A 52,308-nucleotide genomic window follows, 5' to 3' on the forward strand; every position below is an offset into this window, starting at 1 on the left:
CAAGCAGGGCAGATATTTGGTATCGTTGCTCTCTGGTGAGCTGTGTGTAGTGTCTCATGTTTGCTTCTCATTCTTGGTCGATTGAAAAGCATAAGATGCTACAGCAGCTTGCCATCCAATCCTAGTTTAATGAGTTGCACTTGAGAGTTGAATCCAGGATATAAAACAAAAAGCGGCACTGGTCAGCAAACCGACCATCATCAAATCCTTTCAAACCGATTCTATTAAACAAATCTTGCAAGTCAAGATTGTATTTGACTGCATAACTAGATGTTTTTAAAGCAGAGCTGTCACTAATCAGCATATCTTTATGATGAATAAAAGCATCAATAATATTTTTCTCAACAGCCATGTTTTTTGGATTTTTTCTTCTGACAGCTTTTCTTTTAGAAAAAATAGCTAGCTGCGACTTAATTAAATTTCTTAATTTATTTAAGATTTTTGGTGATTCGTTACCTGCCTCTATATCTAACTTGTCATATTCTTTTAAGTAGAGACTAATTAACTCAATAACAACTAGGTTACCTAGCCAAGTCTTTTTTCTAAGTAAATGCTCCAGCATCTCATTTTTAAAGAAACGTTTGCGAAATGCTGTATCGCTCACCCACAGCCACGTCAGAGCACGAAGTGCTAACCTATCATCTAGAAACTCATTAAAATCCCTGTCATAACCATTTCCATTCCAACCTTTAATCTCAGCGACTTTCTCTTCAAAACCCTTGGTGTGCTTACCTGCGACTTGTTGGCCTAAGCTATAGATAAGGTCTTGCCACTGTTTAAAAGCTTCAGGCTGCCAATCATTAAGTTTGAAATTTTTAATATCAGGTAATCTCATCTTATTTCTCGATGATATTTAATTGGGCACGCTCAATTTCTTGGCTTTTTGGTCTACGAATAGTGATGCGTATATCAATCCGTCGGTTAGCACTTAACTCTTCTAGGGTAATCTGTTGCTTAGTAACTGGCCGTGTTTCTGCATAGCCACTAACAGAAAAAAGACGCTGGTCATCTTTGTTAAGCATTTCTTGCAAGCTAAGTCTCGCTGGTAAAGAGTTAGTCCAAAACTGCCATAAAGTTATCGCCCTAAAAGTTGAGAGCCCCCAGTTACCTTTACCTAAAACGCCGTTAAATGAACGGTTATCTGTATGACCCTCTATAAATATTGTGTCTAGATAATCAATTCTATCTTCACGACTAATTACTTTATGCAATACCTTGCCTATTGCATAAGCAGTTTCATGAAATTGTGGCTGTATCTCATATGCAGCAGTACTAAATCCAAGAAGATCATTAGGAATACGCAACACACTATCATTTTCACTTACAACTACTTGAATACCAAGCTTAGTAAGTTCTTCAGCAGCCTCTTCTAAAATAGTTTTTCTAACTTTCTCTGCTATTTTTAACTGCTGAATTTCTTGGTCTAACTTATCTACTTTTTCTTTTAATTCAGCTTCTGTTTCAAGTAGCTGAACCATTAAGGCTACTGCAGCCAATATAAATATAACCAACAAGGCAGACATAACATCAGAAAAAGACATCCAATAGGAGTTCTCTTCATCTACAGGTGGTGCTTTATGGTACTTACGCACTTTTTTCCACCTTCTGCTCAATCTCATCTACCAAAGTACTAATCGCGCTAACTGCACTAGTCATATTTTTAGTAAATTCAAATGTCTGATTATTCCACTCTTTTAAACGCTCATTGGTTTGGTTTGTAACTTCTTGGCTATAACTACTAAGCCAGTGTTCAGCTTGCTTTTCCATTTTGTTAATTTGATCTGCAAACATACCCACACTGCCAAGTAATTCTTTAGAAAGACTTTGTAAGAAGCTTTTTTGATGCTCTTCTAATTGATTGAAACCACTGTTAGCTGTTTCGGCGGTTTTCTTAAGCTCAGTTGTTGCTACTAGTAAATTGGTTTGCAGTAAGGTCATACTTTGGCTTTGCTTGGTTAATATTTCAGCTAAATGGCTATTTTCTGAGTTAGTAGTTATTAAACCGGCATTCAACAATTTCAACGCATCAGCCATTTCTGTAGTTGCCGATCTTGTATTAGCAGACACCAACTGCAAGCTTTTACTTGTAGCTTGAATACTATTGCTGCTATTTTCCATTCCATTAACAGCAGCATTTAGGTGTTCTGTTAACTGCTTATGATTTTCAATAAGTAAACGATTTTGTTCTGCAGCGTTACGGCTATATTCAGTAATTTCGCTAAGTAAATCAGCTTGCTCTTTACCTAGTTGTTCAATAGTTGATTTAACTTCTTCTTGTCTAGCTTGATCACGCAAATCAGCCTGTTCTTGAATAGCTTTCTGATGAATAGCTAAGTCTTCAAGTAAACCACTTTGTTTAGAAGATAAGTTGCCTAGCAACTGATCGTATTGCTCTTGCGCATTAGCATTTTGCTTTTGGTTTTTTTCAAAAATTTCTAGCAAATCTTCTTGCAACTCTTGTTGTTGCTGTTTGTAGTTACCTTGCTGCTCAGCGCTGTTCTCTAAAAACTTACTTTGTTGGCTATTAAAGCCTTCAAAAGACTGACTGAGCTGCTCACTAATTTCTTGCATCGACTCTTGAACAGCTTGGGCAGCATTATTCATTTCCTGTGCTTGCTCTTGTCCAGCTAGCTTCATACCACCCATAAATTCAGTTACGAGGTCCTCTAAAGCTTGTGAAGACTGCTGCTGCGTATTACTCACCAGACTATTAATTGCTGGTTCCATAATTTTTGTTAAAGCATGCTCCATAGACTTCTGAAAATCCTCAGACATACTAGAGACAGATTTTTGTAGCTCACTACCGATTTTTTCATGTAAGGTTTGTAGTGCTTCTTTGCTTTGCTCGCTACTATCTTTAATGTGTAATAGGGCTTGCTCACTAGGAGCCATCGGAAAAACACTAATTAAAAGATGGTTAATTTTTTCAACTGATTTATGTGCAGCTTTTTCTAATGCCCTTTCAGTAGTACTAGCGATCAAACTAAAAAAAACACCTAGAACAGAAGTATTAAAGGCAATAGATGCGCCGCTAATTAACTCTCCAATTCCTTGTTTTAAAACTACTGTATCATCAGTATTTATCTCTAGGTTATTTAAACCTAGCACCAATCCAGTAAAAGTACCAAGAACACCTATTGCTACCAACATACTCGGTATAGAAACTATTAAACGACTACCACTTAAGTGTGGAAAAACATTAGTTGTATTAAAAAAATACTTGCTATCTATTGTACTATAATCTTTCGTCTTAGTAGTATTTGTTACTAGACTTTGGTCAAAATCTAACCACAAGTTTTTAATTACTTTATCTGTACATTTATTTTTAAAGTATTCCTTTAAGTTATACCGAAGAAAAGCATTTTTTTCAGAATTTTGTTTTTCAATCGCGTCAATCAATTGATCTGTACGCTTTGGTTTTTCTACAAAATAGGTGCGAAATAAAAAAACCATGTAAACTAAAAATATAGCCACCATAATTAAGCCAAAAACCACACCAACTGCCTGAGTGGGTATAAGGGCCCACCAAATATCCGACCAAGAAAAACCACTGCTCATTATTTACTTCCTTTCTAGACCTTGACTTAACTCTCAAGCACAACTCATTAAATTAGGATTTTAAGGCGAGCTACTCTAGCACTTTATGCTTTTCTATCGACCAAGAATAAAAAGCAAACATGTGACGCTACACACAATCCACCAGAAAACAACGATACCAAATATATGCACTGCTTGATAACAATTTAACCCAAACTGAAATCGCTAAAACGCTGGTTTTTCACAAATCCACCATTAAACGAGAGCTTAAACGCAATACAAGCAAACGTGGCTATCGTCCTAAGTAAGCTCAAGAATTTACCTAAGAAAGAATTAAGTAGTCCATAAAACACTGTTTTAACGAACCTACTTGGACTCTAGTAAAAAGCTTGCCAAGCTGAATATTTTAAAGGCCAGTCATGAGCAAGTTTGTCAACATATATTCATAGATTAGTCAAAAGGTGCCTTCCTTTATAACCACCTTCGCTACCAAAAAAACAAATGACGTTTTGGAGGTATAGACCCTAGAGCTCAGATACTCAACCGTGTATCCATTAATTTATGGCTGGAGATTGCTAACAACAAAGAGTTGGTAGACGTTGGCACACCGCTAAAGGCCAAACGTATGCTAGAAGCAGTTAGCCAGCACATTCCTATGAGTAAACTGGCCGCCCACTTTCACGACACCTATGGCCAAGCTCTAGCCAACCTCTACGCAGTATTAGAAGAAGGCATAGCAGTTATTGACAGCTCGGTTGCAGGCTTAGGCGGCTGCCCCTACGCTAAAGGCGCAGCAGGCAATGTAGCCAGTGAAGACGTGATTTATCTGCTAAATGGACTAGGTATAAAAAGCGGTATAAACCTAGAAAAACTAGCCGCAACGGGGGATTGGATAACTCGAAGCATCAATCGCCCCAACCGCTCAAAAGTAGGTATAGCCATGATGGCTGGGTAGGTTTTGTAAAGGTAGTTTTGCAGTAACCCTAAGCCCTAACAGTTAAAATTAACTTTAGGGCTAACCTTGCCTTTTTATAGATTTCTTTCATTTTCTTTGTTGTGCCAAACCCTCAAAATATAAATAACACTATCAGCAATTAAATACCGTGCAGTGTAGTTACCAATATATAGGTCTCGAATTCTTTCTGGATCTGGAGCTTTGCTTACGGGCAAACCAATTTTTGGAAATTGTTTTAACTTGGAAATTCCCTCTTGGAGATCAATTGCTATTCTACGGGCTGTGTAAGGGTTCTTTACTTCCACAAACTCAACAACTCGCTGAAGGTCTTTGAGCGAACCTGGTGAATACCTAACCTCTATCATTTTGGTAGCTCTTTGCGCTCACCAGTGCCCCAGCTATTTAACCAAGCATTCACATCTGCTTCAGGGATTGATTTACCTAACTTAATAGACTCTAGTGCCTCTAGTGTGTCTGTCCACCTAGAATCTTCTAATGACTGCCTAGCTAAAAACTCTTTAATTGCTTGATTTATAAGATAATTTTTACTTCTATCTAGCTTGCTAGCTAAAGATTCAAGTGGTTTGTTGATATCGTCTGCTAGCCGGATACTTGTAATACTCATAGAAAACACCTCTGTATTCACTTGTATTATATGCTAGTACGCATTAGAACCCAACGCTAGAGTATTTTATTGTTGCTGATTACAAACTCACTGTAGTAAAGCGGCAATACAAGATTAACTTGCTCTAAAGCCGATGAACCTTAAGTGCCCGTTAATTTAATGGTTTTATGAGGTGAGCACTTTTTGATGTAAGACTCTAACGACCTTGCTCTAGTGCGCCTAAAAAAGCTGAGCAAGAGTTATGCTTTAGGTGTTTGTATCGCTCTACTTACTACTTATTTTATAAACTATTTATTCCCCATTCTTAAGCCAGACTACTCGAGAGAAGCAACAAGGGTAGTTAATCAAGAGTAGCGAACACAGTTTAGCTTTAAGGTTTACTGAGACGGTAGAATACGGTAAAAGACATACATTCATACCTACTCTATACTGAGCTAAATCTGGTCGCTGAGAAGCACGTAAGAAAAAATAAGGAATACCCTTGTGTTAAGACGTCTCTACTCTGGTTCTAATCTTGATCGCGCTCAAAGCCTCTATGATTTGCGTGCTCGTGCAGTTAAAAAGCTACCTAATTTCTGTAGGGAATACTTAGAAGGTGGCGGTGATGATGAGTTAACTTTAAGCCGTAACCGCCAATCTTTTAATGATATTTTATTTAGGCCACGAATGCTGGTTGATATAAGCCAACGTGATTTATCTACCCAAATTTTTGATCAGCGTATAGCCATGCCATTAGCCATAGCACCAACAGGCTTTAATGGTTTACTTAGCCACGAGGGCGATTTAAAACTAGCCCTTGCCGCTAAAAAAGCCGGCATACCCTTTATTCAAAGCTTAGTGTCTACCGTTTCTTTAGAACGTATTGCAGCGACGGGTGTGCGTCACTGGATGCAACTCTATCTTTTTCAGAATAGAGAAAACTTTAAAGGTGTTATTGAGCGAGCTAAAAAAGCCGGCTGCGAGGCTCTAGTGCTAACCGTTGATACCTCTGTTTTAGGTAATCGTACTTGGGATAGACGCAATTATCGTGCGCCTATGCAGCTAAACCTGCGCAATTTAATTCACCTAGCCACTCGGCCTGCTTGGGTTTGGGATATTTTAGTACCCAAGGGCATGCCTAAATTTACTAACTTAGGTGACTCTTTACCGCCAAACCAAGCTAGTGCTAAAAATGCTGCTAGTTTTTTAACTAAAGAAATGGACGCATCTTTAAACTGGCAAGATGTCCGCTGGCTAAGAGAAAACTGGCAAGGTAAGTTAATTCTAAAAGGTCTACTCACCAGTGAAGATGCATTACAAGCCAAAGCCTTAGGTGTAGATGGCATTGTTATTTCTAACCACGGTGGTCGCCAGTTAGACTCAGCACCAAGCGCTATCGATGTATTACCTGAAATACGTCAAGCAGTAGGGCAAGATTTTTTACTCATTGTGGATGGTGGCTTACGCCGTGGTAGTGATTTAATCAAAGCCCTCTGCTTAGGCGCGAATTTAGTCTTAAGCGGTAGAGCAACTCTTTATGGTTTAGCCGCAGGTGGGCAAGCCGGTGCCGATAAAGCCTTAGAAATTATTCAAACTGAAGCCGATAGAACCCTAGGCTTGCTAGGCTGCACAGAAATAAACCAGTTAGGAAAAGAGTATTTGCTCTAGCCGTTATTTATAAAGGTAGTCTTATGCGTTTAAGGATTTTTTCTGACTTACATTTTGAGACTTATATAGATGGGCGCGATTTTCCTGATGCGGATGCCGATGTCATTATTTTGGCAGGTGATATTCACCTAGGTACTGCTGGGCTAGACTGGGCTGCTAAACGCTTTTCAGGTACACCCATTATTTATGTGCCTGGCAACCATGAGTATTATGGCTCTTCTATGCCGGCTATGCGTAAAGAACTACGAAATAAAGCCGAAAGGCTAGGAATTCACTTACTTGATAATACTAGCCTTGAGTTAGATGGGGTAAAGTTTTTAGGCACAACCCTTTGGACAGACTTTAATCTTTATGCAGGAGATTTAGAAAAAGATTATGTCAGCACTTATAAGAAAGCACTAAGCTTTATGCTCGACTACCATATTATTGAGCAGCCTGAAGGTGAGAGGTTTTTACCTGAAGAAAGTCAGCGCTTACATAAGGTTGCGGTTGACTGGCTAACTACTGAGTTAGCAAAACCTTTTGCTGGCACTCAGGTCGTTATTAGTCATCATGCCCCTAATGCCGCTTGTATTCCGCCACGTTTTCAAGGGGATATTTTATCACCAGCCTTTGCTTCTAACCTAGACCAACTCATGGGTAAAGCAAAGCTTTGGATTCATGGTCATGTGCACGAAAGAGTCGATTTTGAGTATCAAGGCACACGTATAATAGCTAACCCAGGTGGATACCCTAACGAGTTTGAAGAGCCTAGTTTCATACCTGATTTAGTTATAAAGGTACCCTAAAACTCTTGTCTTTAACCAATAAAATAACGCCAAGCTGCTGTAACTATTAAACCGGCAGCTATAGCCGCCAGTGGTTTTTTTAACCAAAGAACCATGACTAAAGTGGTTAATAAAGCTAGGCTAGCGGCTGTGTCACCTTCTACTGCCATAGGTACAATTAAGGCAATAAGTACCGAGCCAGACATGCCGTTGATAAAGCCTTCTACCCGGCGGTTTAAGGGTACAAAGCTCATTATAAACACACCACCGTAACGAGTAATGAGCGTGACTAAAGTCATGGCTGCTATAACAATAAAAGTGGCAGAGGCTGTATTACTTAAATCCATTATTTTGGCTCCGCTGCTTGAGTTTTTGGCAACCAAAAAGCACCAACCAAACCACCGGCTAACGCGCCAGCCACTACGTGACTATTGGGTGGTAAATACTTTAATGCTAACAGTGCTACCGAGGCTGCAGTTGCCCAAATAACTAAAACCCTTAAATCTTTTTTACCACCCACTGCCATAGTCAATAAGAAGCAACCTAACACCATGTCTAGCCCCAAAGCTTCTGGGTTAGGAATCCCCTGAGTAAGCACTAACCCAAGCCAAGTACCCAGCACCCAAGCTAACCAAAGTGCTAAACCACCACCTAAAATAATGCCTAAATTACGTTCGCCTTGTTGGTAATCTTGGGCAGCAATGGCCCAATTAGCATCACTAATAAAAGTAAGAATGCCATAGCGTTTTGCAGTGGGTATTTCTTTTAACCAAGGGTAAAGAGAAGCACCCATTAATAGGTGACGGGCGTTAATGGCAAAAGTAGTAATCATAATAGCTAGCAGTGGTATTTCTTCACGCATTAGCTCTAGCACAGCAAATTGTGAAGCACCAGCAAAAACCAAACCACTCATTAGCAGGGCTTCTAATTTACTCATTTCTGCTTGAGCTGCGGCCAATCCAAAAGCCAGGCCAAAGGCAATAACAAACATAGACAAAGGTAAAAGGCGTTTAAAACCCAGCCAAGTACCTTTAATATCCAGTTTAACCATCTAAATCACCGCTAAAAATAGGTTGGCTAGCTTCCCATTTATCCAGCTGTTTTTTAGCTATTTTTTGACCCAGTTTTATAAGCTGTTCTGCTCGGTGAAAATCAAAACTTTTACAGACACTACGAGGCACATCGATTAAAACATCAGGAGGGTAACCAGCCACTTTATACTGAGCTAAGGCAGCTTGAGTTGTTTCAAAAGATTGCACCATAATATTAAGCTTTCCCCAAGTTCCTTCAGTGCTCTCATTTGCGTCTTCTGAGTTATTTGCGTCACCTTCTAATAAGCTAAAGCGCTCTAGCAATCCGCCCGTTCTACCACGCACTTTATCCATCCACTCACCCACCGCTGTGGGTTCTGAATCTTTTTTATGGCGTTTCTTTTTAATAGGAACTAACTCATCTAGGCTTTCACTAGACCTTTGTGAAGTTACGTTCACTGCAACAATTAAATCAGCATGCCAGGCAACGGCTGGGGTAATCGGCAAAGGGTTTAACAAACCACCATCAACCAGTGTTCGTCCCCTATCTTGCACTGGCGTAATAATGCCAGGCACAGCAACCGAAGCTCGAATAGCTTTTTCTAATGAGCCTTCTTGAAACCAGACTTCTTTTTGACTGACTAGATCGGTAGCAACAGCAGTGAAGGGAATGGGTAAGGATTCAATAGTGCGGCTATTTAACATACTGGTAATCACCTGCATTACTTTTTCACCTTTAATGGCACCCATAGAACTCCAGGTAACATCCACTAGGCGAAATAAATCAAAGTAGTTAAGGCCTGTTACCCATTTTTTATATTCTTTTAACTTTCCTGCTGCATAAAACCCACCGATTAGAGCCCCCATAGAACAGCCGGAAATACCAACAATTTCATAACCTCTGGCTTCTAGTTCTTCTATTACACCTATATGTGCAAAGCCTCTAGCACCACCAGAGCCTAAGACCAGTGCAACACGTTTATTATGGGAAGAGCGAATACTTAACGAATTACGCACCATACTTTTCTTACCCCTTCATACTAGCTTAAGAACTGTATTACTTCGGCTGTAACTGCTTCACAGCTTGTTTCTTCTAGGTGCAAATGGTGGCCACCCGTTAGCGATAATTTTTGCGCATTTTCAATTGCCTGCAAACGAGTCGCAATTTCAGGACGTTTTACCATTAATCCTTGATCAGCTTCTAGGTAGAGGGTAGGCGCTTTTATTGCGGTCATAAAAGACAGGTTCTGAGCTTCGGTTAAACGAAAAGGTGAAGGGTGGCGTAAGCGAGAATCACTACGCCAAAACCAGCCAGTGGCAGCATCTGAAGGATCAACTGCCTGCAAAGCACGTTGACAAAGTTGTAAGGCAGCAGGGTAGTCAACAGCCCCTACGCCTAACATACGAGCTTTGGCTGCTAAATCGATACTAGGGTATATCTTACCCGAAAAGGCTGAAACTGCATCCTTGTCATCTTGATTACGGCTCCTTTTTTGGTGACCTATCCAGCGAGCCATTGCCTGACTTAACTGACTTGCAGCATCTTTATCTGCCGTGGTTAGCGTGCCTATTCCATCGATCAATAACAGCTTTTCAACCACACTTGGGTGAGCACCTGCCAAGAGCGAAGCAACACCTGCTCCCATAGAGTGCCCTATAAGAGTAAAACTTTTCCAACCTAAGGCCATAGCGGCTGCTTGCACATCAAAGCAGTTATCTAATAACAGGTAGGTTTGCCCAGCAGGACGCCAAGCTGAAAAACCATGGCCTGCAAAATCAAGTGCCACAACCCGGTAACCAGCCGCTGCTAAAGCAGGTGCTAGCTTTACAAAGGTCATAGCGTTATCTAACCAGCCATGTAGTGCTAAAAGTGGTTTGCCCTCTGGATCGCCCCAAGCTAGAGCAGCTAACTCTAGGTGAGGTAACTTTAAACGTATTTCTTCTGCACCCTCAGGAACAGCTGACAAACTTTGCTTAGATACCATGTAAAAACCTTAACTTAAACCAAACCAGTGCAGTGCAAACACGCCAATACTAATAGACAGCGTGCCAAATAAAGTTGTTAACGCAACAATGTTGGCGGCTAGCACAGGGTTACCACCCATGGCTCTTGCCATTACATAACTAGCGGCAGCTGTAGGACAGCTAAAGACTAAAAACAATACCCCTAAAGTCATGCCTTGATAACCTAACAACCAAGCACCAAAAACCATAGGCAGGGGTAAAAATAATAACTTATAAGCCGTTGCTTTCAGTGCCAGGCTACTAGTGGCACGGAGGGCTTTTAAATCCAATGCCGCACCTATACACAAAAGCGCCAAAGGAAGCGTCATGCTGGCGAAGTAGTTACCCACTTTTAAAGCTAAATCTGGTAACGGCAATTCAAAAAGTGAGGTGGGTATAGCTAAAACAACAGCAATTATCAAAGGGTTTTTTACGATATCGACTAGAATACGTCGCCAGTTTATGCCCTGCCCTTCTTGGGTATCACGCCAAAGGTTTAGCGCCACTACAGAAAGCAGATTATAGATAATAATCAGTAATGCCAACAGAATTGAGGTTAAAGCTAAGCCAGCATCACCGTATTGGTTGCCTGCTAAAGCCAAACCTAAAATACCTAGATTGCCTCTAAAGCCACCCTGTACAAATACACCTTTATCTTCATCGGCTGGAATTGAACCTGCCCGCCAAACCAATACACCAAAACCTATCAAAGTAACTAAGCCAGCATAGACGAGTAGGTCTAAAGCAAAGACTTGAGTTAAGTCGGTATTTAATAAGGTTAAAAAAACCAGCGTAGGCAGAGTAACACTAAAGACTAGGCGTGAAGCAACACGGTTAAACTCATCATTAACTAAACCGATTCTGGCAAAAAACAGTCCTAAAAAAACCAGTATAAAAACTGGAGCAGTAACATTAAGGGTGAAGCTTAACGTACTTAGGAAAAGATCCATTACAGACTGGCCAAGGCGTAAACAATTCCTGCTAGAACAACCACTAAAAATACTAGATTACGTGCAAGCGTTTTGCGTTTAGGTTTTGGTTGGGTCATTGCCTCTTCTCTTAAGTATTAAAGTTTTAAATAACATGGGTTGCCAGTATTTGACTAGCTAGTCTAGTTTGCACATTGTAACAGGCTTGGCCAGCCTTGCATTTATTTCAAACAAGCGTTCTACTATTGGCTTATTTTGATTATAAGGGTCACGCATGAGTAGTCAGCCTCTTTTGCATTTTGCACACGCTAATGGTTTTCCAGGGCAAAGTTACCGCATTCTATTAGAACCTATGCAAAATCAGTGGCAAATTAAGCTAGTAGACCGTTTGGGTCATCAACCCAACTTTCCTGTTAACCATAACTGGGAGGCCTTGGTTGATGAGCTTTTAGATCACCTAAATGCAACCTGTGGACAACAACCCGTGGTGGGCGTAGGACACTCTTTAGGTGGAGTAGTCACCTACATGGCTGCCTTAAAAAAACCTGAGCGTTTTTCACAAATAGTATTATTAGACCCACCACTCATGACAGGAATAGACAGTTTAGGCTTAAAGCTGGGTAAGCGCTTTGGTTTTATTGATAAGATAACCCCTGCGGGTATTACTAAAGGTCGCCGTAGCCACTTCCCTGACCAAGCAACTGCAGTCAAATACTTTGCTGGTAAAAAGCTCTTTAAAAACTTTCATCCGCAAGCTTTAGAGGATTACGTTGCCTTTGGAACAGAGCCTCGTGAAGCTGGTGGCATACAGCTACGTTTTAAACCTTCTGTAGAGGTAGCAATTTTTAGAAACTTAGCCGATAACCTAACCGCTAGTCATCGTAAACTAAAGGTGCCTGCTAGTATTATTCGCGGCGAGTCGAGTGATTTGATAACCAAGCAACGTGAGCAGCGTTTACGCAAAATGGGCTTTGAAATCTACCAGGTACCAGGTGGCCATATGTTTCCACTTGAATACCCAGAGCAAACACGCTTATGTTTAGAAGAAGTTTTAGCCAGCCGTTAATAGTTTAATAAAACGCGACGCTTGCCGCACACTCGCCGCCGCCTGAGGTAAATAGCGATAAAGCAGCTGCCAAACATGCGGCATCCAAGGTGTTTCAATAATTTCAGCCCGCCCACCCTGCTTTTGTATGGCCTCGACTAAGCGCCTAGCATCATCTCTTAATATCTCTTGTGAACTAACCTGTATGTGCAGGGGCGCTAAACCATACAAGTCACCAAAAAGTGGTGATATTTCTGGGCTAGTTAAAGGTAGCTTATTAGCATAAAGCTCTGCAAAGGCATGCATTTGCACACGGTTTAAAATGGGGTCTGTGGCTGCATTTAAGTCGATAGATGGGCTTGAACAAGAAAGGTCAACCCAAGGTGATAGAAGCACACAGGCTGCTGGCTGACTTAACTTTTTTTGACTTAGCTTTTGTAGTAAAGATACAGCTAGTCCGCCTCCAGCAGAGTCACCACAAATAGCGATACGATCTGATGTGACACCCTGATCAACTAACCACTGGTAAGCAGCATAAGAATCATCTAAACCTGCTGGCCAAGGGTAATCGGGTGCTAAGCGGTAATCTATAGCCAAAACACGGGCATCTGAATGACGAGCAAAGGCAGTTACTAAGTCTCGGTGTGTATCTAAAGAACCTAGAGCGAAGCCACCACCATGCAAGTAAAGTACATAGCGTTGAGTATCGCTACCTTTAGGGCTAATAAGTTCAGCATCACGACCATTAATTAAAAAGGTGGTGACTTCCATATCGTGGGGCAAACGTCCACCCGCTTTAAATTCGTCTAGGTAATCACGCAACAAGCGACACTGGTTAGCCAGCATTTGACGATTGACTAGATCAACGCCCTGCTGCATTGCAGCGAGAGGCCAAAGCATATTATTCCACATGTAAGGTTTTCCAAAGCAGACAAGTACTTGTCTATTAATTTATTCAGCTGAGTTTTCTTTCGTTTCTGTATGGTCGCTAGGTACGTAAGGATTGTCATCAACGGCTACTGCCTTAGGCCAAGCCGAAAAAGGAAAAGGCTTAGTTTCTGAATTAAAAGTTAAGTAGCGGAAAGTTTGATAACTAAAACAAGTGAGCTGTGAAGCAAACTTTAGTAGCTGTTCTTGTGGCTCACCTTTAAATAAACGAAAAACAACTTGTACAAAAATAACACCCAGCAAAATAAGTTCTGCTAAGCGCCAAGCAAAAAAGAACAGCAACATAAAAGGTAAGCGCAACCAGAAGCTTTCATCTTTTAAGCGTTCTTTCATTGTGGGTTCAGTCATTTGATCTATCTCCCTAATTAGTTAGTTATACGGGTGATTTTTTGAGCTGATTTAAGCATTTCATCATGCGGTAGAACAAACTCAACATCCGTGCTTTGTTCACGCCCCATCAAAGAGCTGGCCATTTCTTCAGGGTTATGGCCTTCAAAGAGCACCAAATACAAAGCTTGTACTAAGGGCATATAAATACCCAGTTTATCTGCTTGCGCTCTAACCAACCTAACAGTATTAACACCCTCTGCTACCTGGCCTAGGGAAGCAACTATTTCATCTAAACTTTTCCCTTCGCCAAGGGCATAGCCTACTCGGTAATTGCGAGACAAAGGTGATGAACAGGTCACAATTAAATCACCTACCCCTGACAGCCCTAAAAAAGTCATGGGGTTAGCACCTAGACTTACTGCAAAACGGCTCATTTCTGCAAGGGCACGCGTCATTAACATGCTTTTGGTATTTTCGCCCATACCTAAAGCAACAGCCATACCTACGGCTATAGCATAAATATTTTTTAATGCACCACCTAGCTCAGCGCCGTACATGTCGGTATTAGCATAAACCCTAAAATAGTTATTGCCTAAAACCTCTTGCACGGTAATGCGTGTTAAATCATCTGGGCTGGCTATCACGGTGGCAGTTAGGTGTTTTTTAGCTACTTCACTTGCTAAGTTAGGGCCTGACAAAATACCTAGGTGTTGAAAACCAGTGGTTTCTTGCAGAATTTGGCTCATTAGTTTAAAGCCTTTTTCTTCGAAGCCTTTAGTAGTGCTAACGATGATTTGCTCTGAATGCATAAAAGGCAGGGCTTGTTCTAACACTTGAGCAAAGCCTTTGCTGGGTATTGCCATAAAAACCAAGCCAGCTCCCTTTAAGGCACTTTCTAATGAGCTGGTTGCTTCTAAGCTGGCTGGGAGATCTAGGTCTGATAAGTAACGGGGGTTGCGGTGTTGCTGGTTAATTTGTTCAGCCAAAGCAGCATCACGTACCCACAGGCGGGTAGTAAAACCATTGTTAGCAGCAATCGATGATAAGGCAGTACCAAAACTACCTCCGCCCAACACAGTGACAATAAGACTTTTAGCCATGAAATTCCTTTCTAATACCCATAAAAACCAGTTCAGGCATATTGTAACCTACTCGAGCTGCCTTGGCAGGGTATAGATGCTAGGAATTGTTAAGACGAGCAAGATAAGCTTAAGCCTAGCGCCCAATCAGGTACAGAGCCGGTATCTTGGGGTTGTTTTCCCTTGCGTGTAAAGGGCTGACGGAAAATAGCCAATAAACGATTAACTTCTGAAAAATCGCCCTTTTCAGCTGATTGAATAGCTTGTTCTAACAAGTGAGTTCTGGGCAGTACACAAGGGTTAACTTGGGTTAAGGTTTGCTCTACAACTGCTTGGTTAGAAAAGTTTTTGGCTAAATAAAGTTGCCAGTCACTGAGCCATTCTTGCCAACCTCTAGGAAGCTGATCTTGCTTATTTAGCATTAAGCTATTTGCTTCTGTTAGTTCGCCTTCTGCTAAAGCCCTTAATACCCTTGTCCAATCACAACTAGTCAACTCACAAAAATACAAAAAACGCTCGACTAACTGCCAGTTTTCATCTGGGTTAACACCTAGTCTAGCTGCCATGGCCTGTCGATAATGCTTGGTATAATGCTCTGTAAAACTATCTAGCACCTGTCGAATAGCTGACTCGTTACTCAGAGGCAAAAGGGCCTGACCTAAACAAATTAAGTTCCAGTGCACTATAGAAGGCTGACGGTTAAAAGCATAGCGCCCCTGGTCATCGCTATGGTTACCAACAAAACTGGGCTCATAGGTATCTAAAAATGCATAGGGACCAAAATCAAACGTTTCACCTAGAATCGACATATTGTCAGTATTCAGCACACCATGACAAAAACCATAAGCTTGCCACTTAGCCACTAGCAGGGCGGTACGTTCTAGCACTTGGGCTAATAAGCTGGCAGCAGGGTCTTGGGATTCTTGTATTTCTGGGTAATGCTGCTTAATAACAAAATCTAGCAACTGTTTTAAGCCATCTAAATCATTCGTATAGTAAAGGTGTTCAAAGTGACCAAAACGTATATGGCTTGCCGTTAAGCGCAACAGGGTTGTGGCTGCTTCAATGCGTTCGCGGCGTACTGGTTCGCTACTGGTAACTAGAGCTAAAGCACGGGTGGTAGGAATTCCTAAATGAAAGAGTGCTTCGCTAGCTAAAAACTCACGAATGGATGAACGCAAAACGGCTCGCCCATCGGCAAAACGTGACCAAGCAGTTTGCCCTGCGCCTTTTAGATGTAAGTCCCAGACCTGACCTAATTTATTGCGTACTTCACCTAACAACAAGCCTCTTCCATCACCTAAGTCTGGGTTATAGAAGCCAAATTGATGGCCAGCATACTTCATGGCTAGGGGCTGTGATTTTTTTGGTAGCCAGCGCCCTGCCAAAAACTCTATTAATTCTTGCTGATCTTGTTTGCAAAGGTTTAAGTCAATAAGTTGTGCAGCATCAGCACTAACAGCGACTAAGGCTAACTGACCGGCTAAGGGGGTAGGTTTTTTTAACTGATAAAAGCGCTTAGGTAGGTGGGTAAAACGCTTAACAAATTCAAGTGTGTGTAGCTGCATATAAATCCCCAAGGCTATAACCAAGCATATTACTCAACTATAGCGCTTGGGTGATTATTTATAAAGCTAGAAATCAATTATTCCTGCTCTAAAAAGGGGTGTCCAACTTCTTGCATGGCTTGATCAACAAAAGGCGCATTACTATTCATCATGTTAATTAGTTCATCAACATAGGCCTGACCACGCTCTGAGTAGCTCAGTAAACCGGGCGCCAAATCGACACCCTTCACTTCTTTTCCGGCATTAACTAGTTGCTGCCTTAGCTCGCGTAGCTGGCGGTAAGCTCTATGTGTATTGATATTGCGCATATAGGCTTGGACACTCTCTAAAATAGTGGCAAATTTGCGCACCTCATGGTTTTTACCTGCTTCACGCCCAGAAGGTACCAAACCACAACCCTTGCTAAAGCACCACTGACCAAATAGGTTATTACCTTCGCGTGCAAAGCGGGAAGTTCCCCAAGCCGATTCATTGGCTGCTTGCATTAAAACTAAATCTGCAGGTACTTGTTTTACTCGCCTATCTAAAGCTGCCCATTCTTTTTCAGTTAACGGCCACTCCAAGCCATAGTAGCGAACAATTTTTGTCAGGGTTTGCAGATCATTACCAACTAGTTCCTGCCCTTGATCAAGTAGCTGTTTGGCTGCCATTAGCTGCTCACCTTGCCAACTAATGCGTTCGTTTTCATAAAGCACAAGGGGCAGCAAAGTTTTAAAGAAAATATCTTTACGCCAAGGCACATGCGTAATATCACTATAATCTGGCATAGAAGTCAGTGGATTATCTAACACCAGGGTAAATGGCTTTAACTGTGGCTTAGGCTCTAACCACTCATTGATAATGGCAAAGAGCCCAATCAATAAAGAAAGCGCAATAATTAAATGAAAAACTATAGGTGGTTTATTGGGTGCAACTGACATTCAAACATTCCTTTTACTTATTTCATTTCAGGCTTAAGACAAAAAAAACCGGCCCCTTCGGCCGGAATTTTATTACAGAAAATTCTAGTTAGCTGACTTGAATATGCCAAGGCTCATAACGCACGCCAAAGCTGTTATCTGTGGTGTAGCGTATTTCAACAAAACCTAAATCTTGTAAGCGCTTATAAACATCAGTTTCGGCAAAATCATCACTGAAGTTACGGTAACCAAAGCCAACCTTACCTACATCAAAGTCACCTATCGCATGGTAGGAATAACCTGGAGGTGCCAAGGAACGAGAGGCTTTAGACATATTGCCAGCCGATTGCTCTGCTTTTGCTAAGAAGAGGTGCATCTGTTTAACCATGCTACGCACACCTGAGGTAAGCACTAGGTCATCACCCACTTCTTCTAATAACCGATTATAAAACTCTCTTGACTGGCCTTTAAATAAGTAGTGACCTGTTCGCCCTACACTTTCAACGTCTTGTTTAGCTACCTTGCTGGTAATTGTGTCTAAAACACGCTCACCATAAAAGCCATATAAGCGAGCATCTATATGGTAAAGCTCATCTAAAAAATCCATTTCAGCTTGGGTAAACTTGCCTATATCGGGATAATTACGAGCAAACCTTAGTGCTTCATCAAAGGATAAAAGGTTAAAGTTGCCGTGACCCACAAAAGACTGCAAACGATCTAAGCGCTCATAGGCCAAAAGCATGGTGGCGCGTTTTTCTTCAGGCAAGAAGTAGTCATCATCAAATACGCTTTCAAAATAGCGTGTGCGCGTTTCTGCATTACTTGACCCAGACGCAGCCGCCTGAGCAGCCGCTTGCTGGTGTACTTGAGATAAGGCTTCACTGAGCTGAGTAGGTAGAATATCTTCCATACCATGCTGCAGATTAGTGGCTGCCCACTGACCCTGTAAAGCACCCATACCGAAGCTTTTTTGTAATTTATCGGTCAAGTTAACTTGACGCAATACCGAACCACTACCTAGGGCAACAAAACCTGATAGTGACAAGGCTTTTAAAAGTGTTCTGCGATCCACTACTCGCTCCATCCTAACTAATCATTATGATGTGTAATAAGTGAACTTTACCGACAGATAGCAAGTGTGTCCAGAATAACTACAAAAAAGCCCGGTTATTAGCCGGGCTTAGGTAGTTTAAGGCATTTACTTGCTTGCTAACTCTAACAACAAGCGGTTCAGCCTTTGTACAAACTGACCTGGATCTTCAAGGCTTTCACCTGCTGCTAGTGCAGCCTGATCACACAGCAAGGTAGCTAAGTCTGTAAAGTTAGCCTCTTGCGCTTCAGCTTCTAAACGCTCAACTAGAGGGTGGCTAGGGTTAATTTCTAGAATGGGTTTGCTATCAGGTAACTGTTGACCTGAAGCTTCTAGAATTTTACGCATTTGTAAACCTAGATCATCTGCACCTATCACCAATACAGCAGGCGAGTCGGTTAAGCGAGTTGAAACACGCACTTCGCTTACTCTATCTTCCAAAGATTTTTTAATGCGCTCTAGTAAATCTTTCTTGGTTTCTGTTGCTTCTTCTTGGGCTTTTTTATCTTCTTCACTATCCAGTGAGCCTAGGTCTAAATCGCCGCGTGCAACATCCACTAATGATTTGCCATCAAACTCATTTAGGTGACTCATTAACCATTCGTCAATACGGTCCGTTAAGAGTAAAACCTCTATGCCTTTTTTGCGGAAAACTTCTAGGTGAGGGCTAGATTTAACCTGTGCCAAGCTTTCACCAATAAGGTAGTAAACTTTATCTTGGCCTTCTTTCATGCGACTTACATAATCTGCAAGACTAACACGCTGTTCATTTTGCTCGGTAGAGCTAAAGCGTAACAAGCCAGCGATGCGCTCACGGTTAGCAAAATCTTCACCTGGGCCTTCTTTAAGCACCTGACCAAACTCTTTCCAAAACTCATAGTACTTGTCTTGGTCATCAGCCATTTTATCTAGCAAGCTTAGTACACGCTTAGTCAGTGCAGACTTCATGCTATCGATTTGCGGGTTTTGCTGCAGAATTTCACGCGAAATATTCAGCGGCAGGTCTGATGAGTCAACTACACCTTTAATAAAGCGTAGGTAAAGCGGTAAAAACTGTTCTGCGTTATCTAAGATAAATACACGTTGAACATAGAGCTTTAAGCCACGCGGTGCTTCACGCTGGTATAAGTCAAAAGGTGCACGCTTAGGAATGTAGAGAAGCGAAGTATATTCTTGCTTACCTTCAACTTTGTTATGACTCCAATCTAGTGGGTCTTCAAAGTCGTGAGCAACGTGCTTATAAAACTCTTGGTACTCTTCATCTTTAATTTCATTTTTACTGCGTGTCCAAAGTGCATTGGCTTTATTGATGGTTTCCCATTCAACGGCAGTCGCTTGGTCTGCTGCCTCTGCATCGTCACCCTCCACTTCTACGTCTTTTTGTAGCTGAATGGGTAGGCCAATATGATCTGAATATTTTTGAATAATGTTACGTAGACGATGACCACTAGCATATTCTGTGGCATCTTCTTTAAGACTAAGGGTAATCTGAGTTCCACGACTAGGCTTATTAATGGCTTCAACGGTAAATTCGCCATCACCTTTTGAAGTCCAACGTACACCTTCTTCAGCCGCCACACCTGCTTTACGTGTTTCTACGGTTACTTCATCTGCAACAATAAAAGCTGAGTAAAAACCGACACCAAATTGACCAATTAAACCAGAATCTTTTTTCTGATCACCTGTTAGCTGCTGTAAAAACTCTGCTGTACCCGAGCGAGCAATGGTACCTAAGTTAGCTATGACATCATCACGGTTCATACCTATCCCGTTATCTTCTAGGGTTAGGCTGTTGTTTTTTTCATCAAAACTAATCTTTACTTTTAGGTCTGGGTCTTCCTCTAAAAGCTCAGGCTTGGCAATCGCTTCAAAACGTAGTTTGTCACAAGCATCTGAGGCATTAGAGATTAGCTCACGCAAAAAGATTTCACGATTAGAATAGAGTGCGTGCACCATTAGGTGCAGTAGCTGCTTAACTTCTGTTTGGAAACCGAGTGTTTGTTTTTCTGCCTGACTCATTATCAGCGAACTCCTGAGCATCAAGGTTAATGTATTTAAGTGATGCTAGTTTAATGGGGTCTAGGCAAAAAAATTCAAGGCTAATTGTTAGAACTAGATTTCAGGCCAAATTAAGTGAGCACGCGCTAAAGCAATAGGTTCAGCTTCTCTATCACCCTGCCAGGCTGTGATGGACACATTAACCACTCGCTTACCTAAACGGCCTAACTCGCAACGCGCATAGGTTTTCTCAGTGCGTGCTGAGCGTAGGTAATCAATTGAGAAGTCAATTATTTTAGGAATTCGTTTTCCTTGGGTATAGGCCATAACATTTAAAATAGCAGCGGTTTCCAAATAGGCTGCTACCACGCCACCATGCAAAGCAGGTAATAATGGATTACCAACATTTTCTGACTTGGGCTGTAAAGTAAATATTAAGGCATCTTCCTTATCTTCTGCTTCCACGCCGATTAAACGTGCATAAGGAATCATTGCTAACCAAGTATTAACCTCCTTGGCAGATAAGTGGTCTCCTAGTTTTCCAGGCTGCAAATCACTTTCATTCATGCTTTTGTCTCCTGAGTAAGCCCAAAAATCTGCTCAGCAAAACCCTTAGGTGTTCGCTCTGCACCTAGGCGCATAAAAGTACCTGTACCTTTACAAATAGGCTTAGCTTCATCTTGCCAAATTAAACCTTCAGTAAAAACAATTTGCCTTGCTAGGTGGGTTACCTCTGCACGGCAATAGATTTTTTTACCTACCTTGGCTGCACGGTAATGATCCATTCTTAAGTCTACCGTTGGGCATACTTCTGGTTCTGGTGAAGCAATAACCGCAGCTGAGCCACAAGCGCTATCCATTAGCACACTTAAAACTCCACCATGAATTAAACCTTCTTCTTTATTACCCAAAAAACGCTCATCACCTTCTATGGAAAGCACTAGGTGAGTTTCGCAAACAGATTCAACCTGCATGTTTAGCTGTTTGCAGTGAGGGATTAAACTCATAAAGCGGCTTATCCCATGTTTGAGTTGCTCGTTAGTCATTTTTTATACCAGCTAAGGTGGTTACAAGAGTGGCTATTGATTGCATAGTAGAAATGCATTGTACAAGCATAAATTTTATTAGGTAAAATAAGCAAAAGCTAAACTAAACTTGGAGTTCAGTATGATTTTTCCTGCTAAGTACGCTAGGTATGTATTTTCTACAGTCATGTCACTTTACATGGTTACCATTATGACCTGCGTAATAACTATAGTTAACACTGGCTATGAAGGAAACTTTATTGCGCGTTGGTGGCAAGCCTTCTACATTGCTTGGCCGATTGCCTTTGTGCTTATTTTAATTGGTGCACCGCGCCTTCAGTCTTTTGCAGCACGTTTAATTAAAAAACCTACTTCTGCTGCTAATAAATAATAAGCACTTTTTATTAGCTCAAAAAAAACCGCCTGCTTTTAAGCAGGCGGTTGGTAAAGCTAGAAATAATTTAGCCAGAACTTACCAGCCAGTTACTTCTTTTAATGCGCTTCCGATATCAGCTAAAGAACGCACAGTTTTTACACCTGCGTCTTCTAGTGCTGCGAATTTTTCATCTGCAGTACCCTGACCACCAGAAATAATTGCACCAGCATGACCCATACGCTTACCAGGAGGTGCAGTTACACCAGCAATGTAAGAAACAACTGGCTTGGTTACATTAGCTTTAATGTAAGCCGCTGCTTCTTCTTCTGCAGTACCACCAATTTCACCGATCATTACAATCGCTTCAGTTTTGGGGTCTTCTTGGAAAAGCTTAAGAATATCGATAAAGCTTGAACCTGGAATAGGGTCGCCACCAATACCAACACAAGTAGACTGACCAAAGCCTTGGTCGGTAGTCTGCTTAACAGCTTCATAGGTTAGTGTACCTGAACGCGATACAATACCTACTTTACCTGGCTGGTGAATTTGTGCAGGCATAATACCAATCTTACATTCGCCAGGAGTAATAACACCTGGGCAGTTAGGACCGATAAGAACAACACCTAGCTCATCACACTTAACTTTACATTCGAGCATATCCAAGGTTGGAATGCCTTCTGTAATGGCAACAATTAACTTAATGCCAGCGTTAGCAGCTTCTAAGATAGAGTCTTTACAGAAAGGAGCAGGAACGTAGATAACAGAAGCATCAGCACCTGTTGCTTCTACAGCATCTTTAACAGTGTTAAAAACGGGTAGACCTAGGTGAGTTGTACCACCTTTACCAGGTGTTACACCGCCAACCATTTTAGTACCGTAAGCAATTGCTTGCTCTGAGTGAAAAGTACCTTGACCGCCAGTGAAACCCTGACAAATTACCTTGGTATCTTTATTAATTAATACGCTCATTATTTGCCCTCCGCCGCTTTAACAACTTGCTGAGCTGCATCCGTTAGGCTGGTGGCCGCGATGATGTTTAGACCGCTTTCAGCCAATTTTTTGGAACCCAGTTCTGCGTTGTTACCTTCAAGGCGGACAACAACAGGTACTTTAACGCCAACCTGTTCAACAGCACCAATAATACCTTCAGCAATCATATCGCAACGTACGATACCACCAAAAATATTAACTAAAACTGCTTTAACATTTTCATCTGAAAGAATAATTTTGAATGCTTCTGCAACGCGCTCTTTGGTAGCACCGCCACCCACGTCTAGGAAGTTTGCTGGCTGACCACCGTGGATATTAACGATATCCATAGTACCCATAGCTAGACCAGCACCGTTAACCATGCAACCGATGTTACCATCTAGTGCAACGTAGTTAAGTTCCCACTTAGCAGCATCAGCTTCACGCTCGTCTTCCTGGCTAGGATCACGCATTTCTTGTAGGTCTTTATGACGGTACAAGGCGTTACCATCGATAACTAACTTAGCATCTAGGCAATGTAGGTTACCTTCGTCAGTTACAACCAGAGGGTTAATTTCAAGTAGTGCTAAATCTTTATCTGTAAACAGTTTAGCAAGGCCTAAGAAAATCTTAGTGAACTGCTTAATTTGTTCAGGATTAAGGCCTAGTTTGAAAGCTAACTCACGCGCCTGGTAAGGCTGTGCACCTACTAGAGGATCGATAATAGCTTTAAGAATTTTTTCTGGTGTTTCTTCTGCAACAGTTTCAATGTCTACACCGCCTTCTGTAGAGGCCATGAAAACGACACGACGTGTTGCACGGTCAAGAACAGCACCTAGATAAAGTTCATTGGATATATCTGTGCAGTTCTCAACTAGAATTTTGCTAACAGGCTGACCATTGGCATCAGTCTGAAAGGTTACTAGGTTTTTACCTAACCACTGCTTGGCAAACTCACCTGCTTCGTCAGCAGATTTAATAAGCTTTACACCACCAGCTTTACCGCGTCCACCAGCGTGAACTTGAGCCTTAACGACCCACATATTGCCGCCAATTTTTTTACAAGCTTCAACTGCTTCTTCCGGTGTATCTACAGCATAACCGGTGGAAACTGGAAGACCGTATTCGGCGAACAGTTTTTTACCCTGATATTCGTGCAGGTTCATATTTTCAATGCCGTTTTATATTTGTTACTTGTGATCTTGATACACCCAACTAAACGCCAGTGGTAACTAGCAACCAAGTTGGGTGTATCCCCCGTAGGCTATCGGTAAGACAGCCTACAAACTTTCGCTGATAAATCAGCGCTTCTTACGATTAGCCATGTGAATGGCATGACCATCCACGGCCAGTGCAGCTTCATGCACAGCTTCAGATAAGGTTGGATGCGCAAAGCACATCAAGGCCAAATCTTCTGCCGAGGATGCAAATTCAAGCGCAATAACACCCGTGTGAATTAGTTCACCCGCATGCTGGCCAAAAATATGCATACCTAATACACGATCTGTTTCAGCGTGAGCTAAAATTTTAACCATACCTTCAGTTGAGCCATTGGTCATAGCACGACCGGCTGCTGCAAAAGGAAACACACCCGTTTTATAAGCAACATTGGATGCTTTCAACTCTTCTTCGGTTTTACCAACAGCGGCCACTTCTGGGAAGGTATAAATAACGCTAGGAATAGCGTCGTAATTTACTTCTGCTTTACGTCCAGCAATAAGATCAGCTACAGCAACACCTTCATCAGATGCTTTGTGCGCTAGCATAGGGCCACGAACCGCATCACCTATAGCATAAACGCCAGGTACTGAAGTACGGCAGTTATCATCAACAAAGATAAAACCACGCTCATCTAAAGTTACGCCTGAGTCATCTGCAAGCACACCTTGAGTGTAAGGCTTGCGGCCTACACAAACGATTAGTTTATCAAATACTTTTTTGTGTTCGCCCTTAGCATCAGCAAAGGTAACTTCTACTTCTTTACCTTTAACTTCAGTGGCAGTAACACGCGCGCCTAATTCAATTTCTAGGCCTTGCTTGGTCAGTGATTTTTTCACTTCTTTAGCAATTTGCTGGTCTACAGAAGCTAGGAAGGTGTCCATTGCTTCGAACACTGTTACTTCTGAACCTAAACGACCCCAAACAGAACCTAGCTCTAGACCGATAACACCACCACCAATAACACCCAAACGCTTAGGTGTTTCAGTGAAGTCTAAAGCGCCAGTTGAATCAACAATAAGGCCTTCAGTTAAAGGTGCAGGTGGAATTTCTACCGGTACAGAACCAGAAGCAACAATGACATTTTCTGCTTCCAATACTTGGCTTTGACCATCGTGACCGACTACTTCAACTTTTTTACCCGCTAATAGCTTACCTGTACCTTCAAAAGAGGTAACGCCGTTAGCTTTAAACAGCATGGCAATACCGCCAGTCAGCTGATTAACAATTTTGTCTTTACGGCCAACCATCTTTTTAACATCCATGCTGATGCCTTTGGCTTGAATACCAAAATCATCAAAATCATGGGAGGCTTCGTGAAACTTATGGGAAGCTTCTAGTAGTGCTTTAGAAGGAATACAACCCACGTTCAGGCAAGTACCACCAAGTACACTTTTACCTTCTTTGTTGACCCACTTTTCTACACAAGCGGTTTTTAGGCCAAGCTGTGCAGCGCGAATGGCAGCAACATAACCACCAGGGCCTGCACCAATTACTACAACATCAAATTTGTTAGACATCTTTACTGTTCCTGTTTCAGAGTAGCAGGATTAATACACTTCCAGACCTTATACATCCAGCAAAATACGTGCTGGGTCTTCCAAGAGTTCTTTGATAGTCACAAGGAATTGTACAGCATCTTTACCATCAATCATGCGGTGATCATAAGAGAGTGCAAGGTACATCATTGGACGAATAACCACTTCACCGTTGATAGCCATAGGACGCTCTTGAATTTTGTGCATACCTAAAATGGCCGTTTGTGGTGGGTTGATGATAGGCGTAGACATTAACGAACCAAAAACACCACCGTTAGTAATGGTAAAAGTACCACCTTGTAAATCTTCGATACCAATTTTTCCATCACGGCCACGCTGACCAAAGTCTGCAATGGTGCCTTCGATATCAGCTAAGTTCATGGAATCGCAATCGCGCAATACTGGAACCATTAAACCGCGAGCTGTTGAAACAGCAACGCCTATATCTTGGTAACCATGATAAACAATGTCTGTTCCATCAATAGAAGCGTTCACATCAGGGAAGCGTTTTAGAGCTTCAGTTGCTGCTTTAACAAAGAAAGACATAAAGCCTAGACGAACACCATCATGACGCTTTTCAAATAAGTCTTTGTACTGTTTGCGCATTTCCATAATGGGTTTCATGTCGACTTCATTGTAAGTCGTTAACATGGCAGCCGTTTGTTGAGCTTGAACTAGACGCTTAGCAATGGTTTGGCGCATGCGACTCATAGGCACACGTTTTTCAATGCGCTCACCTGGCGCGACATTCACTTCTACTGGTGCAGCAGCAGACTTGGCAGCAGGCGCACTTGGGGCATTCATTACGTCTTCTTTAGTAATTAAACCACCTTTACCACTACCTTTAATCTTAGCAAGGTCTAGGCCTTTTTCTGCTGCTAGTTTACGTGCTGCAGGTGCAACGCGCAGGTCACCAACCACTTCTGCTTCTTCTGTAGCAGCGGGAGCTTCTTCTTTAGCTGCAGGAGCTGCTGCGGCAACGGCACCTTCTTTAATTTTTGCTAACAGTTGCTCAGAAACAACCGTTTCACCTTCTTGTGCAAGAATTTCTTCTAGAACGCCATCTACAGGTGCGGGTACTTCTAAAACAACTTTATCAGTTTCGATATCAACCAAGATTTCATCACGGGTTACTGCTTCGCCTGGCTGCTTGTGCCAGGTTGCAACACTGCCCTCAGCCACTGACTCAGGGAAAGTTGGAGCTTTAATCTCAATAGCCATATTATGCCCTATCCTACTTATTCTTGTATTTCGGGTCTAAATTAGACCCGAAAGCTAAAGTGTATTTTCTGCTAGCTAGCGAAGACTAAGCTTCGAAAGCATCAGCAACCAAGCGATTTTGCTGTTCTACGTGCACACTAACATAACCTGATGCTGGTGCTGCAGAAGCAGTACGACCAGCAAAACTAAACTGTTGATTAAGCTCAGGTTTAATTTGATTAAGTACATTGCGCATGTGGTGTTGACTAGAGTACCAAGCACCCTGGTTTTGTGGTTCTTCTTGACACCAAACCACTTTTTCTAGGTGAGCATACTGAGCTAGCTCTACTTCCAAGTCTTTTTCTGGGAAGGGGTAGAGTTGCTCAATGCGTACAATTGCCGTGTCATCACAACCTAGCTCTTCACGCTTAGTCACTAAGTCATAATAAACTTTACCACCACACAAGATAACTTTCTTAACCTTCTTCGCTTCTAGGTTGCCTTTGTCACCTATGATGCACTCAAAACGACCATTGGCTAAGTCTTCTAATGTAGACGTTGCATCTTTATGGCGTAGTAAGCTTTTAGGTGACATAACGACTAGCGGCTTACGAAGAGGACGTAAAGCTTGGCGACGTAGGAGGTGGAAAATTTGTGCAGGTGTAGTTGGCGTACAAATCTGCATATTGTGCTCAGCACAAAGTTGCAAATAGCGCTCTAAACGTGCAGAGGAGTGTTCAGGCCCCTGCCCTTCATAACCATGAGGTAGTAACATGGTTAACCCACACAAACGACCCCATTTAGTTTCGCCAGAAGAGATAAACTGGTCGATAACTACCTGAGCACCATTAGCAAAATCACCAAACTGAGCTTCCCAAATAACTAAAGCATCTGGCTTAGTTGTTGCATAGCCATATTCAAAGGCTAGTACAGCTTCTTCAGATAGGAAGGAATCATGAATAATGAATTTACGCTGATTAGGCTTCATGTTTTGTAGCGGAACAAACACACGACCATCATTAAAGTCATGTAAAACAGCATGACGGTGTGAGAAAGTACCACGCCCAACGTCTTGACCGGTAATGCGAATTGGCAAGTCTGCATCTATAAGTGTTGCGTAGGCTAAAACTTCGGCAAAGCCCCAGTTAATAGCCATAGCGCCGGCTTGCATTTTTCGACGGTCTTCATAGATTTTTGAAACTTGACGCTGCATCTGAAAACCTTCAGGAACTTCGCACATTTTACCAGCAAGTTCTTGAAGCTTTTTCATCTCGACACTGGTGTCGTATTCAGCAGTCCATTCGTGACCTAGGTAGGGCGTCCAATCAACAAATAAAGCTTTATTAGGTTCTTTAACTAAAGAATTAGCAACGTGCTGACCGTTATCTAGCGCGTCACGGTAGTCATCACTTAGTTGCTTATCTTCTTCAGCGGTTATCAAACCAGTTTCAACCAACTGTGAACCGTAAATTTTACGAGTGGTTGGGTGCTTAGCAATTTTTTGATACATCAGCGGCTGAGTACCGGATGGCTCATCTGCTTCGTTATGACCACGACGACGGTAACAAACCAAGTTAATGACCACATCACGCTTAAACTGCATGCGGTAATCAACAGCAACCTGAGTAACGTGCAACACAGCTTCTGGGTCATCGCCATTCACGTGAAAAATAGGTGCAGATACCATTTTTGCAACATCAGTACAGTATTCAGAAGAGCGTGTATCTTCAGGTTTTGCCGTAGTAAAGCCAACCTGGTTATTAATAACGATATGAATAGTACCGCCAGTCTTATAGGCACGGGTTTGAGACATTTGGAAAGTCTCCATTACCACACCCTGACCAGAGAAAGCCGAGTCACCGTGAATTGAGATAGGTAGCACTAGCTCGCCTTCTGTATCGTCACGACGATCTTGGCGTGCACGTACCGAACCTTCGATTACGGGTGAAACAATTTCTAGGTGAGACGGGTTAAAAGCCATGGCTAGGTGAACTTCACCGCCCTTGGTCATCACGTTAGATGAAAAACCTTGGTGGTATTTAACATCGCCCGAACCTGACTCAATAACAATTTTTCCGTCGAATTCTTCAAATAGCTCTGCAGGACTTTTACCTAGAATATTAACTAGGGTATTTAAACGCCCCCGGTGAGCCATGCCTATTACAACTTCTTTCACGCCATAAGAACCCGAGCGCTGGATGATTTCATCCATAATAGGAATATAAGATTCACCACCTTCTAAACCAAAGCGCTTAGTGCCTGGGTACTTAGAGGCTAGGTAGTTTTCTAAACCTTCCGCAGCCACTAGGCGCTCTAACAAGTGCTTACGCACTTCAGGGCTAAAGTCTGGCTTGGATCGAACGGATTCAAAGCGTTGCTGCAACCAGCGTTTTTCTTCCGTGTCGACTATGTGCATAAATTCTGCACCGATAGTGCCACAGTAGGTTTGGCTAATTGCTTCGTGAATTTCGCGCAGCGTTGCTTTTTCTTTACCAATAAAAAGCGAACCTGTTTGGAACTCCTGATCTAAATCATCGTTACTCAACTGATGATAGCTTAACTCTAGATCAGCAATTGCCTTACGCTGCATTAAGCCTAGTGGATCTAGGTTAGCTTGTTGGTGACCGCGAAAACGGTAGGCATTGATCAGCTGTAGGACTTTAACCTGCTTTTTGTCGCTCAGGCTATCGCCACCACTACTGGCAGTGCGTGAAATACGTTGACGGGCCAAACGGGAGAAATGATCGCGAACAGGCGCTAAAGGAAGATCCTGCGCTGATGCGCCTTCCGGACGGGGGAGCTTATTGAAATACTCACGCCACTGCTCCGGTACGGCGTTAGGGTCGTTAAGATACTCTTCGTAGAGTTCTTCGATATAGTGAATATTGCCCCCATAAGTATGAGAGGAATTCCACATCAACTCCATGCTGCCTTCTTGCATTCTGTTATCACCCTGCATGAAGGGGAGTCCATTCGCTTTGACCACTGAATCAAATAATACTCAGTTCCCCTGGCCGCTGCGAACAAACGGGGAAAACCCGTATCCCCTGATGGTTACTAAATTATAGTCAGAAGCCAGTGACCTGCACTGGCTTCGTCTTGGGTATTGTACCCCACTGACAGAAAAACAGACAGTGGGTGGCACAGGGTTTTATTCAAGACTTTCGGCTTAGAAAGTCTTTTTACTTTTCTTACAACTTAAGTAGCGTTATTCAACAACATACCACGAATGTTACCGATAGCACGCGTTGGGTTTAGACCCTTAGGGCAAACCGCTACACAGTTCATAATACCGTGACAACGGAATACACTGAACGGATCATCCAACTCAGCCAAACGCTCTTTTGTTGCAGTATCGCGACTATCGATTAAGAAGCGATAAGCCTGTAGCAAACCTGATGGCCCAACAAACTTATCAGGATTCCACCAGAAAGACGGGCAAGCCGTTGAACAACATGCACAAAGAATACACTCGTACAAGCCATCTAGCTTTTCACGATCTTCTGGTGTTTGCAGACGCTCAATCGCTGGTTCAGGCGTATCGTTAATCAAGAAAGGTTTAATGCGCTCGTACTGCTTATAGAAAAGCGACATATCAACCACTAGATCACGAATAACGGGTAAACCAGGCAAAGGGCGTATAATTAGCTTGTTGTTTTTCACTACATCTGAAACAGGTGTAATACAAGCTAGGCCATTTTTACCATTCATGTTTAAACCATCGGAACCGCATACACCTTCACGGCAAGAACGACGGTAAGACATTCCATTGTCTTTTTCTTTAATTAAATGCAGTACATCCAACACCATAATATCTTTACCTTTGGTGTCGATTTCAAAGTCCTGCATGTAGGGCTTTTTATCCGTTTCCGGATTGTAGCGATAAACTGATACCTGAAGCATCTTTACTCTCCCAACATCAAATTCTGATTAGTAAGTACGCACTTTTGGTTCAAAATGCTTCAACATCTCGCCCTGAATCATTTTTGGAGCTCGATTAACCGCACGCTTACTTAATGTTTTAGTGGCAGGTGAATAAACCGAGTGCATCAACCAGTTTTCATCATCACGCTCTGTAAAGTCATTACGGCTATGAGCACCACGGCTCTCACGACGCTCATAAGCAGATATAGCAGTTGCTTCAGCCACTTCCAGAAGGTTATCTAGCTCTAGTGCTTCAATACGGCCGGTATTAAATGCTTGGCTCTTATCTTCTAGGTGTGCTTTACCAATACGCTCACGCAGATCTTTTAACTGCTCAATACCTTTTTCCATGAACTCGCCATCACGGAATACACCAAAGTAATTCTGCATGCAGTTTTGCAGCTCAGTACGCAACGCATGAACAGACTCACCATCTTTAGACTCATTCCAGCGATTCATACGCGCAAGAGCTGATTCGATATCTGATTCAGCCGCATCGTCATACTCAATGCCTTGGTCAAGCGCCTGTTCAATGTACAAACCAACAGCACGACCAAATACAACTAAGTCTAGTAGTGAGTTACCACCCAAGCGGTTGGCACCATGTACGGATACACAAGCCACTTCACCACAAGCAAATAAACCATTAACAATCTGGTCATTACCCTCTGCATCAATAGTGATAGCTTGACCATGAACATTAGTAGGAATACCGCCCATCATGTAGTGACAGGTAGGCACAACAGGAATAGGTGCTTTTACTGGGTCAACGTGTGCAAAGGTTTTAGATAGCTCACAAATACCCGGCAGGCGCTTGTTCAATACCTCTTCACCTAGGTGATCTAGCTTCAAGAAAACGTGATCACCATGCTCACCAGCACCACGGCCTTCAAGAATTTCCATAACCATTGAACGTGCAACAACGTCACGACCAGCCAAATCTTTAGCATTGGGTGCATAACGCTCCATAAAGCGCTCACCGTCTTTATTAATCAGGTAACCACCTTCACCACGGCAACCTTCAGTTACCAAGGTACCAGCACCATAAATACCAGTGGGGTGGAACTGCCACATTTCCATGTCTTGCATAGCTAAGCCAGCACGCAGCGCCATACCTACACCATCACCCGTATTAATAAGAGCGTTAGTGGTAGAAGCATAAATACGACCAGCACCACCAGTCGCCATAACAGTTGCTTTAGCTTTAATGAAAATGGTTTCACCATCTTCAATGCAAATAGCAATACAGCCAACCACATCGCCTTTAGCATTTTTTACTAGGTCAACGGCATACCATTCGTTTAAGAAGGTTGCTTCATTTTTTAAGTTACCCTGGTAAAGCGTATGCAAAAGCGCGTGACCTGTACGGTCTGCTGCAGCACAAGTACGTGCAGCCTGACCACCTTTACCAAAGTCTTTTGACTGACCGCCAAAAGGACGCTGGTAAATACGGCCTTGCTCAGTACGTGAGAAAGGTAAACCCATGTGCTCTAGTTCAAATACCGCTTTAGGGCCTTCACTACACATGTACTCGATAGCGTCTTGGTCACCAATGTAGTCGGAGCCTTTAACGGTATCGTACATGTGCCAGCGCCAATCATCGTTAGGATCATCAGAAGCAATGGCGCAGGTAATACCACCTTGCGCAGACACGGTATGTGAACGAGTAGGAAATACTTTAGAAATAACTGCTGTTTTACGACCAGACTGCGCTAGCTGAAGTGCTGCGCGTAGACCGGCACCACCACCACCAACAATGATGGCATCAAACTCTAGTGTACGAAGTGTTGACATGGATTAAGCTCCCCACAAAACTTGAACGCCCCAAACCACATAGGCGAATAAAGCGATAACTACAACCAAGTGATAAATCACGCGTAGCTTAGCGCACTTAATATAGTCCGTAGCTACCGTCCACATACCTATCCAGGCGTGAGCAGCAATTGAAAGCAAAGCTAACAAACTAAAAATACGCATTGTGGTGCCTTGAAAAAGTGTCTTCCAAGTTACAAAGTCAAGATCGCCATTCGTTAATAAAAAACCTAGCAAGAACACAGTGTAAGCCAACATAATAACAGCAGTTACACGTTGCATTAGCCAGTCAGCTAAACCGCTACGGCCAAAATTTGTGACATTGGTTACCATACCCAGACTCCTGCCAACACAGCCAATACAGCTGCTAGAATAAAGACAACTTGCGACATGGTGTGACCATTTTCTAAGTTCACGCCAATATCGAAGTCCATAATGATGTGCTTAACACCTGCTAGGCAGTGATAACCTAAAGCTGTCAGCATTCCCCAAAGCACAAATTTTGCTAGGAAATTATCTTGCAAAGTAGTTTTGACACTATCAAAACCAGCTGGAGAAGATAAAGACACATCAAATGCCCAGAACATAAAAATCAGGCCAACAAATAAAATAACGCCGCTAATGCGGTGAGTTATCGATGCTAACGCTGATAAAGGAAATTTTATCGTCGATAAATCGAGGTTTACAGGTCTATTGCTTTTCACGGCTCTACACACTCTTTTATAGTGCTTGCACAGGTTTCCCCGGCAACAAGCGATTATATTTAAAAGCACTCGCCAGAAAAATGCTTAAATTACTAAGCAGTTTTCTGCTGCAGCACTTATCCCCCAAGTGCAGGTCACTGATTATAAGAACCAACAAATAGTTACGCAATCTATCCAAAGGTTGTGCACTGCACTAAAATAAGCGAATCTAATACTAAGCCTTAATTTAAGGCGTGGCGCATTCTAGCAAGCTAAACGTCAAATACTCTACACATTTAGCGTAATTGACAGGAGAAATTTCGCTTCTATAGTAGTGCCACCTTCATTTTCTAACTGCAAGAATGATCAAAACCTATAAGGAGGCCTTATGGCTGATAAGAAAGCAGTACTAACTATTGATGGCGTTGAGCAGACAGTCGAGCTACCTATACTTTCAGGTACCCTTGGCCCAGACGTAGTTGATGTACGTAGCTTAGGCTCAACAGGTGTGTTCACCTACGACCCTGGCTTTATGGCTACTGCGTCTTGTGAATCTAAAATAACTTTCATTGATGGCGGCAAAGGCATTCTTCTTCACCGTGGCTATCCTATTGATCAACTAGCAGCTAAGTCTAATTACTTAGAGCTTTGCTACTTATTGCTTAATGGCGAACTACCAACAGCTGAAGAATACCAAGAGTTTTCCGAAACCATTAACCGTCACACCATGGTCCATGAGCAGCTAACTCAGTTTTTCAAAGGCTTCCGCCGTGATGCTCACCCCATGGCTGTTATGTGTGGCGTAGTCGGTGCACTATCTGCTTTTTACCATGAAGCTATGGATATTAGCGATGCTTATCATCGTAAAGTATCAGCTCATCGCTTAATTGCTAAAATGCCCACTATCGCTGCCATGTGTTACAAGTATTCAACTGGCCAGCCATTTGTGTATCCACGTAACGACCTTTCCTACGCTGAAAACTTCTTACACATGATGTTTGCTACACCTTGTGAAGAATATAAAATCAGCCCCGTGTTTGCTAAAGCCATGGATCGTATTTTCATGCTTCATGCAGACCACGAACAAAACGCTTCTACTTCAACAGTTCGCCTAGCTGGCTCTACGGGTGCTAACCCCTTTGCTTGTATCGCTGCAGGTATCGCTGCACTTTGGGGTCCTGCTCACGGTGGTGCTAACGAAGCCGTACTAACCATGCTAGACGAAATTGGTGATGAATCTCGCATTGATGAGTTTGTAGCACGCGCTAAAGACAAAAATGACCCTTTCAAGCTAATGGGCTTTGGTCACCGTGTTTACCGTAACTTTGACCCACGCGCTAAAGTTATGAAAGAAACCTGTGATGAAGTGCTAGCTGAACTAGGCTTATCTGATGATCCGCAGCTAAAAATTGCTAAGCGCCTAGAGCAAATTGCACTAGAAGATGAATACTTTGTTGAACGTCAACTTTATCCCAACGTAGACTTCTATTCAGGTATCATTCTTAAAGCCATAGGCATTCCAACCAATATGTTTACCGTTATCTTTGCCATGAGCCGTACTATTGGCTGGATTTCACATTGGAACGAAATGATTAGCAACGATTACAAAATTGGTCGCCCGCGTCAGCTTTACACCGGCGCACCTCAGCGTGACCTACCTAATCGCTAAGCAACAACTGTTCTATCAAAGGCTGCTAAGGCAGCCTTTTTTATTACTTGGAGGAAAAATGAGCACACCTAAAAAAATTGCCTTTATAGGGTTAGGCGTTATGGGCGGCCCAATGGCCAGCCACCTTGCTAAAGCCGGACATCAAGTCACCGTGTTTAACCGTACACCTGCTAAAGCCTCTCAATGGGTTCTAGAAAACCCTGACCACACATCTGCCTCTACACCCGCTGAAGCTGCAGCCAAGGCTGAAATAGTTTTTATATGCGTAGGCAAAGACGAAGACGTGCGCGAAGTTGTAACAGGCCAACAAGGCATTCTAACTAGCCTGCAAGCCGGCAGCCTTATCGTTGATCACACCACTGCCTCAGCCTCCCTAGCTAAAGAAATGGCTGCAGCCTGCCAAAAACAACAAATAAACTTTTTAGACGCACCTGTTTCAGGTGGTGAGCAAGGCGCAATCAACGGCCAACTAACAATCATGGTGGGTGGTGATGCATCAGCTTACGAGCGAGCAGAACCGATTATGCAGTTGTTTGCTAAAGCCGTTACCTATATGGGTGAAGCAGGCGCTGGTCAAATGACCAAAATGGTTAACCAAATCTGCATTGGTGGTCTTGTTCAAGCCTTAGCCGAAGGACTAAACTTTGCTGAAAAAGCAGGATTAGACCAACAAAAAGTTATCGATGTTATTAGCCTAGGTGCTGCAGGCTCATGGCAAATGAACAACCGTCACAAAACTATGATTGCCGATGAATATGAGCACGGTTTTGCTGTAGACTGGATGCGTAAAGACTTTGCTATCTGCCTAGATCAAGCGCGTGCACTTGATGCACAGTTGCCTGTTACTGCCTTGGTCGATCAATTTTATGCTGAAGTTCAGCAACAAGGCGGTGGTCGCTGGGATACCTCTAGCCTATTAAGGCGCATGAGAGCATTCAAGCCACAAGCTTAAGCGAGCGCATTGATTGTGCATATACTTCTAGCAGTTGTTGATTTTTAACTGCTGAACAGGTATTAAGTTGCATTGGTTAACAAAAACCCAAGTATTCAGGATTTTATTTTGTGGGCATGACACAGAGCAAAAACGGAACAACCTCAGAAGAACCGAAGGAAGAAGGTCAGCTAATTAAGTCACGTGAGGGCATCTATCGCCTTATGCGTAGGCTACAAGTCAAGCATACGCCTTTAAAGCTACGCTTTGACTCGGTTGCAGACCACTATACCAGCATGGTGCTCGCCGTAAACTTTAAAGAAGGTTACATTTTGCTAGATGAAGTCACCCCAAAATGGGGTGATGAGCTTATGGCAAAAGCTATTCCCTTTCATTTTGATAGCTACCATGACGGCTGCAAAATTAGTGCAGAAAAGCTACAAGCTGTTGGGCGTGCCATCAAAGAAGATAGCCCGGTTTATAAAGTCCTCTTCCCCACTGAGTTACATTTCTTACAACGTCGTCAATTCTTTCGTGCATCTGTGCGCTTATCTTTAAATATTCAGGTAAGGCTTGGCGTTAAGAAGCCAGAAATTAAACGTGATGAATATGACAACATCATCCCACAAAGCCCTACTTGGGAGCATGATGGGTTGCTCAGAGACTTATCCGCCCAAGGCTGTCAAATTGAAGCCAAGGGTGACTTGCGCGAAACGCTACCAAAAAATACCGAGTACACCAGCTGCTATATTATTTTTCCTAACGGTCACCTTCTTGATATTGGTATAGCCATACGTCACGTTGGTTACGATGAAAAAAGAGATGTTAGCAGCTTAGGTTGTCAGCTCATTAATATGGATCCTAAACTGGATCGCAAAATTTCTTTTATCGTTAATGAGTTACAGCGTGATAATGCTCGCTCAAGTTCAGGCAATAGCTCTGCACCCATATCCGAGCTTTTCTTAGATGCTTCAGGCAAAGAACCTAGCAAAAACACCCAGCCTGAAACCGAAGAAGAAACCAAGGAGCTAGAGAAACTTACAACAGAAGAAGTGCATCACAAAGCTGTGCGTTGCGTACAAAAGCTAGTTAATAGCTTGCGAGATAAAACTGCCTTACCTATCGATGAGGCCTGGGAAGTAACCGATCTACTTTTAGAAAAGCTTCAAAAAGATCGGCAAGAACTACTACTCATTTCTCGTGTTCGCTCATCAGCCAACTACCTTTATGAGCACTCAGTCAGTGTTGCGGTATTGCTTGCTGATCAAACCATGTTTAACCAAGATAACCCTAGGTCTGGTGATCCAAGCTACCTGCGCGACATTATTTTTGCAGGCTTGTGCCATGACTTAGGTAAAGGCTTAATACCTGACAGAATTGTTAATAAAAGCGGCGAATTAAACGAAACAGAAGCCAAGGTAATGCACAAGCACTCTTTGCTAACCCGAGAAGTTCTCTCTAGGCAACAGGGCATGCCTGCCATTGCATTAACCCTTGCCACACAAAACTGTGAGCGCTTAGATGGCTCAGGTCACCCTGAACACCTAAAAGGTATTTCCATAAGCCCTGTTGGCAAGCTAGCAGCCGTTATTGATGTATTTGATGCCATGACCAATGGTCGTAGCTACCGTGCAGGCCTACCCTATGCTTTAGCTTATAAACGCCTTTTAGCCATGCGTGACAAGCTAGACCTAGCCTCTATTCAACAGCTGATTAAACGCCAAGGACTCTACCCAATCGGTTCGCTAGTCGCTTTTGAAAATGGTGACCTAGCCTTTGTAAAGCGCCATGACCAAAATAACCACCCATCAGTGGTTCGCCTAGTCTTTAATAAAAATACCAATCAGCCATTAAAACACCAAGACCTGAAGCTAGCTGTTCTACCTGATAGCAAGAAAAAGCTACTGCCTGAAGATCCTGCCAAGTACCAACTACTTAACGATTTACTACTCAACGAACTTTAAACCTTATCCACAAGATCTGTGGATAAACTGGTGGACAAATCCTTTATACTTGGCGCTAAGCCAATAAATATAGCCTCCACCTTAAAAAGTTCATTTTTTAATCAAGCTTAGTTAGGTTAAGTACACGGGCCAGAGCAGATCAACCCCAGAGGCAAAAGCTAAGTTAACCCAGCCATTAAAAAGTAATATAAATTAAATAGTTAGAGACTTAGATTTTAAGCCTAATAGAAGGTAGGTAAAATTGTGGATAAAACCAGAGATGATTACAACTAAAAGGAATGGTCAGCTGTAAAAGTGGCGTCCCATAGGGGGTTCGAACCCCTGTTACCGCCGTGAAAGGGCGGTGTCCTGGACCACTAGACGAATGGGACGTAAATACTTTTACTAACTAATAAAACAATCTGTAGGACTAGATTTGGTGGAGGTATGCGGGATCGAACCGCAGACCTCCTGCGTGCAAGGCAGGCGCTCTCCCAGCTGAGCTATACCCCCAGGATGTCCTCAAGACGGTGCGTATAATAGGCATCTATCATCACACCGTCAAGCTTTATTTTAAATAAAATTAATCAGTTGCAGTTTTATTAGCCAAAAATGCCTGATAAGTCTTTTCTAGCTTTTTAGTGAGCTTTTTCGAAACACCACCACCAGAAACTAGGTCTAACGCAAAACGTAACCGCGCTCGACTCATATCAGGGCCTAAAATCACCATGGCATCTAAAACAGAGGTAGATGATGTGCTACCACTAATAGCAACAAATACGGGCTGTAAGTAATTGCGCATCTTCAATTCTGCATTATCAGCTAAAGCCTTCACGGTATTTAAAATAGCGTCTTTATTCCAAGTGGTTAAATTATCCATTTCCCAAACTAAAAGCTGAAACAATTCAACCAAATCTGCTTCTTCAAAACCTAATGCATCATAATCGGCTTTAGTGACCTTAGGCATACCGCTAAAGAAGAAACTCGCCATGGGTGCTATATCAGACAAAACCTCAATACGTGGGCGCAGTTGTGGAATAATCTGTTTAACGTAATCGCTGTTAAATGCCCATGTCATAAGCTCTGCAATCAGCTGCTCATCAGTAAAGTCTTCACGCAGGTACAAACCATTTAGCCAGCTGAGTTTTTCAACATCAAATACTGGGCCACCTAGCGAAACTCGCTGAATATCAAAATTCGCAATCATTTCTTCTAGGCTGAACTTTTCACGCTCATCAGGCATGGACCAACCCATACGGCCTAAGTAGTTCAACATAGCCGCTGGGAAATAGCCCATACGCTGGTAAAAATTAATTGAAGTGGGATTTTTACGCTTTGAAAGTTTAGATTTATCTGGATTACGCAACAAAGGTAAATGGCAAAGTACTGGCATTTCCCAGCCAAAATACTCATAAAGTAATTTATGCTTAGGCGCTGAATTCAACCATTCTTCGCCACGCATCACATGGGTAATCTGCATTAAATGGTCATCCACCACATTGGCTAGATGGTAGGTAGGCATACCATCTGACTTTAGAAGTATCTGTGCATCGACCATGCTCCAATCTAAAGCCACCTTGCCACGCAGCAAGTCGTCAATCACACAAGCACCATCATGTTCAGGCACTAGCATACGAATTACAAAGGGCGCATTAGCAGCAGCACGCTTGGCTACTTCTTCTTCAGGTAAGTATAAATCAGAGGGCTTTAAGGCTGTTGATCTACCTGCTAATTGACGTTGGCGACGTAATTCATCCAGTTCTTCACTGGTACGATAGCACTTAAAAGCTTTACCTTTATCGAGTAATTCTTGTGCGTACTTGCCATAAATATCACCTCGCTCACTTTGCCGATAAGGGCCAAATTCACCACCTACGTCTGGGCCTTCATCCCAATCCAAACCTAACCAACGTAAGGACTCAAAAATTTTCTGCTCAGATTCAGCAGTTGAACGCTGCTGATCGGTGTCTTCAATCCGCAGAATAAATTTGCCCTGATGTTGACGGGCAAAACATAAATTAAACAACGCGATATAAGCGGTACCTACGTGGGGATCACCGGTGGGTGATGGAGCAATACGAGTGCGCACAGTCATGCTTATTAATCCTGCTGATAAAAATAATGGGTTAAATCCAGAAACCTAGTTTAAAGGATTCTGCCACTGGCTGCATTGCTCAGAATTTATTGCGACATTACGCCACCTTCACAGCCCTTATTTTTTGTAAGACTATTGCTGCCCCATTTTCTAGGGCTTTATCTGTTATCACAAGGTTTAACCACTAGTAAAACCTAGGGCGACCTAGCACTCCCCTTGCAGGTCGCCATTTTATTTTTCTAAGGTTACACTTCACCAACTTTAACTAGCTAGTGATCTTAATCTTATGTCTCTGCAACTTTGGGGTGATCAACCCTACCCCCGTTTTTCTTTAGCGCCCATGTTAGATGTTACCGACCGCCACTTTCGGTATTTTTTACGTTTGCTTAGCACTCAAACCCTGATGTACTCAGAAATGATTACCACCGGTGCTATTTTACATGGCAAAGACCCACACAGGTTTTTAGATTTTTCAGCCGAAGAACATCCAATAGCCCTACAACTGGGTGGCAGCAACCCAGAAGACCTTGCACGTTGCGCTAAAATAGCTACCGAGTGGGGTTATAACGAAATCAACCTAAATGTGGGCTGCCCCAGCGATAGAGTACAAAACAACCTAATAGGCGCTTGTTTAATGGCCCACCCCAACTTAGTGAGCGACTGCATTCAAGCCATGCAAGCTGCCACCCACTTGCCGGTGACCATTAAATGCCGCATAGGTATTGATGACCAAGACGAAGACCAAGATTTAGAAGATTTTATTAGCCAACAAAAAGCGGCAGGTTGTAAAATATTTATTCTGCATGCCAGAAAAGCTTGGCTAAAAGGTTTATCACCCAAACAAAACCGTGAAGTACCACCGCTTAACTACGCCCGTGTGGAACGCTTAAAAGCCCAACACCCAGATTTAGTAATTGCCTTAAATGGCGGTATCAACACCCTAGAAGCATGCAAAGCCCAATTAGAAACCGTCGACTCAGTCATGCTTGGCAGAGCAATATGGAACAACCCCTGGTTGGTTTCCCAAGTGGACCAACAGCTGTATGGCGAGAAAGATAACGGTCTAACCCAACACCAAGCCATTCGTCATTACTTGCCCTATGTTGAAGAACGCCTTAGCCAAGGCGACAGGCTTAACCCCATCATTCGTCCCTTGCTGGGTGTTTTTCAAGGTGTGCCCGGAGCAAGGCGCTTTCGACGGGTATTAAGTGAAGGTGCACATTTACCCGGTGCCGGTGTAGAGTTACTAGAAGAAGCTTTGGCACAAGTACCAGAAACTACAAACCTTTAAGCCACCGATAACACGGATAAGGTCAAACCCCAAAACAAAACAATATTAGTTTAGTTTTTACTAACAAAGAGTTTATCGGGATTTAATCTGTGCTTATTTGTGTAATCCGTGGCCTAGCTTTTAAGGTCTTAACTAAAAAGGATGTTTTGATGAAACGCTTAGCTATTTTTATTCTAATTTTATTAATCACACTAACGCTAGGTGGCTATTGGTTTACTCAGCAAAAACAGCCCCAGCGTAGTGGTGAAATACAATTAGAGCAGCTAAGCCAAGCAGTGAGTGTGCGTTTTGATGAACGGGGTGTTCCGCATATTCAAGCCGCAACCGAGCTAGATGCTTACCGTGCGCTGGGTTATGTGCACGCCCAAGACCGTTTATTTCAAATGGAAATGGTACGCCGCCTAGCCCAAGGTCAACTGTCTGAAGTGTTAGGTGAAAAAACCCTAAAAATTGACCGCCTATTTCGTACCCTGCGCCTTCACCAGCACGCCAAAAGCTATTTAAAAACGCAAGACCCTAACAGCCCAGCCATGCAAAGCTTAAGTGCTTACTTAGATGGCATTAACCAATACCAAGCCACCCGTGCTAAACCCTTAGAGTTTAATTTATTAGGCATTACCCCTCGCCCTTTTACCGCTGAAGATACGCTAAGTGTCGCTGGTTATTTGGCCTACAGTTTTGCTGCTGCTTTTCGTACCGAGCCTGTTTTAACCTTTATTCGAGATGAACTAGGCGAAGAGTATTTACGCATTTTTGATTTAAGCACACCCAGCCAAGGCGACCTTAGCTATCCTGAACTCTCTTCTACTAACACCACTAGCAGCCTAAGCAGCAACAAATTAACAGCAAACGATTGGCAGGGTTTAAATGCCCTAGCCAAAATTAGCCAAGCAGCACTCATTGAAAACAACCTACCCCAATTTGAAGGCAGTAACGCTTGGGTAATGGCGGGCAGTAAAACCCAAAGCGGCAAACCCCTATTGGCAGGTGACCCACATATCGGCTTTTCTATTCCTGCAGTTTGGTACGAAGCCCACCTACAAACACCTAGTTTTGAATTGTATGGGCACTTTCAAGCCCTGAATCCTTTTGCATTACTAGGGCATAACCAAGAATTTGGCTGGTCACTGACCATGTTCCAAAACGATGATTTAGACTTAATTGCCTTGCCACCCAACTGGGAAAGCTTAGACAGCCACACAGAATTAATTGCCATTAAAGGCCAAGAGCCAGAAGAGCTCACCCTTTACAGCTCAGAGTTTGGGCCTATCGTAAATGCCGCGCTAGGTGAAGAAACACCCGACACGCCCATTGCTATCTGGTGGGCTTTTTTAGAAACCGAAAACCCTATTTTAGAAGCCTTTTACGACTTCAATCGTGCTAATACGCTAGATAAAGCCCGTACTGCCGCCAGTAAAATTCATGCGCCTGGGTTAAACCTTGTTTGGGCGAATGCACTAGGAGATATTGCTTGGTGGGCAGCAGGTAAAATACCGATTCGTGATGCCAGCGCACAGCCGGCTTTTATACTCAACAGCCAAACAGACGCAGTTAAGAAATACGGCTTCTACCCTTTTAGCGATAACCCACAAGAAGAAAACCCCGAACGTGGCTATATTGTTTCAGCAAACTTTTTACCTGCTTCACCCAATAAAATACCCCTGCATGGCTACTACAACCTAGCCGACCGGGGTGAACAACTCATTAAAGAACTAAGCCAACCCAACAAACAATGGAATACCCAAAACAGCCAAGCAGTCCAACTAGGCGAACAAAGTGGCTATGCAGCACGCCTACTTAAACCCTTGTTAGGCGATTTATACGCCAGCGCCAGCAGTAAAGAAGAAACCCTGCTGATTAACCAGTTAGCAAAATGGCAGGGTAATTTCCCAACCGACAGTTATTTACCCACTGTGTTTACTGAATTTACCTACCAGCTTTTAAAAGCTACTTTTTTAGATGAATTAGGCGAAAGCACTTTTGAAAACCTACTTAATACACGCATGATTGATAGCGCCTTACCGCTATTAGCTGCAGACCCCAATTCGCCTTGGTGGAATAATCATAAAACTGGTGAAACACAAACTCGCCAAAAGGTTGTAGGCCAAGCCTGGCAAGCCACCTTAAAACACCTAAATAACACACTCGGCGCTAAGCTAGACGCTTGGCAGTGGGGTAAAGCTCACACCCTAACCCCTAACCATCCTCTAGCTGCGGTTAAACCCTTAGATAAACTTTTTAATGTAGGTAGCTTTGCAGCACCTGGTGGGCACGAACTAGCCAACAACCTTTCTAGCGGCTATACCAGTGCACCTTGGGCTGTTGAATATGGGCCATCGACAAGACGGTTAATAGACTTTGCTGAGCCTGAAAAAGCCCTAGGTATTAATCCGGTCGGCCAGAGCGGCGTTGTATTTGATAAGCACTATTCAGACCAAGCACAAGCTTATATAGAAGGACGCTACTACCCACAGCACTTAGCAGAAAAAGCTATTCACAAAAACACCCAAAGCACCTTAAAACTAGTGCCTTAGCTTGAAATAAAAACCTAAGCCATGAGTTAGCAGGGATAAATAAAGCCAAGTCCTTGCTAATAACCACCAGCTCCACTCATTACCATCACTTAAGCACTAGCCTGTAAAAAGCTAATTAAAATACTTTGCTCTAGGTCTTTGTTCTACTGCAATACAACAACTAACATTGAAAATTCAGCCGCAAAAAAATAACCTTTACGCTATATAACCTACAAGCTATAATAACCTAAGCAAATTGAGGTAACTATGTGGGAGATAGTCACTGTTAATTACTTTGACCAATGGTTTCTTTCATTAAGTAATAGCGAACAGCAAAGTATTCTAGTGGGTATATTTAAACTAAAAGAGTTTGGTCCAATGCTCGGCAGGCCTGACGTGGATACTCTTAAGAAAACTAAAAAAGTTAGAAATTTAAAGGAGTTAAGAATTCAGCATAATGGTAAACCTTACCGTATATTCTTTGCCTTTGATCCACTTCGTCAAGCTGTAATGCTTTGTGGTGGTAATAAGTCAGGTGAAAAACGTTTCTATGAAGACCTGCTACCTATTGCTGAAAAAGAATTTCTAAATTATTTACAAACCCTGAGGTAACTATGGCTAAACCCTTGAGTGAACTGCTTAAAAAAATTGACCCTAATGTTATTACCGGTGCCCAAGAGCAAGCAACACAAGAAATCTTTGAAATGAAGTTAGCTGCACTTCGTGAAGAGCTTGAGTTATCACAGGTCGAAATAGCAAAACGCTTGGGTGTTTCTCAACCATCTATTGCCAATTTAGAAAAACGTGGACAAGAAATTAAACTTTCATCATTAAAACGTTATGTAGAAGCCATGGGCGGTAAACTTACCCTAGACATTCAACTGGCTGACGGGCGCCATATTGGAATGAATTTTTAAAACTCACCTTCTCTTGGGTTGCATAGTCGCCAACTTTTTTCTGACCTAACAACTAAACACGGTGAAGATCAAAACTCAGCTAATTGCCTAGTTAATTCACCTGCCGAAATCTCTTTACAGCCTGTTGGGTTTTGGCCCGACCAAAGGGGCGAAAAATCAGCTGAATTGTTCTTTTCGGCTGCTGCCCGTAACTTACCCATTTCAATGGAAGCATAAGGAAAATCTGGTGCTGTTTCACTGATATAGCCTAGCTCTTTAATGGCCTGGTTAACGATACCTCTAGCTGGCCTACCCGTAAAAATATTGGTGAGTGCCGTGTGTTCAGCTTCAGTACTTTTTAATGCTGCACGATGCAGCTGACTGGTATTTGATTCATTACACAGCAAATAAGCAGTACCCACTTGCACTGCGCTAGCACCTAGCAACAATGCAGCCTGCACGCCTTTAGCATCGGCAATACCACCAGCTGCAACAACAGGCACTTTTACTTGGCTAACAATTTGTGGCACCAAAGCAGCCAAACCCACTTGAGTGGTTATATCAGCTGATAAAAACATACCACGATGCCCGCCAGCCTCTAAACCTTGTGCAATAACCCCATCAACACCCTGAGCTTCCAGCCACAAAGCCTCTTTAAGCGTTGTCGCAGTAGATAAAACTTTAGTACCCCAGCTTTTTATACGCGCCATCAAATCATTACCGGGCAAACCAAAATGAAAGCTAATAATTTCTGGTTTAAAAGCTTCAATTAAATCTGCCGTAGCATGATTAAAGGGTGTACGACTAGCTCCCGCTGGTAGGCTAGCGGCTTCAATACCTAGCTTATCAAAATAAGGCTTTAGCCTTGCTTGCCATACAAGTTGCTTCTGCTCATCAAAAGCAGGCATTTCGTGGCAGAAAAAATTAAGGTTTACTGGCTTAGTTGAAGCCGCTTTGATTAGCTTAATTTCAGCAACTAGTTGTTCAGGGCTTAACATAGCGCAGGGTAAAGAACCTAAACCACCTGCTTCACTGACTGCGATAGCCAAAACACTGTCTTGCACACCCGCCATAGGCGCTTGAATAATAGGTAGCTCTGTTCCTAAAAGCTGTTTACAGTCTTTGTAGTGCATACACCCACCCTTACTTAAAAATGGCATTTCAAAATATTCGTGATACTTTAACCCTTTATTTTATTCATTGTAAAAGTTGATGCCCATGAACCTAGTACTTATCAATAAAGAACCTGTTGAGCTCTATAAAATTTTAAAATTTGAAGGACTAAGTGCCAGTGGTGCAGAAGCAAAACAAGCTGTAGCCGATGGGTTAGTAAAACTAAATGGCGTACTAGAAACCCAAAAGCGTAAAAAAATTGTTGCAGGCGATATCATTGAATTTGATGGCGAGTCTTATCAAATTCAGCTGGAAGACTAGGAATATCGCATTTGAGAAGACTAACGCAATATTGCTATTGCGTTAAAGTGCCATCTCGGTAATCACGCATTGCCTGTTCTAACTCTTCTTGGGTATTCATCACAAACGGGCCGTATTGCGCGACAGACTCGTTAATGGGTTTACCACTTAACAGTAAAAACCGACTAGCCGCATTCGCTTTAACCGTTAGTGTGCCGCTATCAGTTAAAATGCTAGCAGCATCTAAAGGTGCCGCTTGGCCTTCGATACTTAGCTCGCCTTGGTAGCAATACACAAAAGCCTTGTGGCCTACGGGTAATTCAAAGCTGACCTCTGCTGCTTGCTGCACATCAAGATCGGCCATAATGGCTTCGGTACTTAACCCTTGAATAGCCCCGGTTAAGCGCTGGCCGGCAATATCTAGCTTGCCTGCAATCACTTTAGCCTGCACACCTTGGCTAACCTCTTGCCAAGGCATACTGCTACTTGGCACATCTTGGTAGCTGGCTGGCAGCATTTTTTCATGGCTTGGCAGATTTATCCACAGTTGAAAACCACGCATGCGCCCCTCTTCTTGCTGGGGCATTTCGCTGTGAATAATCCCTCGTGCGGCATTCATCCACTGCACATCACCAGAACGCAAATCACCTTTATTGCCCAGACTATCTTGGTGCAGCATGTGGCCTTCTAGCATATAGGTAACCGTTTGAAAGCCTCTGTGTGGGTGTTCAGGAAAACCTGCAATATAATCATTGGCATCATCTGAAAAAAACTGATCAAGCATTAAAAATGGGTCTAGCCTTGCCATTTGGGTTTGCCCAAGGCTGCGCTTAATTTTGACGCCCGCACCATCACTGGTTCCACGGGCATTAATGATTTTTTTAATCTTGCGTTGCATATAAAAAGTATCCTCTTAACATTTTATAAATGGTTGCGGTTATGTGGCTTAGTTAAATTAAGCTCAGGACCTTCAGGAATAATGCCGTAAGGGTTAATGGTTGGGTGGCTTTGGCAGTAATGCTGTTTAATATGTTTTAAATTGACCGTGCCTGCAATGCCTGGCTGTTGGTATAAATCACGCAGATAACCACTTAGGTTTGGGTAATCATCTATCTGGCGAATATTGCACTTAAAGTGCTGCACATACACGGCATCAAAGCGAATCAAGGTGGTGAACAAACGCCAGTCTGCTTCGGTAATGCTGCTGCCGGTTAGGTAACGCTGGTTAGATAAAATTTGTTCAGCTTTATCTAGCGCATTAAATAATTCAACCACTGCTTCACTGTAGGCTTCTTGTGTAGTGGCAAAGCCTGATTTGTACACACCGTTGTTAATATTTGGGTAGACCCAGGCGTTTATTTCATCGATGCTCTGCTTTAGTTCAGCTGGGTAAAAATCAACCGGATTAGCACCTAGGCTATCAAAGGCGGTGTTAAGCATACGAATAATATCGGCCGATTCATTGCTGACAATTTGCTCGGTTTTTTTGTCCCATAAAATGGGTACAGTAACGCGACCCGTGTAATCGGGTTGTTGTTTTATATAGAGCTGGTACGCATAGTCGAGCTGGTATAAATCATCACCATTAGCACCCAAGTCGTCGGTGTCGAATGTCCAGCCGTGCTCAAGCATTAAAGGATGCACTGCACTAACACCTATGCTTTCTGTTAGGCCTTTTAATTCACGCATTATTAAAGTGCGGTGTGCCCAAGGGCAGGCGTAACTAACATATAGGTGGTAGCGGTCGTGTTCGGCTTTAAAGCCTTCTTTACCGGTTGGGCCAGCACTGCCATCGGCTGTTATCCAGTTTCTAAACTGGCTTTCTTGGCGCACAAACTTTCCACCGGTAGATTCAGTGTCGTACCACTTATCATGCCATTGACCTTCAACTAATAAACCCATGTTTTGCTCCTTCTACTGCTCTTGTTGTTTATCGCTAAACTCAGATTAAAGAATAGCGGCTATTAACTTTTATTCACTAGAAGGCTAGTCTATTATCTATTTTATAGTTAATGAATCGCACTTTCTAACGGATTTCAATCTAAAATTTAGATAGGTTTGCAATAATGCATATTAGTTTGCAGCAATGGCAGGCATTTGTGGCAGTAGTAGAGCAGGGTGGTTATGCCAAAGCGTCTGAAGCTTTAAATAAAAGCCAATCTTCGGTTAGTTACAATGTAAGCCGCCTGGAAACGCAGCTAGGCCTTAGGCTTTTTAAAATTGAAGGCCGTAAATCAGTGCTAACCTCGGCTGGTGAACAAATGCTATTACGTGCTAAGCACTTGTTAAAGCAAGCCACAAACCTAGAACAAGTTGCCAAGCAGCTTGCAAATCTAGGTAAGCCCGAGGTGGTCATCGCTATGGATACTATTTTTCCTACTGAACTTATATTTGAGGTGTTAGCCAAGGCAGGCGAAACCGAACCATTGCTTCGTGTGCAACTATTAGAAACAGTATTAGGTGGCACAGATGAGGCTTTAATGAGCCGCGAGGTCGATCTAGCCATTAGCACCCATGTGCCAGCAGGGTTTATGGGTCAACATTTAATGCGAGTAGAATTTATTGCCGTGGCCGCACCTTCACACCCGCTACATAAGATGACCGCGCCTATTAGCTTTGATAATTTACGTGACTTTAGACAGTTAGTAGTGCGCGACAGCGGTTTAAAATTTAAACGTGAAGCCGGTGCTTGGTTAGAAGCCCAGCAGCGCTGGACAGTAAGCCATATCACTTCCGCTATAACGGCTGTGCGAATGGGTCAAGGGTTTGGCTGGTATCCTAAGGCGTTAATTGCCAAAGAACTAGCAGCAGGTGAGTTAAAGCCGCTACCACTGGCCAAAGGTGATAAGCGCTATGCTGATGTGTATTTGATTATTGCCGAGGGTGATATGGCAGCACCACAGGTGTTAGACCTTGCTGCTAGGCTGCAAAGTAGAGTATGCGCAAAAACAATATAAGCTTCTTCTTACGAACAAACTCAAAATTATTAATAGTATAAAAAATATACCATTATGGATTTCTGCACAAGCTTGCTAGAGGTTTTAACGCCTAGCTTTGCGAGTGCCGGAGCGCAGCGTAGGCGCGTCCGACAACAGCCGCTTGTTAACCCCGTAGCTCGTGGCCTTCTCGAATGACCTCGGGATGACGGGAAGCAATCTCAATGAGTGCTTTTGCTGGGCCAGAGGGTTCACGTCGACCTTGCTCCCACTCCTGCAGGGTTCGCGCGGAAATATGCAGCACCTCAGCAAACTCGACCTGAGTCAGTCCGGTTTTGCCTCGAGCCTCTACCACCTCGTTAGGCTCAACACGACTAACTCGTGCAGTTTTGCCCGCTTGCATTTCTTTAACAGACTGAAGCAACTTGTTGCCAAGCTCCTCAGCACTCAGCGTCTCGTCACTCATTTTCCAATACCTCACGAATCGACTTCAGGATATGAGCGGGTATATTGCCCCTGACAGCTTTTTTGTAGATCACTAATAACCAGATCTCACCATTTGCCAGCTTAGTGAAGTAAATGACTCGCACCCCACCACGCTTCCCTGAACCCGCTACCGACCAACGAACCTTTCTACATCCGCCACTACCCGAAATGGGGTCGCCAATTTCCGGACTTGCCGCAAGCCAGGCAAAGAAAGCGCCTCGCTCTTCCTCAGTCCAGATTTTTCTGGCATCCGCTTCAAATGTGGGGGTTTCGATGATAGTAAACATGACAGCCAATATACGTCATTGACGGACTTTTGCAAAGTGGTGGTCACAAGGGTTAACGCCGCCAACACAGGCGAGCGCAGCGAGTCCAGCCAGTGTGCTTTTTTTTGCACTGGCGATTGTGCTTGGCCTTGTTAGACCGTAAGCGCCCTTAAATCAGCCTCTTTTAACTCAATCTGCCTAGCATCACACTAATACCTGTCTTTTTAAAAGAGGTGTTGGTTATGAATTTGCAAGAACGTCAGCAGTTTTGGCAGCAGCAGGTTAATACTTGGCAGACAACGGGTTTATCGGGTGCGGCTTTTTGTAAACAGCAGGGCTTGAACTACCAACAGTTTATTTATTGGCGTAAAAAAAGCCAACAGCCAGAAACTACAGTCAAGCCAGCAGGTTTTGCCCAGGTTACACAGTTAACCGTTCCAACCAGTCGTAACAGTAATGAACTTAACATTCATCTGCCTAGCGGCATCAGTTTTTCAGGAATTAATACGGGTAACCTTGATATCGTGTTAGCTCTGCTAAGGAAGCTCTAATGCAGGTGCGTTATTTACGGCCAGCCAAGCAAATGCCGGAAATTTATCTGTACCGTGCGCCGGTGGATTTTAGGAAGCAAGCTAATGGCTTGGCACTGCTCATTGAACAAGAGCTTGGATGCAATCCATTTAGTGGCGCTTTGTATGCCTTTACTAATCGGCAACGCAATAAAATTAAGTGCGTCATGTGGGAAGACAATGGTTTTGTCATGTATTACAAAGCGCTGGCGGAAGAAAAATTTAAGTGGCCTAAGCCAGCTGATGATCTGTTAGCTCTAACGGGTGAGCAAATAAATTGGCTGTTAGATGGCTATGATATCAGTCTATTTAAAGGCCATAAAATACTGCATTACGAAAGTGTTGGATAGCTCGACTTTACTGGGTTTTAGCTGCTTTTAAGGGTGCTTTTGGTGGCGGATTTTGCTATAATTTCGGCATGAAAAAACAGCCTAAAACTACCATGAAAACCCCTGATTTAAGTAGCCTAAGCGCTGCTGAATTACGTTTAATGGTGGCCCAATACCAAGCTGTCGTAGAAGAACAAAACACCAGCTTATTAGAACAAAATGCTCGCTTAGAAAATCAAAAAAGCAAGCTAAACGAAGCGCATCGACGCATCGCACTGTTAGAAGAAATCAATCGCCTACTTAAAACACAAAAGTTCAGTGCTAGTAGTGAAAAGTCTAAGTTCCAGTTTAATCTTTTTGACGAAACCGAGCTTGAAGTAGAGATCAATACGTTACTAGGCGCTTTGCCTGAAACCGATGATGAAAGTACAAGCATTGCCCAGCAACGCAAAGAGCGTAAATCACGTCAGCGCGGTTTTTCTGCCAACCTAGTACGTGAGCGCATTGAACACCAGCTCACGGAACTAGAAAAAGCCGGTGCTAGTAAAACCTTCTTCACTAAAGTAAAAGAAGAGCTGCATTACATTCCAGCGCAGCTAAAAGTGCTGGAGCACTGGCAAGAAAAAGCTGTTTTCACCCCTGAAGGCGATGCACAAGAAGAGCAGGTGGTAGCCGCACAGCGCCCTGTACATCCGTTTGGCAAATGCTCAGTCACTACCGCACTGATTGCCCACGTTATTAGCGATAAATACCAGTACGGTATGCCGCTATACCGTCAAGAAAGTAAATTTAAAGGCTTAGGCCAGCCGATTTACCGCAACAACATGGCGCAGTGGTGTATGCGCTTTGGTGATACAGCTAAACCCTTGCTGCAACTGATGCGCGAGGTGCAAAACAGTAGCAATTACCTGCAAGCGGATGAGACCCGTCTGCAAGTGCTTAAAGAAGACGGTAAAACAGCACAATCTGATAAATGGATGTGGGTCACTCGAGGTGGACCACCGGATAAGCACAGTATACTTTTTGAATACGACCCATCACGAGCAGGCAGTGTGGCTGTGCGCCTGCTGGATGATTTTGAAGGTGTGCTGCAAGCCGATGGCTTCTCTGGCTATAGCAAAATATGCCGCGAGAACAACCTCACCCGTATCGGCTGCTGGGATCATGCGCGACGTAAATTTGTTGAGGCCGATAAAAGTGCTGATTCTAAAGCTAAAGCCAAGAAAGGCACAGTGAGTAAAACCGATGTGGCACTCAGCTACATTCGTAAACTCTACCGTATAGAGAGCAACATCGCTGATAAAACAGATGAAGAGCGTTTAAAAGCGCGACAAGAAATCAGCGTGCCAGTGCTGAATGAATTTAAGCTGTGGCTTGAGAAAAACGCTGCAAAAATCATGAAAGGCGGCGCTCTGAGAAAAGCAATCGACTACACCTTAAACCAGTGGCAATACTTGGTGGGCTATTGTGAGCGCGGCGACCTTAAGATCAGTAACGCCTTGGCCGAAAATGCCATCCAACCCTTCGCTATTGGCCGTAAAAACTGGTTATTTGCCGACACTCGTAAAGGCGCAGAAGCCAGCGCCGCTTGTTACTCACTGATAGAAACCGCCAAGGCTAACAACCTCGATCCACAAGCCTACATCAAGCACATTCTTGACCGCATAGCTGTCGCTGACACATTAGAAAAACTCGAAGCCCTGCTGCCATGGAATGTAGAACTGGATTAAGCTAAGTAGCCGTTCTGCAAGGGTGCTGATTTAAGGGCGCTTAC

The 52,308-nt window shown here is 43.0% G+C and carries 50 protein-coding genes, 2 tRNA genes and 2 pseudogenes; 18 read left to right on the forward strand and 36 right to left on the reverse strand.

Annotated elements, in window-relative coordinates; genetic code table 11:
• Positions 1-121: 121 nt before the first annotated feature.
• The 3 genes from BP27_RS0109720 to zorA are packed head-to-tail and all read right to left on the reverse strand — an operon-like array spanning position 122 to position 3,558.
• The gene (locus BP27_RS0109720; protein ID WP_027851389.1) at positions 122-835 is read right to left on the reverse strand and encodes a hypothetical protein; all 714 of its coding nucleotides are present in this window, start codon (positions 833-835) and stop codon (positions 122-124) included.
• A 1-nt stretch (position 836) separates the two neighbouring features.
• Positions 837-1,592: an OmpA/MotB family protein gene (locus tag BP27_RS0109725; RefSeq protein WP_027851390.1), complete on the reverse strand. Its 756-nt coding sequence runs from the start codon at positions 1,590-1,592 to the stop codon at positions 837-839.
• Positions 1,585-3,558 (reverse strand): anti-phage ZorAB system protein ZorA, encoded by a 1,974-nt coding sequence (gene zorA, locus BP27_RS0109730; protein ID WP_027851391.1) that lies wholly within the window; start codon positions 3,556-3,558, stop codon positions 1,585-1,587. Before zorA ends, BP27_RS0109725 begins: the two co-directional genes overlap by 8 nt.
• A gap of 158 nt (positions 3,559-3,716) precedes the next feature.
• Between zorA and BP27_RS17585 the strand changes: the two are divergent.
• Positions 3,717-3,845, forward strand: a pseudogene (locus BP27_RS17585) (helix-turn-helix domain-containing protein); the annotation flags it as partial.
• A 290-nt stretch (positions 3,846-4,135) separates the two neighbouring features.
• Positions 4,136-4,492: pseudogene (locus BP27_RS15890) on the forward strand (beta/alpha barrel domain-containing protein); the annotation flags it as partial.
• 74 nt (positions 4,493-4,566) lie between these two features.
• Here BP27_RS15890 and BP27_RS0109740 read toward each other — a convergent pair.
• Together BP27_RS0109740 and BP27_RS0109745 are read right to left on the reverse strand one after the other, a co-directional pair.
• A complete protein-coding gene (locus BP27_RS0109740; protein WP_051610495.1) occupies positions 4,567-4,857 on the reverse strand; it encodes a type II toxin-antitoxin system RelE/ParE family toxin in 291 nt (96 codons plus the stop codon).
• Positions 4,854-5,117, reverse strand: coding sequence for a CopG family ribbon-helix-helix protein (locus BP27_RS0109745; RefSeq protein WP_027851393.1), 264 nt, complete (start codon positions 5,115-5,117; stop codon positions 4,854-4,856). The genes BP27_RS0109740 and BP27_RS0109745 overlap by 4 nt, the downstream gene beginning before the upstream one ends.
• Before the next feature lie 483 nt (positions 5,118-5,600).
• Between BP27_RS0109745 and BP27_RS0109750 the strand changes: the two genes are divergently transcribed.
• On the forward strand, positions 5,601-6,764 hold the full coding sequence (locus tag BP27_RS0109750; RefSeq protein ID WP_027851394.1) for an alpha-hydroxy acid oxidase: 1,164 nt from the start codon (positions 5,601-5,603) through the stop codon (positions 6,762-6,764).
• Between the two features lie 23 nt (positions 6,765-6,787).
• Positions 6,788-7,552 (forward strand): metallophosphoesterase, encoded by a 765-nt coding sequence (locus BP27_RS0109755; protein ID WP_027851395.1) that lies wholly within the window; start codon positions 6,788-6,790, stop codon positions 7,550-7,552.
• An 11-nt stretch (positions 7,553-7,563) separates the two neighbouring features.
• On the opposite strand, the gene BP27_RS0109760 is transcribed toward BP27_RS0109755, so the two are convergent.
• From BP27_RS0109760 to BP27_RS0109780, 5 genes are read right to left on the reverse strand one after another with little or no spacing between them, the layout of a single operon-like run.
• A complete protein-coding gene (locus tag BP27_RS0109760; protein ID WP_027851396.1) occupies positions 7,564-7,878 on the reverse strand; it encodes an AzlD family protein in 315 nt (104 codons plus the stop codon).
• A complete protein-coding gene (locus tag BP27_RS0109765) occupies positions 7,878-8,582 on the reverse strand; it encodes an AzlC family ABC transporter permease (protein WP_051610496.1) in 705 nt (234 codons plus the stop codon). The genes BP27_RS0109760 and BP27_RS0109765 overlap by 1 nt, the downstream gene beginning before the upstream one ends.
• A complete protein-coding gene (locus tag BP27_RS15895; RefSeq protein WP_051610497.1) occupies positions 8,575-9,582 on the reverse strand; it encodes a patatin-like phospholipase family protein in 1,008 nt (335 codons plus the stop codon). Before BP27_RS15895 ends, BP27_RS0109765 begins: the two co-directional genes overlap by 8 nt.
• Before the next feature lie 20 nt (positions 9,583-9,602).
• Positions 9,603-10,547: an alpha/beta fold hydrolase gene (locus BP27_RS0109775; RefSeq protein ID WP_051610498.1), complete on the reverse strand. Its 945-nt coding sequence runs from the start codon at positions 10,545-10,547 to the stop codon at positions 9,603-9,605.
• A 9-nt stretch (positions 10,548-10,556) separates the two neighbouring features.
• Positions 10,557-11,516 carry an AEC family transporter gene (locus BP27_RS0109780; protein ID WP_027851399.1) on the reverse strand — a complete coding sequence of 320 codons (960 nt, stop codon included), beginning with the start codon at positions 11,514-11,516 and terminating at the stop codon, positions 10,557-10,559.
• Positions 11,517-11,769: 253 nt separating this feature from the next.
• Between BP27_RS0109780 and BP27_RS0109795 the strand changes: the two genes are divergently transcribed.
• Complete coding sequence (locus BP27_RS0109795; protein WP_027851400.1) at positions 11,770-12,561, forward strand: alpha/beta fold hydrolase; 792 nt, start codon at positions 11,770-11,772, stop codon at positions 12,559-12,561.
• Here BP27_RS0109795 and BP27_RS15900 read toward each other — a convergent pair.
• From BP27_RS15900 to BP27_RS15915, 9 genes are all read right to left on the reverse strand, one after another.
• Positions 12,547-13,452: an alpha/beta hydrolase gene (locus tag BP27_RS15900; RefSeq protein WP_051610499.1), complete on the reverse strand. Its 906-nt coding sequence runs from the start codon at positions 13,450-13,452 to the stop codon at positions 12,547-12,549. The genes BP27_RS0109795 and BP27_RS15900 overlap by 15 nt on opposite strands.
• Positions 13,453-13,491: 39 nt before the next feature.
• The gene (locus BP27_RS0109805) at positions 13,492-13,836 is read right to left on the reverse strand and encodes a DUF4389 domain-containing protein (RefSeq protein ID WP_051610500.1); all 345 of its coding nucleotides are present in this window, start codon (positions 13,834-13,836) and stop codon (positions 13,492-13,494) included.
• Between the two features lie 17 nt (positions 13,837-13,853).
• Positions 13,854-14,918 (reverse strand): NAD(P)H-dependent glycerol-3-phosphate dehydrogenase, encoded by a 1,065-nt coding sequence (locus BP27_RS0109810; protein WP_027851403.1) that lies wholly within the window; start codon positions 14,916-14,918, stop codon positions 13,854-13,856.
• Between the two features lie 89 nt (positions 14,919-15,007).
• On the reverse strand, positions 15,008-16,465 hold the full coding sequence (locus BP27_RS0109815; protein WP_036240005.1) for a protein adenylyltransferase SelO: 1,458 nt from the start codon (positions 16,463-16,465) through the stop codon (positions 15,008-15,010).
• 77 nt (positions 16,466-16,542) lie between these two features.
• Complete coding sequence (locus tag BP27_RS15905) at positions 16,543-17,385, reverse strand: glucosaminidase domain-containing protein (protein WP_036240007.1); 843 nt, start codon at positions 17,383-17,385, stop codon at positions 16,543-16,545.
• 88 nt (positions 17,386-17,473) lie between these two features.
• The gene (locus tag BP27_RS0109825) at positions 17,474-18,436 is read right to left on the reverse strand and encodes a M15 family metallopeptidase (RefSeq protein ID WP_027851405.1); all 963 of its coding nucleotides are present in this window, start codon (positions 18,434-18,436) and stop codon (positions 17,474-17,476) included.
• Between the two features lie 126 nt (positions 18,437-18,562).
• Positions 18,563-20,473, reverse strand: coding sequence for a molecular chaperone HtpG (htpG, locus tag BP27_RS0109830; RefSeq protein WP_036240009.1), 1,911 nt, complete (start codon positions 20,471-20,473; stop codon positions 18,563-18,565).
• A gap of 93 nt (positions 20,474-20,566) precedes the next feature.
• Complete coding sequence (locus BP27_RS15910; protein ID WP_036240016.1) at positions 20,567-21,019, reverse strand: PaaI family thioesterase; 453 nt, start codon at positions 21,017-21,019, stop codon at positions 20,567-20,569.
• Positions 21,016-21,498: a PaaI family thioesterase gene (locus BP27_RS15915; RefSeq protein WP_036240018.1), complete on the reverse strand. Its 483-nt coding sequence runs from the start codon at positions 21,496-21,498 to the stop codon at positions 21,016-21,018. The genes BP27_RS15910 and BP27_RS15915 overlap by 4 nt, the downstream gene beginning before the upstream one ends.
• Before the next feature lie 121 nt (positions 21,499-21,619).
• Between BP27_RS15915 and BP27_RS0109845 the strand changes: the two genes are divergently transcribed.
• A complete protein-coding gene (locus BP27_RS0109845; RefSeq protein WP_027851407.1) occupies positions 21,620-21,868 on the forward strand; it encodes a DUF2798 domain-containing protein in 249 nt (82 codons plus the stop codon).
• Positions 21,869-21,949: 81 nt separating this feature from the next.
• Here BP27_RS0109845 and sucD read toward each other — a convergent pair whose 3' ends face one another.
• The 9 genes from sucD to sdhC form a co-directional block, all read right to left on the reverse strand.
• Positions 21,950-22,822: a succinate--CoA ligase subunit alpha gene (gene sucD / locus BP27_RS0109850; protein WP_027851408.1), complete on the reverse strand. Its 873-nt coding sequence runs from the start codon at positions 22,820-22,822 to the stop codon at positions 21,950-21,952.
• Positions 22,822-23,988 (reverse strand): ADP-forming succinate--CoA ligase subunit beta, encoded by a 1,167-nt coding sequence (gene sucC / locus BP27_RS0109855; RefSeq protein WP_027851409.1) that lies wholly within the window; start codon positions 23,986-23,988, stop codon positions 22,822-22,824. Before sucC ends, sucD begins: the two co-directional genes overlap by 1 nt.
• Positions 23,989-24,123: 135 nt before the next feature.
• Positions 24,124-25,560: a dihydrolipoyl dehydrogenase gene (gene lpdA / locus BP27_RS0109860; RefSeq protein ID WP_027851410.1), complete on the reverse strand. Its 1,437-nt coding sequence runs from the start codon at positions 25,558-25,560 to the stop codon at positions 24,124-24,126.
• A gap of 48 nt (positions 25,561-25,608) precedes the next feature.
• On the reverse strand, positions 25,609-26,799 hold the full coding sequence (gene odhB / locus BP27_RS0109865) for a 2-oxoglutarate dehydrogenase complex dihydrolipoyllysine-residue succinyltransferase (RefSeq protein ID WP_027851411.1): 1,191 nt from the start codon (positions 26,797-26,799) through the stop codon (positions 25,609-25,611).
• An 85-nt stretch (positions 26,800-26,884) separates the two neighbouring features.
• Complete coding sequence (locus BP27_RS0109870) at positions 26,885-29,719, reverse strand: 2-oxoglutarate dehydrogenase E1 component (RefSeq protein WP_027851412.1); 2,835 nt, start codon at positions 29,717-29,719, stop codon at positions 26,885-26,887.
• Between the two features lie 257 nt (positions 29,720-29,976).
• On the reverse strand, positions 29,977-30,681 hold the full coding sequence (locus tag BP27_RS0109875; protein ID WP_027851413.1) for a succinate dehydrogenase iron-sulfur subunit: 705 nt from the start codon (positions 30,679-30,681) through the stop codon (positions 29,977-29,979).
• 27 nt (positions 30,682-30,708) lie between these two features.
• Complete coding sequence (gene sdhA, locus BP27_RS0109880; RefSeq protein ID WP_027851414.1) at positions 30,709-32,496, reverse strand: succinate dehydrogenase flavoprotein subunit; 1,788 nt, start codon at positions 32,494-32,496, stop codon at positions 30,709-30,711.
• A 3-nt stretch (positions 32,497-32,499) separates the two neighbouring features.
• Positions 32,500-32,847, reverse strand: coding sequence for a succinate dehydrogenase, hydrophobic membrane anchor protein (sdhD, locus tag BP27_RS0109885; protein WP_027851415.1), 348 nt, complete (start codon positions 32,845-32,847; stop codon positions 32,500-32,502).
• Positions 32,841-33,218 (reverse strand): succinate dehydrogenase, cytochrome b556 subunit, encoded by a 378-nt coding sequence (gene sdhC, locus BP27_RS0109890; RefSeq protein ID WP_027851416.1) that lies wholly within the window; start codon positions 33,216-33,218, stop codon positions 32,841-32,843. Before sdhC ends, sdhD begins: the two co-directional genes overlap by 7 nt.
• A 367-nt stretch (positions 33,219-33,585) precedes the next feature.
• Here sdhC and gltA point away from each other — a divergent pair, with 367 nt between their 5' ends.
• The 3 genes from gltA (at position 33,586) to BP27_RS0109905 (ending at position 37,761) form a co-directional block, all read left to right on the forward strand.
• Positions 33,586-34,866 carry a citrate synthase gene (gene gltA, locus BP27_RS0109895; RefSeq protein WP_027851417.1) on the forward strand — a complete coding sequence of 427 codons (1,281 nt, stop codon included), beginning with the start codon at positions 33,586-33,588 and terminating at the stop codon, positions 34,864-34,866.
• Between the two features lie 58 nt (positions 34,867-34,924).
• The gene (locus BP27_RS0109900) at positions 34,925-35,818 is read left to right on the forward strand and encodes an NAD(P)-dependent oxidoreductase (RefSeq protein ID WP_027851418.1); all 894 of its coding nucleotides are present in this window, start codon (positions 34,925-34,927) and stop codon (positions 35,816-35,818) included.
• Between the two features lie 116 nt (positions 35,819-35,934).
• Positions 35,935-37,761: an HD domain-containing phosphohydrolase gene (locus tag BP27_RS0109905; RefSeq protein ID WP_150112046.1), complete on the forward strand. Its 1,827-nt coding sequence runs from the start codon at positions 35,935-35,937 to the stop codon at positions 37,759-37,761.
• A gap of 295 nt (positions 37,762-38,056) precedes the next feature.
• Here the strand turns inward: BP27_RS0109905 and BP27_RS0109910 are convergent.
• From BP27_RS0109910 to gltX, 3 genes are all read right to left on the reverse strand, one after another.
• Positions 38,057-38,132 (reverse strand) — tRNA-Glu (locus BP27_RS0109910).
• Between the two features lie 45 nt (positions 38,133-38,177).
• Positions 38,178-38,253, reverse strand: a tRNA-Ala gene (locus BP27_RS0109915).
• 70 nt (positions 38,254-38,323) lie between these two features.
• The gene (gene gltX, locus BP27_RS0109920; RefSeq protein ID WP_027851420.1) at positions 38,324-39,835 is read right to left on the reverse strand and encodes a glutamate--tRNA ligase; all 1,512 of its coding nucleotides are present in this window, start codon (positions 39,833-39,835) and stop codon (positions 38,324-38,326) included.
• A gap of 286 nt (positions 39,836-40,121) precedes the next feature.
• On the opposite strand from gltX, the gene dusA reads away from it, so the two are divergent.
• The 4 genes from dusA to BP27_RS0109940 all read left to right on the forward strand — a co-directional run bounded on the left by dusA (position 40,122) and on the right by BP27_RS0109940 (position 44,556).
• Positions 40,122-41,126 carry a tRNA dihydrouridine(20/20a) synthase DusA gene (gene dusA / locus BP27_RS0109925; protein ID WP_051610501.1) on the forward strand — a complete coding sequence of 335 codons (1,005 nt, stop codon included), beginning with the start codon at positions 40,122-40,124 and terminating at the stop codon, positions 41,124-41,126.
• A gap of 149 nt (positions 41,127-41,275) precedes the next feature.
• Complete coding sequence (locus tag BP27_RS0109930) at positions 41,276-43,660, forward strand: penicillin acylase family protein (RefSeq protein ID WP_027851422.1); 2,385 nt, start codon at positions 41,276-41,278, stop codon at positions 43,658-43,660.
• Between the two features lie 246 nt (positions 43,661-43,906).
• Complete coding sequence (locus BP27_RS0109935; RefSeq protein ID WP_027851423.1) at positions 43,907-44,251, forward strand: type II toxin-antitoxin system RelE/ParE family toxin; 345 nt, start codon at positions 43,907-43,909, stop codon at positions 44,249-44,251.
• A gap of 2 nt (positions 44,252-44,253) precedes the next feature.
• On the forward strand, positions 44,254-44,556 hold the full coding sequence (locus BP27_RS0109940; protein ID WP_027851424.1) for a helix-turn-helix domain-containing protein: 303 nt from the start codon (positions 44,254-44,256) through the stop codon (positions 44,554-44,556).
• A 68-nt stretch (positions 44,557-44,624) separates the two neighbouring features.
• On the opposite strand, the gene BP27_RS0109945 is transcribed toward BP27_RS0109940, so the two are convergent.
• Positions 44,625-45,668, reverse strand: coding sequence for an NAD(P)H-dependent flavin oxidoreductase (locus BP27_RS0109945; protein WP_027851425.1), 1,044 nt, complete (start codon positions 45,666-45,668; stop codon positions 44,625-44,627).
• Positions 45,669-45,753: 85 nt separating this feature from the next.
• Here BP27_RS0109945 and BP27_RS0109950 point away from each other — a divergent pair, with 85 nt between their 5' ends.
• On the forward strand, positions 45,754-45,969 hold the full coding sequence (locus BP27_RS0109950; protein WP_027851426.1) for an RNA-binding S4 domain-containing protein: 216 nt from the start codon (positions 45,754-45,756) through the stop codon (positions 45,967-45,969).
• Positions 45,970-46,003: 34 nt separating this feature from the next.
• Here the strand turns inward: BP27_RS0109950 and BP27_RS0109955 are convergent, their stop codons facing one another.
• On the reverse strand, positions 46,004-46,846 hold the full coding sequence (locus BP27_RS0109955; RefSeq protein WP_027851427.1) for a pirin family protein: 843 nt from the start codon (positions 46,844-46,846) through the stop codon (positions 46,004-46,006).
• 23 nt (positions 46,847-46,869) lie between these two features.
• A complete protein-coding gene (locus BP27_RS0109960; RefSeq protein WP_027851428.1) occupies positions 46,870-47,850 on the reverse strand; it encodes a glutathione S-transferase family protein in 981 nt (326 codons plus the stop codon).
• Positions 47,851-48,014: 164 nt separating this feature from the next.
• Here BP27_RS0109960 and BP27_RS15920 point away from each other — a divergent pair, with 164 nt between their 5' ends.
• The gene (locus BP27_RS15920) at positions 48,015-48,905 is read left to right on the forward strand and encodes a LysR family transcriptional regulator (protein WP_036240019.1); all 891 of its coding nucleotides are present in this window, start codon (positions 48,015-48,017) and stop codon (positions 48,903-48,905) included.
• A gap of 145 nt (positions 48,906-49,050) precedes the next feature.
• Here BP27_RS15920 and BP27_RS0109970 read toward each other — a convergent pair whose 3' ends face one another.
• Positions 49,051-49,350 carry a helix-turn-helix domain-containing protein gene (locus tag BP27_RS0109970; protein ID WP_027851429.1) on the reverse strand — a complete coding sequence of 100 codons (300 nt, stop codon included), beginning with the start codon at positions 49,348-49,350 and terminating at the stop codon, positions 49,051-49,053.
• A complete protein-coding gene (locus BP27_RS0109975) occupies positions 49,343-49,657 on the reverse strand; it encodes a hypothetical protein (protein WP_027851430.1) in 315 nt (104 codons plus the stop codon). The genes BP27_RS0109970 and BP27_RS0109975 overlap by 8 nt, the downstream gene beginning before the upstream one ends.
• Positions 49,658-49,878: 221 nt before the next feature.
• On the opposite strand from BP27_RS0109975, the gene tnpA reads away from it, so the two are divergent.
• The 3 genes from tnpA (at position 49,879) to tnpC (ending at position 52,264) form a co-directional block, all read left to right on the forward strand.
• Positions 49,879-50,187: an IS66 family insertion sequence element accessory protein TnpA gene (tnpA, locus tag BP27_RS0109980; protein WP_027851431.1), complete on the forward strand. Its 309-nt coding sequence runs from the start codon at positions 49,879-49,881 to the stop codon at positions 50,185-50,187.
• Entirely contained in the window at positions 50,187-50,555 is a 369-nt protein-coding gene (gene tnpB / locus BP27_RS0109985) for an IS66 family insertion sequence element accessory protein TnpB (RefSeq protein ID WP_027851432.1), read from the forward strand. The genes tnpA and tnpB overlap by 1 nt, the downstream gene beginning before the upstream one ends.
• Before the next feature lie 68 nt (positions 50,556-50,623).
• Positions 50,624-52,264: an IS66 family transposase gene (gene tnpC, locus BP27_RS0109990; RefSeq protein ID WP_027851433.1), complete on the forward strand. Its 1,641-nt coding sequence runs from the start codon at positions 50,624-50,626 to the stop codon at positions 52,262-52,264.
• Positions 52,265-52,308 lie beyond the last annotated feature (44 nt).

The sequence above is a fragment of the Marinospirillum insulare DSM 21763 genome, from assembly GCF_000686905.1.
Lineage (GTDB): Bacteria > Pseudomonadota > Gammaproteobacteria > Pseudomonadales > Halomonadaceae > Marinospirillum > Marinospirillum insulare.

Bases quoted from the DNA above. Each gene is read 5' to 3' on its own strand.
- BP27_RS0109930 (WP_027851422.1), top strand. From the start codon at position 41,276: ATGAAACGCTTAGCTATTTTTATTCTAATTTTATTAATCACACTAACG.
- BP27_RS0109875 (WP_027851413.1), bottom strand. From the start codon at position 30,681: ATGCTTCAGGTATCAGTTTATCGCTACAATCCGGAAACGGATAAAAAG.
- BP27_RS0109815 (WP_036240005.1), bottom strand. From the start codon at position 16,465: ATGCAGCTACACACACTTGAATTTGTTAAGCGTTTTACCCACCTACCT.
- BP27_RS0109975 (WP_027851430.1), bottom strand. From the start codon at position 49,657: ATGTTTACTATCATCGAAACCCCCACATTTGAAGCGGATGCCAGAAAA.
- gltA (WP_027851417.1), top strand. From the start codon at position 33,586: ATGGCTGATAAGAAAGCAGTACTAACTATTGATGGCGTTGAGCAGACA.
- BP27_RS0109900 (WP_027851418.1), top strand. From the start codon at position 34,925: ATGAGCACACCTAAAAAAATTGCCTTTATAGGGTTAGGCGTTATGGGC.
- BP27_RS0109935 (WP_027851423.1), top strand. From the start codon at position 43,907: ATGTGGGAGATAGTCACTGTTAATTACTTTGACCAATGGTTTCTTTCA.
- BP27_RS0109765 (WP_051610496.1), bottom strand. From the start codon at position 8,582: ATGGTTAAACTGGATATTAAAGGTACTTGGCTGGGTTTTAAACGCCTT.
- lpdA (WP_027851410.1), bottom strand. From the start codon at position 25,560: ATGTCTAACAAATTTGATGTTGTAGTAATTGGTGCAGGCCCTGGTGGT.
- odhB (WP_027851411.1), bottom strand. From the start codon at position 26,799: ATGGCTATTGAGATTAAAGCTCCAACTTTCCCTGAGTCAGTGGCTGAG.
- tnpA (WP_027851431.1), top strand. From the start codon at position 49,879: ATGAATTTGCAAGAACGTCAGCAGTTTTGGCAGCAGCAGGTTAATACT.
- BP27_RS0109810 (WP_027851403.1), bottom strand. From the start codon at position 14,918: ATGGCTAAAAGTCTTATTGTCACTGTGTTGGGCGGAGGTAGTTTTGGT.
- BP27_RS0109795 (WP_027851400.1), top strand. From the start codon at position 11,770: ATGAGTAGTCAGCCTCTTTTGCATTTTGCACACGCTAATGGTTTTCCA.
- BP27_RS15895 (WP_051610497.1), bottom strand. From the start codon at position 9,582: ATGGTGCGTAATTCGTTAAGTATTCGCTCTTCCCATAATAAACGTGTT.
- BP27_RS0109760 (WP_027851396.1), bottom strand. From the start codon at position 7,878: ATGGATTTAAGTAATACAGCCTCTGCCACTTTTATTGTTATAGCAGCC.
- sucD (WP_027851408.1), bottom strand. From the start codon at position 22,822: ATGAGCGTATTAATTAATAAAGATACCAAGGTAATTTGTCAGGGTTTC.
- BP27_RS0109755 (WP_027851395.1), top strand. From the start codon at position 6,788: ATGCGTTTAAGGATTTTTTCTGACTTACATTTTGAGACTTATATAGAT.
- BP27_RS0109775 (WP_051610498.1), bottom strand. From the start codon at position 10,547: ATGGTATCTAAGCAAAGTTTGTCAGCTGTTCCTGAGGGTGCAGAAGAA.
- BP27_RS0109805 (WP_051610500.1), bottom strand. From the start codon at position 13,836: ATGACTGAACCCACAATGAAAGAACGCTTAAAAGATGAAAGCTTCTGG.
- BP27_RS0109780 (WP_027851399.1), bottom strand. From the start codon at position 11,516: ATGGATCTTTTCCTAAGTACGTTAAGCTTCACCCTTAATGTTACTGCT.
- BP27_RS0109740 (WP_051610495.1), bottom strand. From the start codon at position 4,857: ATGATAGAGGTTAGGTATTCACCAGGTTCGCTCAAAGACCTTCAGCGA.
- BP27_RS0109970 (WP_027851429.1), bottom strand. From the start codon at position 49,350: ATGAGTGACGAGACGCTGAGTGCTGAGGAGCTTGGCAACAAGTTGCTT.
- tnpC (WP_027851433.1), top strand. From the start codon at position 50,624: ATGAAAAAACAGCCTAAAACTACCATGAAAACCCCTGATTTAAGTAGC.
- sdhD (WP_027851415.1), bottom strand. From the start codon at position 32,847: ATGGTAACCAATGTCACAAATTTTGGCCGTAGCGGTTTAGCTGACTGG.
- gltX (WP_027851420.1), bottom strand. From the start codon at position 39,835: ATGACTGTGCGCACTCGTATTGCTCCATCACCCACCGGTGATCCCCAC.
- BP27_RS0109955 (WP_027851427.1), bottom strand. From the start codon at position 46,846: ATGCAACGCAAGATTAAAAAAATCATTAATGCCCGTGGAACCAGTGAT.
- tnpB (WP_027851432.1), top strand. From the start codon at position 50,187: ATGCAGGTGCGTTATTTACGGCCAGCCAAGCAAATGCCGGAAATTTAT.
- sucC (WP_027851409.1), bottom strand. From the start codon at position 23,988: ATGAACCTGCACGAATATCAGGGTAAAAAACTGTTCGCCGAATACGGT.
- BP27_RS15900 (WP_051610499.1), bottom strand. From the start codon at position 13,452: ATGTGGAATAATATGCTTTGGCCTCTCGCTGCAATGCAGCAGGGCGTT.
- BP27_RS15920 (WP_036240019.1), top strand. From the start codon at position 48,015: ATGCATATTAGTTTGCAGCAATGGCAGGCATTTGTGGCAGTAGTAGAG.
- BP27_RS0109960 (WP_027851428.1), bottom strand. From the start codon at position 47,850: ATGGGTTTATTAGTTGAAGGTCAATGGCATGATAAGTGGTACGACACT.
- zorA (WP_027851391.1), bottom strand. From the start codon at position 3,558: ATGAGCAGTGGTTTTTCTTGGTCGGATATTTGGTGGGCCCTTATACCC.
- BP27_RS15910 (WP_036240016.1), bottom strand. From the start codon at position 21,019: ATGAATGAAAGTGATTTGCAGCCTGGAAAACTAGGAGACCACTTATCT.
- BP27_RS0109745 (WP_027851393.1), bottom strand. From the start codon at position 5,117: ATGAGTATTACAAGTATCCGGCTAGCAGACGATATCAACAAACCACTT.
- BP27_RS15915 (WP_036240018.1), bottom strand. From the start codon at position 21,498: ATGACTAACGAGCAACTCAAACATGGGATAAGCCGCTTTATGAGTTTA.
- BP27_RS0109945 (WP_027851425.1), bottom strand. From the start codon at position 45,668: ATGCACTACAAAGACTGTAAACAGCTTTTAGGAACAGAGCTACCTATT.
- BP27_RS0109950 (WP_027851426.1), top strand. From the start codon at position 45,754: ATGAACCTAGTACTTATCAATAAAGAACCTGTTGAGCTCTATAAAATT.
- BP27_RS0109870 (WP_027851412.1), bottom strand. From the start codon at position 29,719: ATGCAAGAAGGCAGCATGGAGTTGATGTGGAATTCCTCTCATACTTAT.
- BP27_RS0109845 (WP_027851407.1), top strand. From the start codon at position 21,620: ATGATTTTTCCTGCTAAGTACGCTAGGTATGTATTTTCTACAGTCATG.
- sdhA (WP_027851414.1), bottom strand. From the start codon at position 32,496: ATGTCAACACTTCGTACACTAGAGTTTGATGCCATCATTGTTGGTGGT.
- BP27_RS15905 (WP_036240007.1), bottom strand. From the start codon at position 17,385: ATGTCAGTTGCACCCAATAAACCACCTATAGTTTTTCATTTAATTATT.
- dusA (WP_051610501.1), top strand. From the start codon at position 40,122: ATGTCTCTGCAACTTTGGGGTGATCAACCCTACCCCCGTTTTTCTTTA.
- BP27_RS0109905 (WP_150112046.1), top strand. From the start codon at position 35,935: ATGACACAGAGCAAAAACGGAACAACCTCAGAAGAACCGAAGGAAGAA.
- htpG (WP_036240009.1), bottom strand. From the start codon at position 20,473: ATGAGTCAGGCAGAAAAACAAACACTCGGTTTCCAAACAGAAGTTAAG.
- BP27_RS0109720 (WP_027851389.1), bottom strand. From the start codon at position 835: ATGAGATTACCTGATATTAAAAATTTCAAACTTAATGATTGGCAGCCT.
- BP27_RS0109940 (WP_027851424.1), top strand. From the start codon at position 44,254: ATGGCTAAACCCTTGAGTGAACTGCTTAAAAAAATTGACCCTAATGTT.